Source organism: Wolbachia endosymbiont of Folsomia candida, assembly GCF_001931755.2.
Lineage (GTDB): Bacteria > Pseudomonadota > Alphaproteobacteria > Rickettsiales > Anaplasmataceae > Wolbachia.
In genome coordinates this window covers 403,700-461,370 of record NZ_CP015510.2, presented here as the reverse complement: position 1 = coordinate 461,370, position 57,671 = coordinate 403,700, and the positions used below count along the sequence as shown (strand labels likewise).

The 57,671-nt window shown below is 34.1% G+C and carries 37 protein-coding genes, 1 tRNA gene and 1 pseudogene (2 of these 39 running past the window's edge); 20 read left to right on the top strand and 19 right to left on the bottom strand.

Annotated elements, in window-relative coordinates; genetic code table 11:
• A protein-coding gene (locus ASM33_RS02120; RefSeq protein ID WP_110409256.1) for a hypothetical protein crosses the window boundary here: on the bottom strand, nucleotides 1–2,773 show its 5' portion. It extends 2,555 nt beyond the left edge of the window; only the first 2,773 of its 5,328 coding nucleotides appear in the window; its start codon is at nucleotides 2,771–2,773; its stop codon lies off the left edge, out of view.
• Nucleotides 2,774–2,916: 143 nt separating this feature from the next.
• Nucleotides 2,917–4,173 carry a hypothetical protein gene (locus tag ASM33_RS02115; protein WP_110409257.1) on the bottom strand — a complete coding sequence of 419 codons (1,257 nt, stop codon included), beginning with the start codon at nucleotides 4,171–4,173 and terminating at the stop codon, nucleotides 2,917–2,919.
• A gap of 167 nt (nucleotides 4,174–4,340) precedes the next feature.
• On the opposite strand from ASM33_RS02115, the gene ASM33_RS02110 reads away from it, so the two are divergent.
• From ASM33_RS02110 to ASM33_RS02105, 3 genes are read left to right on the top strand one after another with little or no spacing between them, the layout of a single operon-like run.
• Nucleotides 4,341–5,825: a UbiD family decarboxylase gene (locus tag ASM33_RS02110; protein ID WP_110409258.1), complete on the top strand. Its 1,485-nt coding sequence runs from the start codon at nucleotides 4,341–4,343 to the stop codon at nucleotides 5,823–5,825.
• Entirely contained in the window at nucleotides 5,809–5,979 is a 171-nt protein-coding gene (locus tag ASM33_RS08310) for a hypothetical protein (protein WP_157956361.1), read from the top strand. The genes ASM33_RS02110 and ASM33_RS08310 overlap by 17 nt, the downstream gene beginning before the upstream one ends.
• A 49-nt stretch (nucleotides 5,980–6,028) precedes the next feature.
• On the top strand, nucleotides 6,029–6,622 hold the full coding sequence (locus ASM33_RS02105; RefSeq protein WP_110409259.1) for a hypothetical protein: 594 nt from the start codon (nucleotides 6,029–6,031) through the stop codon (nucleotides 6,620–6,622).
• A gap of 34 nt (nucleotides 6,623–6,656) precedes the next feature.
• On the opposite strand, the gene gshA is transcribed toward ASM33_RS02105, so the two are convergent.
• Nucleotides 6,657–7,814, bottom strand: coding sequence for a glutamate--cysteine ligase (gshA, locus tag ASM33_RS02100; protein ID WP_110409260.1), 1,158 nt, complete (start codon nucleotides 7,812–7,814; stop codon nucleotides 6,657–6,659).
• Nucleotides 7,815–7,930: 116 nt separating this feature from the next.
• Here gshA and hslV point away from each other — a divergent pair, with 116 nt between their 5' ends.
• The 3 genes from hslV (at nucleotide 7,931) to ASM33_RS02085 (ending at nucleotide 12,592) form a co-directional block, all read left to right on the top strand.
• Nucleotides 7,931–8,479: an ATP-dependent protease subunit HslV gene (hslV, locus tag ASM33_RS02095; RefSeq protein ID WP_110409261.1), complete on the top strand. Its 549-nt coding sequence runs from the start codon at nucleotides 7,931–7,933 to the stop codon at nucleotides 8,477–8,479.
• A 7-nt stretch (nucleotides 8,480–8,486) separates the two neighbouring features.
• On the top strand, nucleotides 8,487–9,986 hold the full coding sequence (hslU, locus tag ASM33_RS02090) for an ATP-dependent protease ATPase subunit HslU (RefSeq protein WP_110409262.1): 1,500 nt from the start codon (nucleotides 8,487–8,489) through the stop codon (nucleotides 9,984–9,986).
• 263 nt (nucleotides 9,987–10,249) lie between these two features.
• Nucleotides 10,250–12,592: an AAA family ATPase gene (locus tag ASM33_RS02085; protein WP_110409263.1), complete on the top strand. Its 2,343-nt coding sequence runs from the start codon at nucleotides 10,250–10,252 to the stop codon at nucleotides 12,590–12,592.
• Between the two features lie 289 nt (nucleotides 12,593–12,881).
• On the opposite strand, the gene ASM33_RS02080 is transcribed toward ASM33_RS02085, so the two are convergent.
• Nucleotides 12,882–16,469, bottom strand: coding sequence for a hypothetical protein (locus tag ASM33_RS02080; protein ID WP_110409264.1), 3,588 nt, complete (start codon nucleotides 16,467–16,469; stop codon nucleotides 12,882–12,884).
• Between the two features lie 420 nt (nucleotides 16,470–16,889).
• Between ASM33_RS02080 and ASM33_RS02075 the strand changes: the two genes are divergently transcribed.
• Both ASM33_RS02075 and fumC read left to right on the top strand, forming a co-directional pair.
• Nucleotides 16,890–17,531 carry a hypothetical protein gene (locus tag ASM33_RS02075; RefSeq protein ID WP_157956360.1) on the top strand — a complete coding sequence of 214 codons (642 nt, stop codon included), beginning with the start codon at nucleotides 16,890–16,892 and terminating at the stop codon, nucleotides 17,529–17,531.
• A gap of 182 nt (nucleotides 17,532–17,713) precedes the next feature.
• Nucleotides 17,714–19,102 (top strand): class II fumarate hydratase, encoded by a 1,389-nt coding sequence (gene fumC / locus ASM33_RS02070; protein ID WP_110409266.1) that lies wholly within the window; start codon nucleotides 17,714–17,716, stop codon nucleotides 19,100–19,102.
• Between the two features lie 132 nt (nucleotides 19,103–19,234).
• Here the strand turns inward: fumC and ASM33_RS02065 are convergent, their stop codons facing one another.
• Nucleotides 19,235–19,498 (bottom strand): hypothetical protein, encoded by a 264-nt coding sequence (locus tag ASM33_RS02065; protein WP_162297601.1) that lies wholly within the window; start codon nucleotides 19,496–19,498, stop codon nucleotides 19,235–19,237.
• A 555-nt stretch (nucleotides 19,499–20,053) separates the two neighbouring features.
• On the opposite strand from ASM33_RS02065, the gene ASM33_RS02060 reads away from it, so the two are divergent.
• On the top strand, nucleotides 20,054–34,231 hold the full coding sequence (locus tag ASM33_RS02060; protein WP_110409268.1) for an ankyrin repeat domain-containing protein: 14,178 nt from the start codon (nucleotides 20,054–20,056) through the stop codon (nucleotides 34,229–34,231).
• Nucleotides 34,232–34,581: 350 nt separating this feature from the next.
• Here the strand turns inward: ASM33_RS02060 and ASM33_RS02055 are convergent, their stop codons facing one another.
• The 4 genes and pseudogenes from ASM33_RS02055 to ASM33_RS02040 all read right to left on the bottom strand — a co-directional run.
• Nucleotides 34,582–35,604, bottom strand: a complete 1,023-nt coding sequence (locus ASM33_RS02055; RefSeq protein ID WP_237342945.1) for a reverse transcriptase domain-containing protein — start codon at nucleotides 35,602–35,604, stop codon at nucleotides 34,582–34,584.
• A gap of 7 nt (nucleotides 35,605–35,611) precedes the next feature.
• Nucleotides 35,612–37,705, bottom strand: a complete 2,094-nt coding sequence (locus tag ASM33_RS02050; RefSeq protein WP_110409269.1) for a recombinase family protein — start codon at nucleotides 37,703–37,705, stop codon at nucleotides 35,612–35,614.
• Between the two features lie 161 nt (nucleotides 37,706–37,866).
• Nucleotides 37,867–38,199: a DUF5372 family protein gene (locus ASM33_RS02045; RefSeq protein ID WP_110409270.1), complete on the bottom strand. Its 333-nt coding sequence runs from the start codon at nucleotides 38,197–38,199 to the stop codon at nucleotides 37,867–37,869.
• A pseudogene (locus ASM33_RS02040) lies at nucleotides 38,184–39,029 on the bottom strand (IS110 family RNA-guided transposase); the annotation flags it as partial. The gene ASM33_RS02045 and the pseudogene ASM33_RS02040, both read right to left, overlap by 16 nt.
• 178 nt (nucleotides 39,030–39,207) lie before the next feature.
• On the opposite strand from ASM33_RS02040, the gene ASM33_RS02035 reads away from it, so the two are divergent.
• From ASM33_RS02035 to ASM33_RS02015, 5 genes are all read left to right on the top strand, one after another.
• Nucleotides 39,208–39,834: a hypothetical protein gene (locus tag ASM33_RS02035; RefSeq protein ID WP_338063656.1), complete on the top strand. Its 627-nt coding sequence runs from the start codon at nucleotides 39,208–39,210 to the stop codon at nucleotides 39,832–39,834.
• Between the two features lie 172 nt (nucleotides 39,835–40,006).
• Nucleotides 40,007–40,621, top strand: a complete 615-nt coding sequence (locus ASM33_RS02030) for an ankyrin repeat domain-containing protein (protein WP_110409271.1) — start codon at nucleotides 40,007–40,009, stop codon at nucleotides 40,619–40,621.
• Nucleotides 40,622–40,739: 118 nt separating this feature from the next.
• Nucleotides 40,740–41,096: a recombinase family protein gene (locus ASM33_RS02025; protein WP_110409272.1), complete on the top strand. Its 357-nt coding sequence runs from the start codon at nucleotides 40,740–40,742 to the stop codon at nucleotides 41,094–41,096.
• A 101-nt stretch (nucleotides 41,097–41,197) separates the two neighbouring features.
• The gene (locus ASM33_RS02020; RefSeq protein WP_110409273.1) at nucleotides 41,198–41,650 is read left to right on the top strand and encodes a DUF2924 domain-containing protein; all 453 of its coding nucleotides are present in this window, start codon (nucleotides 41,198–41,200) and stop codon (nucleotides 41,648–41,650) included.
• Entirely contained in the window at nucleotides 41,634–43,286 is a 1,653-nt protein-coding gene (locus ASM33_RS02015; RefSeq protein ID WP_110409274.1) for a recombinase family protein, read from the top strand. The genes ASM33_RS02020 and ASM33_RS02015 overlap by 17 nt, the downstream gene beginning before the upstream one ends.
• A 182-nt stretch (nucleotides 43,287–43,468) precedes the next feature.
• Here ASM33_RS02015 and ASM33_RS02010 read toward each other — a convergent pair whose 3' ends face one another.
• The 7 genes from ASM33_RS02010 to ASM33_RS01985 form a co-directional block, all read right to left on the bottom strand.
• A complete protein-coding gene (locus ASM33_RS02010; RefSeq protein ID WP_110409275.1) occupies nucleotides 43,469–44,695 on the bottom strand; it encodes an ankyrin repeat domain-containing protein in 1,227 nt (408 codons plus the stop codon).
• A gap of 74 nt (nucleotides 44,696–44,769) precedes the next feature.
• Entirely contained in the window at nucleotides 44,770–45,855 is a 1,086-nt protein-coding gene (locus tag ASM33_RS02005) for a hypothetical protein (protein WP_110409276.1), read from the bottom strand.
• A 51-nt stretch (nucleotides 45,856–45,906) separates the two neighbouring features.
• Nucleotides 45,907–46,104 carry a hypothetical protein gene (locus ASM33_RS08305; RefSeq protein WP_110409277.1) on the bottom strand — a complete coding sequence of 66 codons (198 nt, stop codon included), beginning with the start codon at nucleotides 46,102–46,104 and terminating at the stop codon, nucleotides 45,907–45,909.
• A gap of 67 nt (nucleotides 46,105–46,171) precedes the next feature.
• On the bottom strand, nucleotides 46,172–46,804 hold the full coding sequence (locus ASM33_RS02000) for a hypothetical protein (protein ID WP_110409278.1): 633 nt from the start codon (nucleotides 46,802–46,804) through the stop codon (nucleotides 46,172–46,174).
• Nucleotides 46,805–47,160: 356 nt separating this feature from the next.
• Nucleotides 47,161–47,233 (bottom strand) — tRNA-Ala (locus ASM33_RS01995).
• Between the two features lie 59 nt (nucleotides 47,234–47,292).
• Entirely contained in the window at nucleotides 47,293–47,691 is a 399-nt protein-coding gene (locus ASM33_RS01990; protein WP_110409279.1) for a DUF1284 domain-containing protein, read from the bottom strand.
• Entirely contained in the window at nucleotides 47,688–48,230 is a 543-nt protein-coding gene (locus tag ASM33_RS01985; protein ID WP_110409280.1) for a biotin transporter BioY, read from the bottom strand. The genes ASM33_RS01990 and ASM33_RS01985 overlap by 4 nt, the downstream gene beginning before the upstream one ends.
• Before the next feature lie 113 nt (nucleotides 48,231–48,343).
• Here ASM33_RS01985 and ASM33_RS01980 point away from each other — a divergent pair, with 113 nt between their 5' ends.
• Entirely contained in the window at nucleotides 48,344–48,898 is a 555-nt protein-coding gene (locus ASM33_RS01980; protein ID WP_110409281.1) for a nitroreductase family protein, read from the top strand.
• Nucleotide 48,899: 1 nt separating this feature from the next.
• Here ASM33_RS01980 and ASM33_RS01975 read toward each other — a convergent pair whose 3' ends face one another.
• Nucleotides 48,900–50,129 carry a glycoside hydrolase family 5 protein gene (locus tag ASM33_RS01975; RefSeq protein WP_237342943.1) on the bottom strand — a complete coding sequence of 410 codons (1,230 nt, stop codon included), beginning with the start codon at nucleotides 50,127–50,129 and terminating at the stop codon, nucleotides 48,900–48,902.
• A gap of 95 nt (nucleotides 50,130–50,224) precedes the next feature.
• Here ASM33_RS01975 and ASM33_RS01970 point away from each other — a divergent pair, with 95 nt between their 5' ends.
• The 5 genes from ASM33_RS01970 (at nucleotide 50,225) to miaB (ending at nucleotide 55,318) form a co-directional block, all read left to right on the top strand.
• Nucleotides 50,225–51,595: an ankyrin repeat domain-containing protein gene (locus ASM33_RS01970; RefSeq protein WP_110409282.1), complete on the top strand. Its 1,371-nt coding sequence runs from the start codon at nucleotides 50,225–50,227 to the stop codon at nucleotides 51,593–51,595.
• Nucleotides 51,596–51,920: 325 nt separating this feature from the next.
• Nucleotides 51,921–52,211, top strand: a complete 291-nt coding sequence (locus tag ASM33_RS01965) for a GIY-YIG nuclease family protein (protein WP_110409283.1) — start codon at nucleotides 51,921–51,923, stop codon at nucleotides 52,209–52,211.
• Between the two features lie 138 nt (nucleotides 52,212–52,349).
• Nucleotides 52,350–53,105 (top strand): diaminopimelate epimerase, encoded by a 756-nt coding sequence (gene dapF, locus ASM33_RS01960; protein ID WP_179947425.1) that lies wholly within the window; start codon nucleotides 52,350–52,352, stop codon nucleotides 53,103–53,105.
• Nucleotides 53,106–53,171: 66 nt separating this feature from the next.
• Nucleotides 53,172–53,822, top strand: coding sequence for an endonuclease III (nth, locus tag ASM33_RS01955; protein WP_110409285.1), 651 nt, complete (start codon nucleotides 53,172–53,174; stop codon nucleotides 53,820–53,822).
• 113 nt (nucleotides 53,823–53,935) lie between these two features.
• Nucleotides 53,936–55,318 (top strand): tRNA (N6-isopentenyl adenosine(37)-C2)-methylthiotransferase MiaB, encoded by a 1,383-nt coding sequence (miaB, locus tag ASM33_RS01950; protein ID WP_237342941.1) that lies wholly within the window; start codon nucleotides 53,936–53,938, stop codon nucleotides 55,316–55,318.
• Here miaB and ASM33_RS01945 read toward each other — a convergent pair.
• Both ASM33_RS01945 and ASM33_RS01940 read right to left on the bottom strand, forming a co-directional pair.
• A complete protein-coding gene (locus tag ASM33_RS01945) occupies nucleotides 55,238–56,533 on the bottom strand; it encodes an APC family permease (RefSeq protein WP_110410523.1) in 1,296 nt (431 codons plus the stop codon). The two genes, miaB and ASM33_RS01945, sit on opposite strands and share 81 nt — an antisense overlap.
• Before the next feature lie 100 nt (nucleotides 56,534–56,633).
• Nucleotides 56,634–57,671: the 3' portion of a molecular chaperone DnaJ gene (locus ASM33_RS01940; protein ID WP_110409286.1), read on the bottom strand. 219 nt of this gene lie beyond the right edge of the window; 1,038 of the gene's 1,257 nt are visible here — the last part of the coding sequence; the start codon falls outside the window, past its right edge; the stop codon is at nucleotides 56,634–56,636.

The following is a 57,671-nucleotide window of genomic DNA, read 5'->3' as shown; positions in this document are numbered from 1 at the left end:
AACCAACCGCACTAAACCCATGTATTCTAGTTTGTCTATCTTTAACTTGACCTATGTGATAGTCTTCATCAACACAGTTACCATAAAGACCCATGCGTACAAACGCGTCATCATCTTTACTATTTCCTTTTCCGTATCTATTTTTATCTGAAAATGTTCTCAGTTGAGCTAATGGGTATTTTGTCTCATCTGAAAATTCATGTTTGATCTTTTGAAAATTTGTAACTAATTTGTCTTCTGCAGTTTTTACGGCTTGCTTCAATTGCACATACTCAGAAGTACTTTCTTTGTCATTAATTTGCTTTTTTAAGTTGCATAGTTTAGTTTCAAGATCTTCTAACTTACTATTATCCACTTCACTACCACAAGCATAATGAAGTTTGTCGTCCATCCAGAAATATCCAGAAGGTTTATTTTTAATCATTTTCTCAAGTTCACTTGCAAATGATTTTATATGCTTATCGTAATATTTATTTCTCTCCTGTTCTTCTTTTTTCAACTCTTTATATAACTGATTACATTCTTTTTCTATTGCAGTTATATTGCCATCTGTGTTATTAGCATCTTTTATTTCATAAGTGTTTTTTAAATCTTGAAAGATACTAGTATTCTTTTTTAATTGAAAAAGCTCCAAAATCTTATTTTCATCATCCGGAACATTATTCAACGGCATCAGAGTGTGAAGTTTTTTATCTTGGTTCCAGTTTCTTACTAACCTTGTAAATAGATCCTTGTCTTTATTTTCATTTAAAATATCAATTACAGACTGCATTTGCTCTACAATTTCATTCCTTAATGCATCGCTTTCAACGCCCTTTACGTATTGATATAAATTATAATTCTTGCTCTCTAATGCTTCTCTAACTTTTTTAGCTAACGTTCCTGGATTTGGAAATCTTGCTTTATTCAGTTCGATTATTGAGAGCCCAGTTAAACAACAAAGTGTATTGTCAATTAGTCTATGCATAACACGGAATGCAGAGTAATCATGAATTTTGCTTTTATAATCTAAATTGTCATCAACAACTTTCTCTATTACTGCTTTGTTATGCTGTCCATATGTTGCAATCAGATGCGCTATTATTTTACTACGCTTTTCTTCTACTATGCTACTATGATTTCCACTGGTGCTTTTACCTGTAAATATATCATAAGTAACTTCCTCTTTTAGTTTGTCTTTTAGTTCACGGATTTCAGTTGAAAAAAGCGCCGATTTACCAATTGCACTTTCAACATTATTAAATATATATGTTTCTATTTCTTCTCTTAATTCTTTGCCAGTTAATGCCTCACCATTTAGGTTTGTTTTCGGTGGATAATAAAAAGGGTCATCCTTACCATCCTCACCATTCTTTAATTTTTTAGTTTTAAAAGTTACAGATTTTGCAAGTGTTTCAGTATGACTGTAAACGTGATTTCCTTCTTCCGTACCATAAACGTTCAATGCTAGATTTCCAAAAGCACTAGATTTCATTTTCTCCATTAAAGAAAGGGTTTTTAGTAATCCACCACATTCTTTTACACTGTCATAGGTCTTTTGTGAAGGAGTAGCACTTAAGAAAAGTGTCTTACAGAGTATAGATACGAGTCCCATACAGCCTTTGTATAGCTCTTCAAATACTATTCTATGTTCTTCATCAAAAGTTGCGAATACAGATTTTTTAACATCAAGTGTAAATTCTTGATTATTAATTTTAACTTTACCGTCTTTATTAATTTCATATGCCTCATCACCAAATTGGATCTTATCTGCAAGAATTACAAAATCCTTACCATCTACATTTATTTTCCCATTCTTTATTTCGAATTTTTTATCTCCAATTTTTAGAGCATCTATAATACCAGGAAGTTCTTCAAGACCTATTGCCTTTAGAAACTGATTCCAATTGTTTATTAGACCTTGGGTAGTTAATATAGAGCATCCCTTCTCATCACTTATTGTATTTAACTCAACGTCATTAATATCACCATCAGACAAGAATAGTTTCCAATCGTCACGCTTCTGTTTTATAAGACTTTCATTAGGAGCTATAGACAAATAACGTGTACCAATTAATCGAGCTGGTAGATATTCTAGAATCAGTTCTATAAATGTTTTTCCAGTTCCTGTAGCAAGTGCGAACTCTTTAGTTGGATTGCTATTTTCAGTTTTATCTAAGTGATCTATTGTTTCTTTAATATATGACAAATGCTGCGTGAATATTGAAATTTTGCCAGGTCCGCCTATTGTTGTATTTTTTCCGTCATCTATACCTTTGATTGTTACACTAAATCCATTATTACCATTCTGATCTTTGCTCATTGTTAATTCATGCTGCCCACAAATAGTAAGTAGATCTGCAGTGGTATATTCTCCTGTATTCTGTATAGCTATTTCAGTACTGTTTTCATTGCTATTTTCATTAAGCTTAACACTATATACATCATCACCTTTCCTTGTTAGGGTTACATTAACTTTTATTTCACCTATTGTTATTTCTCCATTTATTTCATCTACACTTTCTTTGCCTTTTATGAAAGCTTCTATCTGATCTTTAACATCTTTAATTTGAGAAGTGTTACTATTTAACTCAGTTGATAGCAAAACACCCAAGTAAGTCTTTTTTAGACCTTCTATATACTTCGCTTTCGCATCATCGTTAAACATCGTGAATACTTGTGCAGATGAGTTTTCCGTGTCAGGTTTTGTTGCTCTGTGTGAAGATTCTCTTGGTTTTGTTGGCTTTTGTCCAAATTCGCTTGCTTTTTTGGATATTACGCGTGCTTCTACCATATTGTCTACCTTGATTAATACAATGTTAATTTTTCTTAATAATATATTAAGCAGTATATCTGTCAATAATTATTATTAACATATTAGTATTAATATAAAGATTATAAAGAGCTATGCGACAAAACAATCCAGAATTTGGTTATTCATAGCCTATAGGTTTTTTCCGTTCCCGTGTTCGTCTCCTTTCCCTTTGCATCTCTTTCTTTTTGAATTCTTTGAGCATGATCACCAGCATCTTTCTGCTTTGCTTTAGAAACCTTTGAGTCAATATCCATATCTATTGTCTCTATCAAAGTTTTAATTGTACGTATAAATTCCTCTTTTGTTAATTTAGGATTATTTACTGTTTCTTGTATTTTCATTGATTTATCGTCGTTGATAAGCTTAAAATATTTTAAATCATCTACTGCCCTTAATAAATATTCCTTACTGCCTTCATATTTTCCATCAATACTGCCTTCATATACTCCACTAATCTCAACGCCCTCAGCTAGAGTTTGTAAATATACTTTAATACTTTTTGGAGATTCAGGTGTAATCTTTACTCGTCGTAATTCTCCAGTTGATTGATTTACTATGCCTTTTTTTTGCCTTTGCTCTTCAAATTCTTTTAAAGCTTCAAATAATTTTTGTGCTGTTGTTACAGGAGGAGGTGGTGCAACTCTTACTGGTTGCAGTTCTACAACTGGTTTACTTACTATGCTTTTTGGCGGTTTTGGAGCTTGACCCTTTTCAATGCTTTTTACCATCGTTTCTAACTTAGAAACCTCTCTTTTAAATTCAATCAAATTATTTTTTATATTTTCGCTTAATTCTTGAACTTTTTCTCCTTTGCCAAAGTCTTTAATCTTAACGTCATTTTCACTGATTTTCTTTTCTCCGATTGCGATTTTCTTATTATTAAGTGTTCTTCTTGTATCTATATATTTTTTTTCCCCTTTTCCCTTTCTTTCTAATTTATCTAAAGCTCGATTTTCCTGCTTTAATTTACCTACTTCTTCTCTAAGACTTGATTGTTTTTGTGGCATATTCACCATATTAAAAGGTAGATCAGTTGATGCTTTTAGACTGCTACTGAACTCTTTACCAATAGTTTGAACAGCATTTATTTGTTCTTTTAATGCATCAATGCTTGCTTTACTATGTTTACCTTCTATTTCCATTATTTCTACTGTTTCTGAGAGTTTTGTAAACCTTTCTATTAGGTTACTAATTTCTGTTTTTTGCGATGTACCACGCGTGGCACGCTCTGAGGGGCGATTGCCTGCAATGATACCTGCTACTGAATTGTTAAGTTTGTGAGCTTTCTTAGCTTGTTTATTATACTCCTCATTTTTCTCAGTAATATCTTTATTACCTTGCTTTTTTTTACTAAAAATTCTAAATGGATTCCATATCATAATTATAACTCATTTAAGTTCAATGATAGTAGTATGATATTAATATATTAATTTTTGGTTTACTTAATTAACAAATTTACTTGTGAATTTTATAACTATAAGAATATGAGAAGTGTATGAAAAAAGTTAAAAATCTTGTATAAAATTAAAATTTCTAAAATAAAAACATGTACAACGATTTACGCGATTTCATTAAAGCTCTAGAAGAAAAAAAAGACCTAATTAGAGTTAAGGAGGAAGTATCGACTACACTGGAAATGACAGAAATTCACCGCAGAGTTTTGTCAAATCAAGGACCAGCTATCATTTTTGAAAATGTTGTTACTGAAAATGGCAAAAATCCTATGCCAGTTCTAGTGAATTTGTTTGGCACTATTGATAGGATAGCTTTAGGGCTCAATATAAAGCAAAGTGAACTTAGAGACCTTGGTAAGCTTCTAGCGTTTTTAAAATCCCCTGAACCACCAAAAAATTTTAAGGACGCAATAAAAATGTTTCCTCTACTCAAAGTAGTGTTGTCAATGCGAAGCAAAATTGTAAAGAAAGCCCCATGCCAGGAGGTGATATTAAAGGGAGATGCAGTAGATTTGAGCATTCTTCCCATTCAAACATGCTGGCCGAACGAACCTGCACCACTTATCACATGGCCGATTGTAGTAACTAAAGGGCCAACTGATAATAAACAAGATAATTTCAATCTTGGAATATATCGTATGCAGGTCATAGATAAAAAAACGACACTGATGCGTTGGCTTGCACACAGAGGCGGTGCAACTCACCATAAGCGTTGGAAGGAAGAAGGCAGAGATATGAAATTTCCTGCGGCTGTTGTGATTGGCATTGACCCCGCAACAATTATTGCTGCTGTAACTCCAGTGCCAGAAACATTATCAGAATATCAATTTGCTGGGCTGCTACGCAAAAAGCCTCTTGAACTTGTGAATTGTAAAACTGTGCCACTTCAGGTGCCAGCTCATGCAGAAATCGTTCTGGAAGGCTATGTAAGTCTCGAAAATTATCGCGATGAGGGACCATATGGCGACCACACTGGCTACTATAATTCTGTTGAACAATTTCCTGAGTTTAATATCACTGCAATTACTATGCGTAAAAATCCAATTTACCTTAGCACTTTCACTGGCAAACCACCGGATGAGCCATCGATTCTTGGTGAAGCATTAAATGAAATTTTCATACCAATTCTTATCAATCAATTTCCAGAAATAGTGGACTTTTATCTGCCCCCAGAAGGCTGCTCGTATAGAATAGCAGTAGTGTCGATAAAAAAATCTTATCCAGGACACGCAAAAAGAATTGTTATGGGCATACTTTCCTTTCTCAAACAGTTTTTATATACAAAATTTATTATAGTTGTTGATGATGACATAAATATACGTGATTGGAAGGAAGTGATGTGGGCAATATCGACAAGGATGGACCCTGTACGCGACACAATTACAATAGAAAACGCTCCTATTGATTATTTAGATTTTGCTTCCCCTGAAAGTGGACTTGGGAGTAAAATGGGCTTTGACGCAACAAATAAAATCCCACCTGAAACGAAACGAGAATGGGGAAAGAAAATTGAGATGAGTGAAGAAATAGTAAGAAAAGTAACAGAGAAGTGGAAGGAATATGGATTTTCAGATTAGACTTCTTTCGAAACTCGCTTGTGAGAGGCAAGTGCTAGGAACACGCGGAGCGGAAAACCGCAGTGTACTCAACATACATGAGGATTTGAGCACCGAAGTGACAACGCAATTTCCCACAGAAGTAGAGTCTAGAAAGAAGCCTATTGATTTATAAAAATATTATAATATAATAAATCCAAATTAATGCTTTAAGAGGTAAGGTAATGAGTGATGTATATGATGTCGTTGGTAGCTACAATGCTATCCACGATTTTTTTCAAAATAACGGTGTTGGAGATTATAAGATTCAATGCGATTACGGTGGTGTACCATATGCTACTGATGAAAACATACACGCCGGAGATAGGTTTTGGAGTAATGATTTTACAGACTCCCACTTTGGTAGAGAGATAAAAATGTATCCTCAAAGTGAGCTTTTAGCTCAAGCAAATACTGGAAATACGCTGCCAGTTTTAATATCACTAGATGATGATTCAATTAAAATAACAGAATATCATACAGAAACGAAATCTGTAAAAGTAGAAAAAAAATCAGATGATCTAGTATATGATGAACAAAATAACGTGAAGCACGATAAAACAAAATTCTCATATTATGACAACCAAGAGTATACAAAATGTTATAAAACAAGACTATCATACGATGATGTACATGTTTACAATAATGATAAAGTTTCAACCTTTAGCATTGGACGTGATGTGCCACAAAATCCAAGCTACAATTTAGACATAACATTTATAAAGATTAATGATAATCAACCAGGGTTTTGGCAAAAATTTAAAAACATGTTTTCATAAGGCATTGAGGGTAGCAGTGTTGAAATAAGAGCGATTAATGAAAAGCTTTTATTTCCACTGCTAATGCTAGCACTGCTAATTTGCTAACTATGTTCCAAAGTGCTAGAGGCTTCCCTACCACTATTTTACTCACGTCATAAAATTCGCATTCAGTGGAATTTAAGCTGGAATATACGTCTTTTCTGCTATTACATCGGTATAAGTAACACGTTGGTGTATTTCCTATATAGTATATTAACGGTTCTGCAGGACTGCTTTTAAATACATCAATCGTCGGTACACCCTCCTGTATAATAACACTGTTAATTTCTATTCCTTCCTTTATCTTTTTCATTTTGTTGCGCTTTTTTTTGTTGAGGTTTAATATTTCCTCCCCACTTGTTGCTGTTATAATACCCATACCATATGTTCCATTGCTTGCTTTGATAAAAACATAAGGCTGTGTTTTTATTTCATATTCTTCATATTTTTTGCGTATCAATGATAATGTATAGTCAACTTTGTCAGCCACTACTTTCAGTGATAAATCATCATTAAAATCAACTTCATTACAGCTTTCTGTAAGTGCAGAAATTAACCATGAATCCATTTTAAATTCGCTACAGAACTCTGATGCTAATTTCTCATAGATTTCAAAATATTTAAACTTCTGCCTGCTGTGCCATCCATATAATGGATTTGGTATTACGTCTTGTTTCACGTTTTTTAGCATGTCTGGTATATGACTTGTCATATCTCGGTTCAGTATAACAATGTCAGGTACAAACCCTGAAGTTGTCTTTAGCAGAGAGTTTTCTTTTATAACAGTTTCATATGGTTCTATTAAATTGTATGTTTCATTATGCAAGAGTCCTATTTTAGTTTCAAAACCAGCACCTTGTAGTATTTCCTCTATAGCAAATACGTTTTCTATATACATTTTATTTCGTGTATAATTTTCTGGTATTATAAGAGCTTTTTTGTATTGATGCTTTGCGGAGTAGCTTCTTACTAGTTCTGCTGCAGTTACTTTTGACTCTTTGCTTAAGTTATTAAACCCTGCTGGAAATAAATTGGCATCCACTGGAGCAATTTTATAGCCAGAGTTCCTGAGATCTATAGAACTATAAAACGGCAGCGTAAGGCCATTAAATTTTGCTTCAAACCAATTATTTATACTTATTTCCAACTTTGGATGAATTATATTTTGCATCTACACTTTAAATGTTATAAGAAACGTACTATATTATAGACTATAGCCAAGTATACTTGGCAAATCTGGTTAAAGATTTAAAGTATAATGAAATTCTTATTTAAAGTGATAAAAAAATGATTCACCGTGACAACAGCACAATATATGGCACTACTATACTATCAATCAGAAAGGGTAAAAGTGTAGTAGTTATAGGGGATGGGCAAGTTTCATTGGGACACACTGTTATGAAATCTTGTGCAAAAAAAGTCAGACGCCTTTCTGGTGATTCTGTAATTACCGGTTTTGCCGGAGCAACAGCTGATGCGTTTACTCTTTTTGAAAGATTAGAATCTAAGCTTGACAAGCACCCAGGACAATTAATGCGGGCATGCGTTGAACTTGCAAAAGATTGGAGAATGGATAAATACCTAAGAAAGTTAGAGGCTATGATGATTGTTGCGGATCAATCTATTTCCTTAGTAATCACAGGAACAGGTGATGTACTTGAACCTGAAGATGGCATAGCGGCCATTGGCTCTGGTGGAAACTTTGCACTATCGGCAGCAAAAGCTTTAATTGACGTTGAGGGAATATCAATAGAGGAAATAGCTAAAAAGGCTATGAAGATAGCGGCTGATATATGTGTTTATACAAACCATAATGTAATTATTGAAAAGATATAGGAGTAATATGTCTTCTGAACAAAAAATTTTATGTGCTAATTTTTCCAATGGTTGTTATGAACCTATGGCTCTTTTGGAAAAGCAATCTGATGATAGTGACACCTATAACAAACAAAATGATTGCAACGAAGACTCTGATAGTGGTTTTGATTCAGATGAAGATAGTGCTCAAGAGGGTTATAGTACACAAGTTTTATTAGATAATTTACCACCACAAAAGATAGTTAAAGAACTAGACAGATTCATAATTGGGCAAGATGATGCAAAACGTGCTGTTGCTATTGCACTTAGAAATCGCTGGCGTCGAAATCATGTTCCACTTCCATTACGTGATGAGATCATACCTAAAAATATACTGATGATAGGTCATACTGGAGTTGGCAAAACCGAAATAGCTCGCCGCTTAGCAAAACTTGCAGGTGCGCCATTTATAAAAATTGAAGCAACGAAGTTCACTGAGATAGGGTATGTTGGACGCGATGTTGATTCGATAATACGCGATTTAGTTGATGCAGCAATAGTTTTAGTCAAAGAGAAAGCCCGTAAAGCATTAACTAAAAAGGCTTTAAATTTGGCTGAGAAAATAATAGTCAATTCTATGGTTGGTGAAGATGCTACTGATGAAAGCAAAAAGATCTTTAGAGAAAGATTAAGAAACAAGGAATTTGAGGAAGGAGAAGTCTCCATTAATGTTAGAGAAAGCAAGGGTACTCTACCAACTTTTGATATACCTGGTATGCCAGGCGGGCAAGTTGGCGTCATGAACGTAACAGAAATAATGGGTAAAATGTTTAACGGCAGCAAAAAAACAAAAACTATTACGGTTAAGGTAAAAGAAGCGCGTGAGATATTAATTAATGAAGAAAGTGAAAGGTTGATGGATGAAGATAAGATCATCAAGGAAGCAATTGATCTTGTTAGCAATGATGGCATAGTATTTTTGGATGAAATAGATAAAATTGCAGCACGAACAGAGGTAAAAGGTGAAGTCAATAGAGAAGGAGTGCAACGTGATTTATTGCCACTACTTGAAGGAACAACTGTTTCGACTAAATACGGACCTGTAAAAACAGACTATATATTGTTTATTGCATCTGGTGCTTTTCATTTATCTAAACCATCTGATCTCTTACCAGAACTGCAAGGCAGGTTGCCAATCAGAGTAGAGCTTAAAGCTCTTACTCAAGAGGATTTGATAAGAATATTAAAGGAACCAGAATCTAGTTTATTAAAGCAGTATATAGCTTTAATGAAGACAGAAAATGTGACTCTTGAGTTCACTGATGATGGCATAGAAACAATAGCTGAAATAGCTTTCACTGTTAACAGAGAAGTGGAAAACATAGGTGCAAGAAGGCTTCATACTGTTATGGAAAAACTTTTGGATGAAATAAGTTTCATTGCTTCTGAAAAAAGTAGCGAAAAATTCGTTATAGACAGCAAGCACGTCAAAGATAAACTTGAATCAATTTCAAAGCAGTTAGATTTATCTAAATTTATATTGTAAGAAATTCATTTTTATAAAAAGCGGCACCTGGTCGAATGTTTTTTCAGTCAAATCAAAAATTTTAGACGTATTTCTTGCAGATTCGATAATACTGCTGAGGTTTTTATGGGATTTTTAACTTTGTTGGAGCTCTCATATGGCTTATCTGAAATTTTTTTCACATAGCCTAAATTCTTTAGGTAAAAATAAGCAACTCCATTCCAATTTTCTTAATAATTGTGTGCTATTTGTATATATAAGTTTCTACTTCAGGAGAATTTCAAGTGATTTCTAAAAACTTAGAGGCAAGTCTGAACAGAGCATTATTCATTGCTTCTAGTTTTAGTCTTAAATATGCAAAAGTAGAGCATTTGCTGCTTGCATTAACTAAAGATATTGATGTCAATTATGCTTTATCAAAATGTAATATCAGAGCTGATGAAATTATAAACGTAGATAATATTTTACTCAGATGTGATATCAATATTCATGATTATAGCAAAAATATAAAAGATTTTTTACAAAATAACTCTAAATTGGTTGTTAATGAGATCAAACCGAGCTCAATGTTTCAATGCATAGTACACAAAGCGATAATTCGTGCACATAATCTTGGAAAAAGAGAAATTAATGGAGCAAATATTCTAGTAGAAATTTTATCTGAACAGGACTCATGCATTGAAGATCTACTACAGAAACAAAATGTAAAAGACTGCAATTTAATTTACCATATATCTAATATTGGATGCTCTCATGATACAGATGAATATACGACTAACCGTAAATTAAAACCTGATAAAAACAATAGTGATATTTCTCCTTCAATAAACAAAAGTGACTTATTGAAAGATGAAGAAATTTTGCAAAGCTATTGTAAAAACCTGAATGATTATGCAAGAAATAAAAAAATAGATTATGTTATTGGCCGTGATTATGAGCTGGATCGCACTATAGAGATATTATTAAGACGTAGAAAAAATAACCCTTTATATGTTGGAGACCCTGGTGTTGGTAAAACAACAATAGTTGAGGGTTTAGTACTAAGAATAATTGAAGGTAGCGTTCCTAGTTTAAAGTCCAGTGTGATTTACGCGCTGGATCTAGGTTCACTTCTTGCAGGAACACGCTATAGAGGTGACTTTGAAGAGAGAATAAAATCTATAATAAAAGCAATTGAAGCAAAACCAGGCGCTATTCTTTTTATTGATGAAATACATACTATTATTGGAGCAGGCTCAACAAGCGGCAGCTTTCTTGATGCTGGTAATTTGCTTAAACCAGCACTTGCAAGAGGAACACTCCGCTGCATAGGTGCAACTACATATAGAGAATATAGCAGCAGTTTTGAAAAAGATAAGGCGCTGGCAAGGAGGTTTCAAAAAATTAATGTTAAAGAGTCTTCTGTTGATGAAACAATAAAAATATTGGGCGGTATAAAACACTACTATGAGGGATATCATGGTGTGTATTATACAAAACATGCTATCAAATCTGCAGCTGAACTTTCGCATAAGTATATTACTGGAAGGATTCTACCTGATAAAGCAGTTGATGTTATCGATGAAGCAGGAGCATATTGTAAATTACTAAAAAACAGGAGTAGAATTGTAAATAGTAGAGATATTAAGAACACCATTACTAGAATTACAGATGTACCTTGCGGATCTGAATTTGATGATATAAAAAAGGTGAGATTTCTAAAGGATAATCTCGAAAAAGTTATTTTTGGTCAAGGTCGTGCGATAGAATCTCTTGTAAATTCTATTAAAATTGCTAAATCTGGATTAAGAAACTACGATAAACCTCTAGCAAATTATCTTTTTGCAGGCCCAACTGGTGTTGGTAAAACTGAGCTTGCAAAACAATTAGCACAAAGCATGGGTATGAATTTTATACGCTTTGACATGTCTGAATACATGGAATCGCATACAATATCTAGAATGATTGGCTCTCCTCCTGGGTATGTAGGTTACGATCAAGGTGGATTGCTCACAGAATCTGTATCTAATAATCAATATAGCGTTGTACTACTTGATGAAATTGAGAAAGCCCATAGCGATATTTACAACATATTATTACAAATTATGGATTATGGCTGCGTGACAGATGCTTATGGACGCAAAGTTAATTTTTCTAACACTATTCTAATTATTACAACCAATGCTGGAGCGTTTGAGCGTAGCAAAAGCTCTATTGGTTTTGGACACAAAGATTTTCATACTAGCGATGGTGAGAAAGCTGTAGAACAAGTTTTTAGTCCTGAATTCCGTAATCGTCTTGATGCAATTATTTCATTTTCTGACTTGGATTCAGATGTAATTTTACATATTGTAGACAAATTTATCTTGGATCTAAAAAAACAGCTTGCGCAAAAAGGAATAAACTGCTTGATAGAGAATGAAGTGAAATCTTATCTTGCACAAGTAGGTTACAGCAAGGAGATGGGTGCACGTCCGATAGAAAGAACAATTGAAAAAGAAATAAAAGCCTACTTAGCTGAAGAAATACTAAATCGTAGGTTAATAAAAGGGAAAAAAATAAGAATTTATATGGATAAAGCAGAAAATAAAATTGCTTTTGATATGGAATTCGCTGCGAAAAGTAAAAAAGTATGTGAAAAATACTAGGTTCTGTGAATAGACCTACTGCATAACTGCCGTCTTAGTAAAAAATCAGCATCACTTCTAGTGTCATTCCAGCGCATGACGCTGGAATCTATCTATTTTTTCTGGATCCGAGTAGTCAGCTACTTCGATGACAGGTAATTGTGCAAGAGGTCTAACGAATAAAATTTGCAAGGTAAAAAAGGTGGCAGTTTAGCAAATTAACACAAATATATGCAATATCCTATGAAAGAATAAGAACGGTATAGTGCCTGTAATTGCAAGCACTATACTGTAAGAAGTCAATTAAACATTATCCTCTGCCTTTAGATTCTTCTTGTAGATTTATAGGAAGCACGCTTAACATACTTCCAGTAGCTTCCAATTTGCTTGTATTATCTGTTTTATCTTGTTCACTTACCGCATCATAAGCCATTTTACCTAATATTCCTACAGCTATCGCTGTTACTATCACTCCTATCACAGCTATAGCACATGCTGCTTCATATGGCAATCCAGCTATAAATGCACAACCAGCTATCACTGCACCAACAACACCCAAACTAAATGCAATCTTTCCTCTGTTTTCACTCCAGAAAGTTGGTGCTTTGGTGCTTTGATCTCCTAGATCGTCTGGTAGAGCGCTCGTATCATCTGAACTAGAACCACCAACAGTTGTTGATATACTAGGAATTGCCTGTGCTGCAGGAGAAACTGTAGCAACCACAGGTGTTAGGTTGGGTTGATCTTTCTTAGCTTGCTGAAAAAGAAACGATTGACCAGAAGCTGGTTCCGCTGCAGGAGAAGCTGGTACACCCACAGGTGGTTGGAAAGGTTGATTCTGTGCACTTCCAGGAGCTGGTTTCGCTACAGAAGGAACACTCTGATGAACTGGAGCTGCAAGTCTAGCATCATTAATAACTTTTTCAACCTTTGCTTTTACTTTTTCTTTTTCAGCAAGTTCTAACAAATTTGAACCTTTATTCTTAGCATTCAAAACTTCGTCAAGCATGTTGTGGCGTTGAGCAAATTCAAGAGTATTAACTAAAAATTTATCATTATTATTGCGCTTGATTTCCGAGATAGTATCACTTAACCAAGTGCCCTTCAGCAAATCATCCTTAAAAATCGGAATCTTATTCTCTTCACCAAACTTATAAAGTTTGTCAGCATTATCAAAGTTACTTGCTTTAACAGCTTCTTTAAATTCTTCTCGTAATTTGTTGTAAATGAAGCGCTGTACTTTTTGATAAGACTGAGAGAATTCTATGATTTTTTTTGCTACGCCATTGTTATTTCGCAGAATAGCGTCTAGTGCTTTATTTTCTAAAGCATCTGTAACTCTACCAATAGCACCTTCATCCTTGATATGATTAAAAATCGTTTTAGCAGCTTCCATATCACTTCGAATATGATCAGTCAGTAATGTATCATCATAGTCATTAATAATGCTAAGAACAGCTATTACATCTTTGACATCAGTACCTTTCAATATATCGCTGACAGTAACACCATTACACTGTGCTATTTTATCATATAATGCTTGTTGGTTGCTTTGTAACTTATTATACCCATCTGGTCGAGTAACAATTGGTGCACTAGGAGTTGCCTTTGCTCCAGAAGAAGCTTGCGCACCAACAGGTGGTGGACTACTGAATTGAGCCTGCCTAGCTTCCCAAGAAAATGGTTTTGCTTTTTCCATCTCTTCCTCAGTAATATACAAATGTTTTTGTATCATTGATTTTGTTTCCTTTTTGACGCTTTGTTCACTTAGAAAATTTAATATTGTTTTTACTTTGCAAAGCTTTCCAAAACTACCACTGTCTTGAGGCTTCATTTCCCGAACCTTTGCGATGAGATATGTTAATGTATTAGATGCTAATTGATCTATTCCTTCTATAACGTTTTTCTCTTTCATAATATTGGACCATGCCTTTATGGCTTCAATATTCAAGCTAAATGTAACGCTATCTGAAATGTGTTTACTATTAGCTGCGTTGTCTTGAGTACTCGACAAAATTTTGTTCAAAAATGTTTTGATACATTGTTGATTGTTACTATAGCGAGTTACAAACTGTACTGCTGTGTTCGCAAAGAAACCATCAATTTTAAACTCTGCAAAAAAATCAAAATCACTGCTTAATGCTTCATTTAGCTTCTGAGAGAATGCATTAATTAACCGACTCTGCTCTGCATCCTTAGCTCCATTGCTTTGCAAAACCAAATCACGTAATTCACCAAATATCTTTTGTTGTTGTGGATCTCTAGAAGAAAGTGTTCTGCGAGTTTTAGTATAAAACGCATCTATCTCTTCTCTTATATAATCGTTACTTTTCAATGGCTCCAATGATTGCACAACTCTCTCAAGATAAGAAACATTTTGAACATCATCCTTATCCATTACATCAAATGTATAGTGTACCGCCAAAATCACTTTTTGTGCTAGATCTTCTGTGCCTTGTGTATTATTGCTAGTAATATGTTCAATTACCTTCTCTACAAAATGACCATTTAGATTAAGTAAGTTTGTGCTATTATAAACTAGCTCATTTAATAAAATTACAGTATTTTCTGTTGTTAAGATTCCTTGATTAAATAAAACATCTATAACTTTAGCACTTGCTGATTTGTTTTCAATTATCGCTGTTAATACCTCTTGCCCTTCAGAACTATGGAAATTAAAATTTTCATTTTTTAATTTCATCAAGTGCCGTATTGCATTATCTTCGTCCTTTTTTTGTTGATCACCCATATCTCCTGTTACCTGAGCTTGTGTCTGCCCACTTTGTGAAAGCAGAATTGGTTCCGCACCACCTGTATTAACATGTGGTTGGGTCTGCTGTGTAAGTCCATTCTCATGAATTTTTCTGTTTATTATATTAATAGCTTCTGTATTGCGGTTAGCTTGGGCAAGCTGTAATGGAGTATAAGTTTTTATTCCATCAGTATTTTTTGTATAAATGAGCTCTAGATTCAAAATTTTTTGTAATAAACCAGGCTCATCAGAAGCAGCATCTAATATCTCAGTACAAAACTTTGTATCACTACAGAAAATAGCATGGTGTAATGCATATAGAGATCTTTCTTTGCGGCCGTCTACTATATGTAGGGATTGTGTAGTAAGAACTTGTTCTAAAATACCAAGCTGTTTACATTCTGCTAGAATTTCTTTGGTGGCTTGAATATTTTCATGGTTAATGGCAAGGGTTAATAAATCATGAGTTACTAACACATCTACAGTCTTATCAGGTATACTCTTATCTATACGACAGTATAAAAAATCCGCAGTAAGAATACCTTTTTTATCTTCGTCTTCTTCTATACCTTTTAATATATTATCAACACCTTCATTATCAACTATTTCCTTACTTAATCTCGTATAAAAAGCCACTTGTTCTTTTGTTAGTTTACTAAAATTTTCCATTAATTTGCTAGCAGTTAACACACTTCCCTCTCCTTGAGCTTGACCATGCCCATGCCCACTTTGTGTAGTAACAGTTGGTTCTACTTCTTGAAAAGGTGCTTCTGTACCCACAGGTGGTTTGTTCTGCTGATTTGAAGCTGTAAGTCCCACCTCACTCGCTCTTTGTTCAATTATTTTAATCATTTCGTTAGATTTATTATTTTGAAATTTCTCTCTAGCCCAATTAAGTACATTACTACCAGAAGGTGCTTTTTGTTCCAAGAAATCTCTCAAAATCTCTGCTTCTTTAGCTTTATCTAAAAGTTCTACAACAGCTTGTTTATTTTCTTTCATAACAGCAATCTGTAGTAAGGAAAATTTTAAAGAATCGGTTAGTAAAAAAGCTTCCTTTATATCTTCTGTGCTCTGACCTCTAAGTACGCTTTTAACATCACCATTATTTTCTATTGCTTTCTTTAAACTATCATAAGTGGACATATTTACTTCTCCATTAAAAACTGAATATAGTATAATTATTATACATTTTTGTAAATAAGTCAATTATATTGTTTGGTTGAATTATGTTAACTTTACAATGAAGTTAATACAAAATTAATAAACTCAGCGTCATGTGAGCAACTGCACAAACATTATAATATGCACAGTAAATGGTTTCATTTCAGTAATTATATGGTGTTATGCCAGTGTTTACTCTCTATCATCCCTGTAAAAGTCACCTTATTCAATGACAAAAATTGGCACTGGGATAATACAAGAAGTGCTACCTGCATTACATCCTAAAAATGAGTCAAGTGAAATTATTAAAAGATAAATGCACAATGGCACACCAGTTAACGCTAATTTAAGAATCAAGGATATACAATTTAATATATTAATTAGCTAACTATGGGGTTAAGAATGGCTACTCAACATCAAATTGAATATAGTTTTTTTGGTTCAGATCACTCAAACATAGAAATAGTACATAAAGAAACACATCAGGCGCTTAATTTAGCACAAACAGCAACAGATACAGCTTCAGCTGCATCGAAAACAGCTGATGCGGCACTTGGTACGGCTGATGCAGCATTAACGACAGCCGAAGCTGCATCGAAAACAGCTCAAGCAGCATCAGATACAGCTCAGACAGCGTTAAACACAGTTGATGCATTCGGTGCAAGACTAGGTACGCTTGAAGCAGCCCAAGGAGTATCAGATGGAACAGGTGTTGTAGGTGATGCTGCAGCACTGATAGGTGATGTTACAGAGACAATAGGGGATTCAGACAGAATTATGCTGGGTTGTACTATAGCCGCTGCTGTTGCAGTAACAGTGATGGTTGGTTTTATTGTGTTTTGCTTCTACCAGGGAATTAAACATGAAAAAGATGGAAAAGAAGGAGAAAGGAAATCTTCTTCTGCTGATCAAGATATGCAAAAGAAAAATCAAGAATTGAATGAATCTTTTGAATCAGATTTTCCAAGCAGTGATCTTTATATAGGATCACCTATAGAACACACATTCCATCAGCCACAACAAACGCGGATAAAGGCATGCTAAGTAAAACTAATTACGGTCTTTCCAGTGTCATTCTATATCTTGACACTGGAGCTATATATAAACATTATACTTAATAAATGATGCTAATTAGCAGCGAGTTTAAAAAGTAAAATGAGATTCCAGTATCACGTACTGGAATGACACTAAAAAGGAGGCTGGAATGATATCAAGAAGGAGGTACAGTGAGAATAGAATCAGATAGCTTAGGGGAAGTAAAAGTACCAAGTGAACATTATTGGGGAGCACAAACTCAGCGTTCTTTAGAGAATTTCAAAATCGGTACGGAGAAAATCCCAGAGCCTCTGATTAGAGCATTGGCGATGGTGAAGCTTGCATCAGCTAAAGTAAACATGAAACAGAGCAGCATAGATGAAAAAATAGGAAATGCAATCTGCATAGCCGCTAGGGAAGTAATAGATGGAAAATTGAGTGGTGAATTTCCACTTGTCTTGTGGCAGACCGGATCTGGAACACAGACCAATATGAACATGAATGAAGTAATTAGCAACCGGGCAATAGAGATTTTAGGCGGCAATTTGGGAAGCAAATCCCCAGTCCATCCAAATGATCATGTGAATTATGGCCAGTCATCCAATGACACTTTTCCAACTGCAATGCATATAGCAGCAGCAGAGCAGGTAAACCAATTACTTATTCCAAACATGCAAGAATTGCATAAAGCTCTGAGTGATAAGGTTCAGGAATTTAAGGAAATAATAAAAGTAGGACGTACTCATTTGCAAGACGCAACACCACTCACTTTAGGCCAGGAGTTTTCTGGCTATGCAGTTCAAATTAAAAAGGGAATAGAAAGGGTAAAGTCAACTTTGAGCGATGTATATGAGCTTGCGCAAGGTGGCACTGCAGTTGGAACGGGACTCAACACTAAAAAAGGTTTTGCAGAAGATTTTGCAAAACAAGTTGCAGAAATCACTGGGCTACCATTTACTTCAGCAGGTAACAAGTTTGAAGCTCTGGCGGCAAATGATGCACTCACTCAGCTAAGTGGAGCACTAAATACTGTGGCAGTGAGCTTAATGAAAATTGCAAATGACATAAGGCTACTTGGTTCTGGTCCAAGGTGTGGAATTGGTGAAATAATATTACCGGAAAACGAACCTGGTTCTTCAATTATGCCAGGAAAAATAAACCCAACTCAGTGTGAAGCAGTAACTATGGTATGCGCGCAGGTTATGGGAAATCACGTTGCTGTGACAATTGGCGGTTCAAATGGTCATTTTGAACTGAACGTATTTAAGCCAGTGATAATTTACAATGTTTTGCAGTCTATAAGACTCTTGGCTGATGCAAGTTTGAATTTCACAGAAAAATGCGTTGTTGGTATTAAAGCAAACAAAGAGAGAATAAAGGATTTATTGAATCAGTCGTTAATGCTAGTCACTATATTAAACACACACATAGGTTACGATAATTCAGCGAAAATAGCAAAACTTGCTTATAAAGAGAATATTACTCTCAAAAAAGCGGCAGTGAAGCTTCAGCTTCTTACTGAGGAAGAGTTTGAAAGAATAGTAAGACCAGAAGAAATGGTGAATATACCTCTTGCATAATCTGCTTTCTGATAGTAATTTTTGCGTTAAAATTTGCTTACGCTCCTAAAATACATCAAGTATTCTGCGGTGCTCACCTTCATTTCTCCTAAAAATTTCTTACCATAAATTGGTTATGCAAGAGGTATAATTTCAAGTAGATTTATCATCAGTGTTATTAATATCTAAAGTAGTTCCTTTTATTTCCTTGATCCTAGCATCTGCCAATATTTTTAACTCATTACCATATCTATAATAGTTTCGCTTTATAGCGTGTAACTCATCAGCTACATCAGAGTTTAGTTTTGGATAATACGTATAGTTGCAATTTTCCTCAATGTTATCAACGCTTATGGATAAAGCCAACATAGGAAACAAAATTAATAATAAAATAAGGGAAAAGTTTGTCATATCCACAAAATTCTAACACTTAAGATCAATTTAAACTTAATGTGTTATAAATGTGTTAATTCTCTGTTATATGTACAAAAAATTTCCTTTGCATGCAGATACAATCTCAGTTTTTTTCAAGTTTAGAATTCAAGCATTTCAGTCATTTTTTAGGCAATCTATTAGACTTTTCTATAGATTAACACCATAGATTGTATGGAAGTGGTGGAGGTTACCATTCTAAAAAAACTTCTTCTCACGGGCGTTATGTAAAATGGCTGAAAGTGGCTTAATTCCTTACGTTTTTATGGTACACAATATTAAAGTTGGTACCTACATGCTTGAGAACTGAGAAAAAAATTAAAGCAAATTTATAGAAAAAGCGAAATTTGTAAAGTAAGTAAAGTAGTCAATATATGCTTTTTTATTCACACTGATTTGCAACTTAAAAACATAAATTAATAATTTGAAAATGAAATACCAAACAATGCATAAAATTAACTTGCACTCCTAATTTTCCCGATTACCATATAGCAAGCTTAGCATAGTGGGTTTGAGTAATGAAAGTAATAAGGGGTTTCTATGCTAAAAACACAACATCCAACAGATTATCTAAAAAAAGAAGTGGTTAATTTAAAAGCTGACCATCCACTAAAAGAAGAGCAATCCATAAAGCAAAAAGACTTAGAACAAAGACATAACTTGAGACGCTTTAAACGCTCTGTAGATAATCCTGATTTACCAGATAATTTTGAGATAAGCTCGGCAATAGGTGGCGGAGATTGTTTCTTCGATTCAGTTGCACAAGGCCTTAAACAACTAAAGCCTGAAATGGACTTTACTGTGAAATCCCTAAGAGAAGTGTGCAAGAGGTTTGCGCAAAGTCAGTTATCTATCGGTGGATCATGGCTTAAAGAAGCTTTAAAAAATGAAAACGAACAAATCAATGAGTATATTCCTCGCATTGAATTTACTGCAAATGATATTGAACAACAATCTGAGGTAGCAAGTGTGCTAGGGCTAACTTCACCAATGTGGGGTAGAACTGAAATTGAGGGAAGGATAATTTGTAAAGAATATGGTGTAAAATTACATATTATTGAGAAGCATACTGTGCAGGGAAAAGAAATATGGACTGATCAAATTGTAGATGAATCAGGCTCAAGGTCTATAGATGACATAGATTATAGTGAGGACAATACAATACACGTAGTAAATAAAGGGCGCTTACATTTTGAACCAATACTCAATAAAGCAAGAGTTAGAAAAACAGTCCAGCAAGAGAATAGGCTATCTCCTCTTGATAACCGCCAGCCTAAGTCAGATCAACAACAGGAACACGAAAATTCTGGCCAAGTCAGTAATCCATTAGAGCAACTAAAAGCTCAGTATCAAGCTACGGAGATAGAAGGACAGCCATCAGGTTCGTCAGGAAGTAGGAAGAAAAGATCTGATAGTAATCATCAGTCAGAATCTTCAAATCAAGAAGAACAAAATCCAGAGCAAGTGCAACAAAGTACTGAAAAACTTTTCAAAGATTATCTTTTTAAAAAATTATTTCAACCTGATAAAAATGCAAAAGACAACCCTGTTGATACAGTTAACGAACAAAGAAAAGAAGTTATTGAGTTGATAAAAAAATTGAATTTAAATTCAGGTGTGCATTTTTATAATGCTGACTTATTTACTTTTGTACTTATTGCAAAGAATATTCACTTACTAAAACGACAGTTGAAACAATTTTATGGGGAGTTGCCATGGGAAGAAGTAGGTTTTCATTTAGCTAACTCTGTCAATGTAGTATTAAAGATGCATCAGCATTTAGATTTAGCTGAGTGGTACAAATTTAAGCATTTGTTGGAAAGTGAAGTGTGGCGGTCATCTGAAAGCAAGAGTGAAATGAGAAGGATGGTAGTGGAGTATGATCGTGAAATTAAAGAACTTCAAGAGTACTTAGTTCCTTATTCAGTTGATAGCATTATGCGTAAAGAATTGCTAGAAAGTTTAAGTGAATTTTCTGCAGCACTTGAGGCAATACAGTTTACAAAAGAGGATATCAGTAGTGATTTACCAGATGGAAGTACTGAAAAAATTCTGGGGTTTTCAGAATCTTTATATGATAACTATGAAACAGCAAAGGACCCTTATTCCTTAGAACGAATACTACATTATATAGAATTAGCATTATCGATAAATCCAAATGAAAAATTAGGGAAATTTGTGATAGAAAGAGCACTGCAAGTGACTGGTGAATACCTGAAATATACTCACGAATCTCCTCATTTATCTAATATTAGTAGACAAAGTTTAATTGACAACGGAATGTCAGAGGAAATAATAAACTCACTACTAGATATTCGAAACTTGCTGTCACATAGCAAAAGTTTACCTGCACTAATGAAGATTGAGAAGGAAGGTAGTAGTATTTTTGCTGATGTCCAAATGGAATTAAAGCATGTCAAAGATGTCATTGAGAAGGTTTATTATGATATTTTGATAAGAAAGTTAATTGATAGAATCAATCTTATAGATATTGCAAATGATGATCAATTCTACTGTGAGCTCAAGAAGAAAGTGGAAGAGCTAAAGAAAAGTAGTAATGGTCTCGAAAGTATTGAAAAAACAGCTATTGAAATTTTGAAACATATACAAGGGGGAGAAATTAATGATAACGAAAGTGTAAAGAAAATTAAAGAACTAATTAATCAGGTTGTCCTTAATATTAAATTTGGAAAAGTTAATAGAGTTCAAAACAAAATATATGGATTAATTAACGAAGCTTCTGATGTTGCTCAGAATAGTAAAACAATAAATGGTAATATGATTGAAAAATTAAAGGGGAAAATATTAGAAAGTAGTGAGATTATTGCCAAGGAAAATACAGAGAAAGTTTTTTCAAATTTTCATGAGTTATTAGAAAAAGAGCTTATTACCCAACATGAAAGTATAAAGCAAAAGTTAGAAAGTGTCAAGCAAGATGTATTAGAGCTTAAAAAGCAAATGCTCTCATTTTTTAATGAGAACTCAAATCAAAGTGAAGAGGAGTTTAATAGAGTGACTAATCAATTGCTTGAACTGAAAATATTAGGAGAGGAGGAAAAGAATAAGCTATATACCTATTATACTAATTCTAACCCAGGTGGACGCAAAAATGGTGAAGAATTAGCGAAAATTTTATTTAGTAAAGTGAAGGTTTTTGAAGCATTACTTAAATCAGCTAAGATACAACCACAATACTATAGTAAATCATTAAAAGATATTTTTGATAAATTTTATAAAGAGCTAAACCTAGATCTTATTATAGAAGACTATTCAAAAGAACAAGGAAATAAACCTGAAATTGTAGCTGAGTTGAAAAGTAAAAAGCAAACTAGCGATGCAATATCGAAACTGGAAAAATCTCTCCTCGAGCAAAAAAAAGCGATTACAGAGCTCTATGAGCTGTTTAAAGAAAATGAAAAAATTAAGGATAAAATAAAAGAGTTTTTTAGACTATTTAATAGTGATGAAAAATTTGATGAAAAAGAGTTCAAGGGCAATTTATTAAAAGAATTACTAGGTAATAGCATCAAAACTGACAGACTTATAGATTCTCATCAGGCCTTCATAAATAATGGAAATTCAAAAAGCTTTCAGAATTTTATTAATCAACTAAATATACCTCAACAAGAAGAAAAGAAACTCAATATTAAGTTTTCTAAGCTTTATAGTGAATCAGTAAAACGATCTAAGTTAGTTGATATTTTGGAAGAAAATAAGGATATTTTAGGAGAAAACAGATGTGCAGAACTAAAGCAAGTATTAAACTCAATTGAATTGTTTGAAAAGATGCTGAAGATACTTAGTCCTTTTGCAGAAAAAGATAAAAAAAAGAGTAAGGGTTCCAAGAAAGAAGAGCATAAAGATGATCAAATCAAGGAAGCAATCGAAAAATTAAATAACCTAATAGACAATGAGAAATTTAAAGAGTTAAATGATATAAAAGATTTAAAGCAACAATTAAATTCACTAAAAAACAAAATAGGAGACTTATCAACATATAAAGACGAAATAGTTTCAAAGTTAAAGTCATTAAATGGTGAAGCTCAAGAGAAAATTAAAACAAAAGGACAGGAAAGGTTTGTTAAGTCCTATAATGAATTTATAAAAGCTGATAAAATAGATTCTTTAATAAATAGTCTTACAGACAGTCTTACGGATGACCAAAAGCAGTCAATAAAAGCTAGTATTACCTCAGGCTTTGAAAAATTTGCAAATGCAAATAGTAAACTGGGAGATGTTTTACAGAAATCACAAATAGAAGATAGTACAAAAGAGCAAATTAGAAAGATTGGTAAAATAGTAGAAGTGGTACCTACTTTGGTAAATCATATCAAAGATTATTCTTTGAAGAATATCAAGATATCAGAAATAGAGGGAAATATTAAAGTACAAATAGAAAACCTTATTAGCGAACTAAACGCAAATTGTGATCTCTCTGATTGGCAAAATAAAATTGATATAATAAAACTTCCTGATGATTATAAAAAGTTTATAGAAAATTATAGAGAATTTATAAGTATTCGCGATAAAGAAAGCTTTGAAAAACTTGTGGGTTCACTTAGGGTTGAAAATCGAGAGTTAAGTTTAGGTGAGAAAGAGTTGCTAAACAGTATTTTCGACAAGTTTAATAAATTAGAATTAGATAACATTGTTGACGCATTCAAGGAAAAATTATCTGAAAAATTCAATAAAGGGTTAAGAGATAATTTAAGTATTCATAAAGATGTTTCTCAAAAAATCCTGCTGCTAGCTGACTTCCTTGAAAAAAAATATTATGAAAGTTCTGTTAATAAGTTAGAGTCATGTGAATTAAAAGTACTAGAGGGAAATGATAAAAAAAATTTGAATGATTATTTTGACTCTAATCGAGAAGAGGGTAAACGTTTTATAGAAGATTTAGGCGTAAAAAAGCTGTCTAAAGATTATATAGATTTTATGCAAGCCTATAATAGCTTCAAGAAAGCTGATAATGAAGAAACCTTCGATAAACTCAAAAAAACAATTAGTGCGTTAAATCTAGATTTATCCGATAAAGACTTATTAAATAAGAATTTCCTTGAGGGTTATAAAAAGCTAGAATTCGATAATATTCTTCAAAACTTAAATACAGAAGAAAAAACACGTGAAATTTATAATCAACTGAAGGAGAAGAAAGAAGTTTATGATGCAGTATCAGAGTTAACTATTTTCTTTAGTAAAAAATTAATGTCAGAAAATGTTCAACCAAGCTATGAAAACCATGTCGATAAGTTATGCAATGTATTGCAACTAGGAGATGATAACAATGTGAAACAAGAGTTAAAGCAGTTACTTAATTCTAATTCACCGCATGATTGGAAAAAAGGTAAATTATTAGTATTACAATTGAAGATAAGCTTACCTAATGATTATAAAAAATCCATAAAAGCTTATAAAAAATTCATAAGTGCTCGTAACAAAGAAAACTTCAAGGAATTTTATGAATCTATTGCTTTGGCCAGTGATAAGCAAGAGGAATTAGATAAGGCCCTTTCAACTTCTTATGAAAGCTTAGAATTTGAGAATATTCTTAAAGGACTTCAAAAAAAAGGAGAAGGAGAAGGAGAATTAGAAAAGAAAAAGCAAGTTTATGATATAATTTTTACAGAGTTAGTTTCTCTTTTTGAAAAGAAGTCAAACCCAGGCAAAAAATATACAGAACAAGAAGTGACTATTGATCTGGAAAGTCAGATAGGAGCAATTGAAAAAAAAGTTAAAGATAAAGTTACAGTTAAAGAAAAGCTAAGTAAATATAGAGAAAATGAAAATTGGAAGAAATATGGGGAATCAGTAAAAAAACTTGATGCTTATGGAAAGCTATTTGAAGATATCAAATTAGGTAAAACTTTTAAAGATATTGCTCAGCATTTCAATGATTTGCTTTCTAATTTAAATAACAAGGAAGATAAAAAATTGCCAGAGGAAGATAGGAAGTTGTTAAATGATGTATTTTTTAAAGCTCTGGTAAAAGAAAAGGAGCAACATTCCAAAACTAATTTTAAAAGAAGGTTAAGTGAACTAAAAGGTATCCTTCCTAAGGAACAGAATGAATTTTCCGTTGATAAAAAACTACAAGCTGCAGTAGAGGTTGTTCTATGTGGCTTATTAGATATCTTAGTAGAAGTAGAACCTAAGTTTGAGTTAGAGCGTTCAATTATGCATCATGATTCCATAATACTTGATAGAACGTCATTGCGTAACTATCTGGCACATGGTGGTATGTTTGAGAATACTTTATTAAAAGTAGAGAATGTACATTCTGATGCAAGTGTTTGGGTATTTAATAATGCACATATGCTTGTTGAGAAAAGAAAGCTGATAATTGCACTAAAAGGATTGGTTGAAGATGCAAAAATGAAAGAATATTTGATTGATTCTGATGGCAGCAAAATAGATGAACTTGACAGCAAAATACCTAAAGAGTTACAGAATGTTGAAAAGCATATTAATACACTTAAAAAAGATAGTGAGTTTAATTGGAAATTTATATTAAAGAAAGTATCAAATACTTTAAAAAATACATCAAATAAGCTAGGAGAACTAGCAAATGAAATAGTGGGTAGCAAAGAAGCCAAATTAGGCGATATCATTGCGTTTCTTGGAGAGAATAAGATAAACGACTTTAGAGAGAAATTAAATAAGGCACTTGTTAAGAAACATGAGAATTTAATTAAAAATACTATCGAGCTGTCACATTACTGGATAAGTCATTTTAAGTATGTTTTAGAAGAAAGAAAATTTTCTACAATCGAAATGAATATTGACTTGCCAAATATATCTGGTGATCGCTTCGATGAGTTTTGTACGCGCTATTATAAAAAAGTTATTGAATTAGAACTATTGGATTCTTTACGATACAGTAACTCTGCAAAGATAGGTTATTGCCTTAATCTTACACCGAGTGATATAAATGATATAAAGCTTGGTACCAAAGAGTACACACTACTACACTATGCTGCAAAATATAGTAATCTGAACACTATTGACTTTCTTATTAAGAAAGGTGCTTCAGTGAAGAAAAATCACGATGATGAAACACCACTATACCATGCTGTTGATTTTAGAAGTGAAGAAGATTTTAAGGGGATTGTAGCTCTGTTTCAGCAAACCAACGTGATAAATACAATAAAAAATAATGGCGATTGGACATTATTACATCGTGCTGCTAGAGCAGGAAATTTAGAAATTATTAAATATCTCACAAGCACTCAAGTTGGTGCTGACTCTAATGCTAGAAATGGAAACGGTGAAATCCCGCTGCATGTTGCTGCTATGTTTGGCCATAAGGAAATAGTTAAATTTTTTATTGAAGATAAGAGGATAGCAATTGGTACATGTGACAAGTTTGGATATACATCTTTGCACCATGCTGCTGGGGGAGCCAGTTTTTATAAAGATGATGAGCTGTTGAGTGAAAATGGTAGGCTTTGGGTTGATGAAAATAAGCGCTTGGGAGTTGTAAAATATCTTGTAAGTGAAAATGCAGCGTTGATGTCATTAAGAACTAAGCGAGAAGAAACTAATGGTAATGGAGAGTTAATAGCACTACACTTGGCTGCTTTTGATGGAAACAACGAGATTACAAAATTTTTAATACAACAATCACTACAAGATGTTCATACTTATAGTCAAATAGGAACCCCATTACACTATGCAGCATTAGGTGGTAACAAGGAGATTGTTGTTACTCTTCTACAAAATGGAGCAGGTATTGAAGCTCCTAGTACTGATGGTTATAAACCATTGCACTTCGCAGCAGACAAGGACCATAAAGAGGTTGTTAAAGCTTTACTGAGTAAAGGTGCTCAGGTTGATGCGCGAGATAATCAAGGCATTACACCATTACACTTGGCAGCAGAAGAAGGTAAATTGAAGGTTGTTAAAGTTTTATTGAATAATGGTGCTGATGTTAATGCTAGAGATAACAGTAAAAGAACACCATTGTATTTTGCATCTAAAAACGGATATCCTGGGATAGTTAAAGCTTTGTTAGAAAAAGGAGCGAATTTTGAAGTTAAATTTGCCGGTAAAACTCCATTTTACGATGCTAAGGATGATTTAGTAAAGAATATTTTAAAATCAACTAAGGATTTATTTGATTCAATAAAAAGCAATAGACAGCAAAAAGTTATGGCTGCCATTAATGAAGAGGCAATTATTGGTGCTACTGATAACAGTGGTTTTACATTATTACATTGGGCTGCAAAAGATGGTTATCAAGAGTTAGTACAGTTATTGCTGGATAAACAAGCAAATCCGAACATAAAAGATAAAAATGGGAAAACACCATTAGATATAGCACAAGAAAAATTAGCTCAAGATCCAGAAAATGAGAATCTTCAAACAATTACAGGTTTGCTTCTTAGTGTAACAAATGAACCTTTCAGTAATTTAAATCAACAAATACAATCTAATAAGAAGCAACAAAAAGCTTTTACACATTTAAGTAAGTATATAGAAAGTAACTTTCCTGGATCTGAAACAAAAGCAGTAAAGCAAGGACTATACTTACCATCATTTGAAAGCCGAAATATTAAGATGAATGGAAAATGTGCAGCTATTACTCGAGTGTTTTCTCAAGGGTTGTTTTTAGGACAGCAAGTACATGAATCATTTTTAGCCAACCTACAAACCTCAGCGGAGCTTTATGAACGAATAGCCCAAGGTAAGCAGATATCTAAAAGAGAAGAACAAGAGATCTTTGCTTTAAGTCGATTGCTGAGTAGCGTTGAACAAGAGTTAACTCTACCCGCAAGTAGTTTACCTTCATCTTTAAGCCACATTAAGAGCTACAAAACACTTGAAGATCTATCTCATTATGTAAGTGAACTCACTGACGACTTTGCAATTCATTTAGTTACAAGTAATCATGTAGTTGCAATTTATCGTACTGGTGATAGTTACACATATTTTGATAGTAATGTTGCTTTGGTATCTAATTTAAAAAATGTTGATCAATTGATGAAAATTGTAGAAAAAGGGGTAAAGTATGCTGACTATGAACTCGCTGAAGAAGGATTCTTAGTAGAATATTTTGATGTTGCTCAAGCAAATAATGCATTAACTACTGCACAGAAGGAAATCTTAACAAAACCAATACAAACAGAACGTCATCTTCTTTCTCTGCAAGATCAAGAATATGGCCTGATTGATGTAAATGGTGAGAAGATATCTCGAGTAACATTGTATGATATGGGAGCTAAATTACATGCAGAGGGAAGTGCTCCAGTACTTATTAATTCTGAGATGAGTAGCGAAGATTTAGCGCAAAATTTAAGTTCAGGTAAAATAAAGATCACAGCTCGTGAATATCTAGAAAACCTTAAAGGTAATAAAAAGGAAGTTATTCAAGATATAGTACAAACAACTTCTTCTCTTCCTTTTTCAGGATCAATTAATGAAGTTAAGGATGCTAATACTATACAAGACTTAGTACTTTCTGAGAATGGTCAAAAGTTAAATTCTTATGAGTTGAATAAAATTCTGAGTGGTAGAGTAGAGCAGTCAATTAAAGCTCTTCCTTATTACCTTGAAGTTGCAAATACTAAACATTGGCCAAATAGACTCACTAATGCAGCAGGAAGAATCAGTATGGCTAAAGGCTATTACGATATTGCTCATTCAATACGCTATGGAGACACTCAAGGTTTTTTACTTGGCTCTGGAGAAATTGGTTTTTCCCTTTTTTCACAGCTAATTGAAGATGGTGTGGTAAAAGTAGCGCCACAAATTATTAAACAGATGAAACATGGTATTTTCTTAACAAGAGGATTTGCTGGCCTGATCTCAAGTCCGTTTGATATCTATGATTTAGTCAGTTCATCAATTGATTTAGCAAATAGTAAAAAAGGTTCAAAGGAATGGAGAGATAGCATAGCAGGAGTTACTTTCTCTGGTGCATCAGTTGTATCTGGTGTTGCATTTACCGCTCTTGGAAAACCAGGTGTTGGCACTGTAGTTGGTCTTGGAATTCTTATTGGTCAAGGACTTTATAGTGGTACAAGTATGGTCATTGAGTATAAGAAGTATAAATTAACAACTAATCAAGAGTTTCGACTATTTTGGCATACATTTGCCCTGCAACTACCACCTGAGGATGTACAATACCTTGCAGCAAGGAAAGATGTAGTAAATAAATTAGCTGAGCAAGCATGGGAACATCTGCAGAACAATACTCAGGTAGCTGCTTATGGTATGGGGCTTGGAGAGATTAGATTTGTCGATGATACTCATTCTCGTTCTAAAAGAATGATAGGTGACATGGAGCAATCTATCATAGGTGCCAAATTAAGAAACGATATTCATATTCCTGACCACCAGGACTTAGAAGAAGCAATCAAAGAATTATTACCAAAACCAAAAGAGGTGAAAGTGGAACCAAGTAGTAGCTCTATTGGTATGTCCAGCCCAAGCAACAAAAGAAATGGTCGAAATTTATCACGTATTGTTCCAGTATCTCCTTCTTCTGAAGCAGAAATGCTTTGTCTTCCTCAGTTTACTCACCGTGATTACGAATATGACAACAGCTTCATTGGTAGAAAACCAGTGTACACTGTTCCTCATAGTGATTTTCTTGTCCCTCATTGGGATAGTGGGTATGGCGATAGCCCTGCATTGTACAGCAATTCTTCTACAGCTATTTATCATTGTCACAATGCTATAATAGTTGGCCGTAAGAATGATACTATGGAAAACCCAACTATGGTGTTTGATTTAAGTTTGGTAAATGGAAATGGTCTGATAGTAAGTAGCAGTAAGTATAATAATCAATTCAATATTGCCCAAGGTGGAGCAAAAATATATGGCAGCAATCATACCAGCAATGTCTTTACTTTAACCGATGATAATTTCTTTGGTAGGGTTTCTGGTGGCACAGCAAATGCAACTAATGTACTTGATGTGAGCCAGTTAAAAAGTAAAGGATTATCTTATGAAAATAATATCGTCACCACTCAAGAAGCCCAAATGACTGCTGAAAATATTAATCATTTTATTGGTAGAAAGGCAGAAGCAGAACATGTTGATTGTCAGAACATGAATAATAAAATAGTAATAGATAGTCGTGGTGGTAATAGTGGAAATAGCGATGTTGTAAGTAACTGCAGAAAGGTGATAGTTACAGGAAATACTAAGGTAGTAAGTAATGAATCTGACAATACTTTTTACATTAAACCAAGTGCTGGTCATGCTGAAATAAGGGGTGAAGGCAAAGGATTTGTAATATTTTCTGATACTGCATTATTACAAAGAGCTTCAAATATTAGTTATTCATCTACAAACAATACGTTATCAATAGAGATTAAAGGTAATAGTGGAAATAGTGGTACATTTACACTTGATGTTCAAAATTATTTAGATAAAGAGAATAATCATCATTATCTACTGATCGATAAGTATGGCAGTGTTATTGAACCTATCATTCAGTCAAATTCTACACACTTCAACTTAAAAGCAGAAACTAATTTAACAACTAGAGCTGAAGTTGCTCAGCGCTACCAAGAAATTTCTCAAGTTAATGGCAACTATACAGTCTATGGAGTAGTGAGGGACACAGCAAGAAACAATATGATCTTTGGCTCTGAAGGTAGTGATGTAATACCGCTAACTCAAAATGTCACTTTTGCTCAAGGTAATGAAGAAAGTGATGTTTATAGTCTGATTTCATGTGAGAAAGCTAATGTTACAATCAACAACTACGATGAGAAAAAAGCTCTTGATATACTTTACTTACCTACAGATTCAATTGAAACCAATAGAGTTGAAGATGATTTGCATATAGCTACAGGCAACGTAACAGCAAACATCAAAGTAGAAAATTTCTTTAGAAATAGCAGTTATAGACACTTAACAATAATAGATAAAGACAAAAACACATTTTTACCATGGCCAAGTAAACAGTCTTATGTGCAGCTAGTACCTTTCTTCCATGCGACAAAAGGTCAGTACATGTTTTTATTATCGGCAGAAAAGGTGCAAAATAATCCAGAAGTTATAGTGGACGCTAAGCTAGATGACATAAGGTTTTATAGATATGGAAATGACCTCATGTTAATGGATGATCAACCGCTAATAGTTAAGGTAGAAAACTTCTATGGCAACCAATATGGAAACTTTACATTAAATTTTCGTAGTAAAGAAAAGCTAAGTTCTAAGCAGTTATCTGAATTAGCCAAAATTGCAATAAATTATCAAGATGAGATAAGAAGTAGCTATTATGACAGTTTTAGAGAATATAGGATGTCTAGTTTTAACTCTACTATTCATCACAACCAGAGGTTTGTAAATGGCAGTTTAACTACAGTAGAGCCAGATGATAAACGAGTAGGAATATTATTACTTAAAGACCCTTCTGGTATTGAGGTATCAGTTGATAACAATGATCTTGTCTTTTTTGCTGCTCAAAATAATGCCACGTTTGTCATAAAGAATTGGAACGACACAGATCATAGAGTTTCAATGTTGAGGTTTGGTCAGGAAGATAAATCATCAATAGAAGTCAGAAAATTAGATAAATTTGATTTGTCAGAAGTTGCAGAAATTCAGGCTGTAATCAACAAAGCTGCTCAAAGTAATGCTTTGGATGAACAATTAGAAAAGTTAAACGGCAAAATAGTAAATGGCCTAAAATACTTATTTGCAAGTAATGGAATAGTAAATGGTATTGATACTTATAGCTGCCTAGGTTTTGATTCAATGGAAGATCAACAAGAGTTTGTCGCTGCGTATTCTACTTTTTATAACAAAGAAAAGCTAAAAGAAGTTTTACAAGATAATCAGGTAGTGGAAGCTTTAAGATGGCTGATAGCAAAAGGCCACACTAATTTATCATTAAAAGATCATGATAAAGAAAAGCACTTGTTACTTAAAGATCTGGATCAATGTTTTGCTGCCAAAGATAGTTTTACGATAGAGAATTGGAACCATGTTTCTGTGCTGAAGTTTAACCAAACAATAGAGGTAGATTTATCAGAAGTATCAGAGATTCAGCATTTAATAAGTAAATATGGTATAACCCAGCTAGAAGAATTAAGTGACGAAGAAGAATTTAAATACTTACTTGTAGGCATGGACATAAGAAATGGTATTTATAGTTGTGTAGCAGAGAAAGATACGCAAAAGATTTATAATCCTTATTACTATGAATGGCTTAACTGGGGTTTAATAAAACGTCTTATAGATGAGAAGAAAGTTGATGCTAACACAAAGGCTAATGATGGTAATACTATCCTTCACGAAGCTGCATCTTCTGGTAATTTAGACATAGTAAAATATCTAGTAGATGAGAAGGAAGTTGATGTGAACAGTAGAGCAAATGATGGTAGGACTCCAATTCACCATGCTGCATTTTCTGGAAGTTTGGATCTGGTACGATACCTAGTAGACGAGAAGGAAGTTGATGTAACCGCTAAAGACAATGACGGTAAGACTTCTCTTCACTATGCTGCTTATTCTGGCAACTTAGATCTAGTAAAATATCTAGTAGAGGAGAAGAGCGTTGGTATTAACACTAAAGACAATTATGGCAATACTATTCTCCACGAAGCAGCATCTTCTAATAATTTAGATCTAGTAAAATATCTTATAGATAAAGGAGCAGATGTTGATGCTAAAACTAATGGCCATTGGACACCACTACACAAAGCTGCTGAAAAAGGTAATGAAGAAATAGTTTTAGCTTTACTGAATAAAGGTGTTGACGTTAATGCAAAAACAATAGGAGGGTGGACAGCTCTTCATTGGGCAGTATCAAGTGGTAATAAAAAAACAATTTTAGCATTACTGAATAAGAGAGCTAACATTAATGCTAGAACTGATAGTGGTGAGACAGCTCTTCATATGGCAGAACAGCAAGGTAAAAGAGAAATTGTTGATCTATTAAATCATCGAAATACTACAGAACATCAACGCGGCCGTCGTGCTATTAAAGAGATTCCTATTACAGATGATCTTGAACTTTTTGTTGCCCAAAATAATGCCACTCCTGTCATGGTTGAGGAGAAAGCTACAAGCAGTGCTACAAGAACATCTTCGTTGATAAATGATTTATTCGGTTGGGTAAAAGGTTCTATAGGTGGGTTATTTAATTCTAGGTCCGCTTTACCTGAAAACAATACAACTCAAGGCTCACTATCACAAATCGATGCGCGAGTAAATGTTGATGGTACAATACTGCTATTGGATGTATTTATAAGGAAAGTTACAGGTAAGAAGCCTATCTCTACAGAAGGTCAATCTATATCCTTATTAGAAGCACAGGGCTATGCATCGAGTATTACCCTAGGATTCGATACATTACTAAAGCGTACAGCAAGGAGTTGTGGTATACAAGATAACAATTCAAATTTTAATCCTATAGAAGTACAATCGACTATAGTTGGACAAATAAGAAGAAATGATAAACTCTCTGAAATATCAAAAACCTTATACTCATCTGCAAAAAAAGCTTATCCAGAGTTTAAACAAACTGATAAATTCCTAGATCGTTTAAAGAATAACCTAGAAGAGGTCTTAGCTGAAAAAGAAGTTGAGTTGCTTGTAGGAAAACAAAAGCCAATAAGTGTAGATAAAGCTAAGCCAGCAATTCAAGAAGATAAACCTAACACTTTCTTAAATGATACATCAACATCTAAACGATTAAGCTATGCTGAAAGAGTTAGAGCTGAGTCTTCATGGGTAAAAGCTGGAGTAAGAATCGGATGAAACAGCTAAGTCCTAAGGTCAATAGAATATTTATTAAATAATTTATATGCTAAAAGGACTTGTTCTTTCTAATTATTTTACGCTTTTGGAGGCATTTTTAATTTTTCTTTCAGATAATCTCTATATTGCAGTTAATTCGAGAAAGAAGGTTCAAAAGATATTCCACCGCAAGTCTATCAGCTTTCAGGTTTCTTATTTTAGATACTGTTGGTTGTAGGGTCGAGAACTGGCGCGCCTCCTTTAGGGTTTGGTGGCTGATCCATTATTTTCATGTTGGGCCTCAATCCAAAATTCCCATATTCACGTTTCCAGCTCCCGCCTCATCAAACGCAGCATGCAGTTTTCCCGCACTACGCTTTCCTAGTAGATTCTTTACCAAAGTTTATAACATATTGTACTGGGGCTGCTTTCGGAACGTAATATCTTATTCTATAGTCTTTATATAGACCTAGTGTTTCGTATATCCATTCGTTACTCCACCTCTCCCAGCCAAATCCTTTTGCTTTTCTAGCTTTCATTAAGTTGCGTCTTACTTTCTTCTCTACCCATTGTTTCACGTAATTAAAGCTTCGACCTGAGTTCCCTATCCTAAAGTAGTTTGTCCACCCTCTCAATATTGGATTTATGGTTTGAACCACTTTCCATATTGGTTGCGATTTATGTCCACGAAATACTTCCTTCAGTTTTTGAAGTAAGCTTGTTCGTGCTGTCATCTTAGGTGTTGTTTTTACCGTCCATTTTCCTTGTTTTGTAATTTTCTCTCGAAAATCGAATCCTAGAAAGCTGAACGTTTCTCCTTCTTTTAGGTTAACAACTTTTGTCTTTTCTTCATTTACTTCTACTTCTATTTTTGCTAATTCCTCTTGTAACCTTTTGTATACTGACTTTTCTAGCCATTCCCATTTCGGGTGTCTATCTATCAGTATTACTAAATCGTCTGCCCATCTTGCGTATTCTATATGTTGATATTTTCCTTCTTTGCTCACCTCTTTTGCTTTCTCCAGCATTTTATCTACCTCATTGAGGTATATATTGCTCAATACCGGCGAAATCGGTGATCCTTGCGCTATTCCTCGTTTGCCTCCTACCTTGAGGATTAGTTTGATCAAGTGCATGATTTCTTTATCATTTATTCTCTTGGCAATCTTTTCCATAAGAATATGATGTCGCACATTATCAAAGTAGGATTTCAGATCTATGTCAATAGCTTTTGTATTGTCTTTGATTGCTGCTTTTTCTACTCTGTTTATTGCTTCATGCGCTTTTCTCTTAGGTCTATATCCATATGATCCGTCCTGAAAGTCAGATTCGAATATTGGTTCAATTATTAGCTTTAGTGCTGTTTGCACTATTCTGTCCCGGATGCAGGGCACGATAACTTCATAATACACCTCCTTCAATTTGTTTTTGTGATTTCAACCTTGCAATTGCTATTTTAGAAGAGCTCTCAATACGTTTTTTTAACTCCAGTTCTTGTTCTAAACTTATCGATATCCAGAACCTTTCACCAATACGTCGTGCATTAATAAACTTACGTTCAATCCAATAACGTACTACGTAATGACTGACATTGAATTTTTCTGCAACTTGTTTCACTGATAACTCTTCTTCAGATTTTTGATTACATAGTGCTGGGATCTTATGTTTAAATCGAATCCATTTCATACTTTTTATAGTAAAAGGATTACCTTTATTTGTTGTCAGCCCCTCTTGGTTTAACAAACTAATAATTTGTTCATCAGTCATTGTTTTCGATAGCTGTCTTATCCGATCAATTATATCATCTGAATGCCTCCATCTGTCATAGGATTTTTTTGGCAATTGCACCTCTAAGTCCTCTATAGCATTTGTTTGCCAGCGTATATGTAGTACTGCTTTTTGTTCACTACGTAGTTTTTCAACAGTAATATCCTTAACTAGAAGTCGTAAAATACGCTTTCGATCTCTTGCACTTGTTGATTCTGCATTCCATAAGCGTGGTAAGTCCTGAGCTAGTGCCAACACTTTCTCTTTTTGTTGTTTTGTAGCTGTAAGTACATCATTTTTCTTATATTCATCATATTGATTCTGTGCTTCTTCCAATGCTATTAAAGCTTCGTTCCAACGTTTCTCCAATGTTCCAGCTACTAGGCGATTTGATGGGTCTACTTCTTCATAACGTCTCTGTGCCAGTTGTACTTCATAATCTGCTCTTTTTATCTGCATTTGCCATTGTTTATCTAGCATGTGACCTCGTTGCTCCAATTCTTCAAATGCTTTTACGGCAATCTCAATTTGCGCAGGTTCCATGACTTCCAATACTCTTTTTACGATAGCTTCATCCAGAGGATTTCCATAAACAGAAAAACAACTCTTACTATCTTCTCCCCACTTCTTTTTCCAATTACATTCATAAACAGCAAGAACACCACCTTTGCTCTTATACCTTACAGTAAGACGACAGCCGCAGTAACTACAAATTAATAATCCCTGCAATAATCCCAATCCTTCTCGTACTGCTGTAGGTAGCATATTCTCTTCTCCACTGGTTTGATTATTTGCTAAAACCTTTTTATTTGCTACATATTCTTCCCACGTTATATAACCTTCGTGGTGGTTTTTTATCATTGTATGCCAGGCTTCTGTCGGTAGGCGAACTACTGTTGTCTTGACCAATCCAGTACTTGATAATTTTTTCTGATATTTAAAGCGACCATAAACATAAGCTCCAGCATAAGAAGGGTTTTTTAATACTGAACATACCCTAGAATGTGTCAGTGCTCCCCATATTAACTTTCCTTTCCAAATACCACCATATGCTCGTTTTGGAAACTGTATTTTGTTCTTACCAAAATGATGTACTACTCCATAAGCACTGCCCTTTTCTTTAAATACTTTAAACAATAATTGAATCACACTTCTTACTTGCTCATTATCGTCAAATCTAGTATTACCTTCATCATCATAGCAAAATCCTACTGGGAGAGGAAATCGAAGCTCTCCTTTCTTAGCCTTATTTACCTTACCTCCTAAAAGTCTAGCACGGATGAAATGCAACTCTGCGTGTGATATCGTTCCTTTTAGCCCAAGTACCAATTGGTCGTTGAAGTCATTAGGATTGTAACAACCATCTTCATCTATAATCAATGTATCTGTTAAAGCACATAATTCCAGTAATCTATGCCAATCACTGCAAGATCTAGATAATCTCGACGCTTCCAGTACAAACACGGCTCCTACTTTTCCCATTGATACATCAGCAACTAATATTTTAAAATCTTCTCGATTATTAGCTTGAGCTCCTGAAATCCCTAAATCATCATCTAAAACTCTTATGGCATTCTGAGACCATCCCATTTGTTGCGCTTTATCTTTCAGTTTATACTGCCTTTCAGTACTCTCCTGATTGAGCCTTACCTGTCCCATTGTTGATTGCCTTAAATAAACGTATGCTGGTTTTAATATATGGTGGTTCTGAATTTTGTGTGCTGTCATTATTAATATCCTCCGTTTTAATCAATTGTTGTTCCACTATTAAATACTCATGCAACATGTTTGCTATACAAATAGCTATCCTGGTAGCATCTACTGATATTACGGAGGTTTTTCCTTCCAATGGCATAATTTCTTTCCTATAATCGTTTCTGTGTTAGTCATTAATCAACCTCTTTGCTATTTTTAGCTTGATCAAGATTGGTAACTAATTTAACTAACTGCTGAAGATGGGAAAACGATAAAATAGGCGATAAATCAGTAAGGGTTTGATAAAGATTAGGATCTGCTTTGTCTGTCCAATCACGTGGAATGCCTACTGTACCACGCGTCAACGTTTTCAAACTAAATATATCCCGATTATTAAAGTTTTTTGTTGATAATATTTGAAAACTTTTCCCCTTCCATGGATGGAATGGATGAGTAATAGTAGCGTATCCCGAATATCGACTGGACTTAGGTGCAGTTAATTCTAACCATGAGCAACCCAAGTACACTGTATTAAAGCAGTGCGTGCCATTTTCGACCCTCGTTTGGTAATCCTTCCAATCGTGCACTGTTGATTAGATTGAGAAACATATGGTACAACTCCAAAATAAGCAGTGAGTTTTTCAGGATCGCGAAAGTCATTAATATCACCAATTGTTGTAATAAAAACAGCTGCAGAAATTACACCAATGCCTTTAATGCTAATGAGATTATAAAATCCAGGAAGCTGTTTAACAAAAGTTTCAATTTCCTTTTCAAGTTTCTTGAGGCTTTCTCGTATAGCTTCTAGGTGATAGCTGATCACTTCAATTTCAACTTTTTCCAAATGACACCAATTATGTTTTTGAATAGCACGTTTAAACCCCGTTTTGGTTGTCAGTGCTTCCTTTTTAATTTTTATTCCGTGGTAATTAAAAAGACTGTGCATTTTGTTAATCAAAGATATCCGTGATTTTACTAACTGTTCTCTTGTTTTAAGAAGAGAAACTAATTGCTGATATTGTGTGTTTTTGCATCTTGCTTCAGGCAGCATATCCTTGCTTAGAAAAAAAGCAATAGCTCTTGCATCATGCTTATCTGTCTTGTGTACAGAACGGCGAATAACTTCGAATTGCAAAGGAGCAATTATTACCACACGCTTGACGTAAGGTAACACTTCATCATAAAAGAAACAGCTGTTACCTGTTGCTTCTAAAGCTACTTCATCTGTTGGCTGAAGATTCTCAATAAAATTGTTTATATCCTGCAAGCGAAACGTGCGAATATATTCTGGTTTTTCTTGCTCTAAATAACAGGCAGTGAAGCTATTTGTATGTAAATCAACTCCAATGTAACGCATACTTTTTCCTCCAATTGCATAATAATATATCAGAGTAGAATATTGCCGGTTGATCCAAACTCCTATACGCGGTCACCGAATTTTATGGGCCGCACGATGGTTTTCGGTGGCAGGTGCGGTTAATCTAAAGTACGAGGTCTTCTTTCACTGCATATAAAAGCAGAGGGAGCCTCAAGCTTTGCCCAACCTGCTACCTATCCACTCTGAGAAGTTATTATCTTCTCATGCTCTCAACCGAGCAATAACTATTCATATCATCTATAGTAATGACTTATATCGCCTTGACGTTGCAGTTTTAGGAGAAACAGAGCCACATACAAAAAACTATAATGCCATATATGAGCGTAATCATCAGTGGTATAACTTTAAAGCCCTTTATCCTGAACCACAAAGTGTATTACCACCAATTAAATTTGCTAAAGCACAGGTGGTATTATCGGATAATTGGAAGCTTGGAGAGATAAATTCTTGTTTTCCTGCAACCAGCTATGAAGAAATCGGAGATAAATTTACTTTAGGGAGTAACAAGCTTTCAGAGCAAACTTGGAACTTTAAATACACACCAATTTTAGAAAGATTCAGCGTTACTTATCACTATAAGGCAAAGAATTTTACTGATCAAAAAGTTATAGAATTTAACCTCACAGAATACCATGTAAACTGCAATAATGACTCAGATTCAAAACAGGATTATCCAATTCACGAACTAGAAAGCCATATTTTAGTATTTTACCCAGGTGTACTTTTGTGGCACGAACATCGGCATTTGAATAGGTATTGGAATAATTCTCAGCCTATTTGCTAATACATTAATCATATATAATAATATCCTAATATATATTAAAAAAGAGCTAATTTCAATCACAGAGTGTACAAATAATTTGCTTTTAGTAGCAAAAGCGAATATACTAGAATAACGACAAGTAAATATAAAAAATTTATCTGCCGTTGAAAGAGGCAATTTTGTGGGGGTAACCATGATTACATTAGAAAAAAAACTTCAAGAATTATTAGCAAACTCATTTTATGGAATTAATGAACAAGATGAGTATGGTGAAATTGTATTACATTTAGCAGCAAGATCTTCTGATTATGAAAGAGTAAAATTACTAATAGAAAAAGGAGCAGGCGTTAACATTAAGAACAACGAAGGACAAACACCATTACATTCTGTTGCATTATATGGAAAAGTAGAAAGTGTGAAGGCAATGATAGAGGAAGGTGCCAAAGTCAATGCCACTGACTATCAAGGATATACGCCATTACACGCAGCAAGCATGATGAGCTGTTCAGGCAGAGTAAGCGCGCTAATAGGTGCCGGAGCAAATGTTAATGCTAAAAATCATATAGGAAGGACGCCACTACACCAAGCTGTAATTATGGGGGAGCTGAAAAATGTTAGAGCAATACTGGAGGCAGGAGGTGATGTAGATGTGATAGACTATAAGGGATATACACCAATAGATATAGCTTGTATGGCAGGTTTTAAAGAGATAGTGGAAGAGCTAACTGCATATCAAGATAGCAACAAGTTAGCATATAAATATAGCAACGAATTAGTAGAGCTAATGAGCAAACAGTATAAATTTTGAAAAAGGAGGGGAAGCAAATGAACTTATGTTGAGCAAAACAATCTGTAGAAAAAGAGGTTTTGTATTTGGCAATAGCAAGTTTCATAAATGAAAAAGTGAAGTAAGCATGGAGGTTTAAGTGGGAGTAGCAAGTTTATATACAACATCAAAAAAGCAAATTGGTGAATTGGAGCGTAGAATTATTGCAGATGGATACAAGCTACCCGATGAACATAAATTTGTCGGTAGCGCTAGCTTAGAGAGTTTACGATATAAAGCTGCAAAAGGTAAGGTTGAAGTAATATACATATATTCTCCTGACGATCTATCTGAGAAATTTGCAGACCAAATTAAACTAGTAAGGGAATTTCATCAAGCAGGAGCAGAAGTAATTTTCTTAAAACACAAGACTAAAGGCCTGATATCTAGCTTATTATGGGAATCACAATGGGCAATGGAAAAATATAAGTATGCAATGGAGTGGCAAATAAGTTGAAAGCTATAGCAATTTATAAAAAGGAGAAAAGATAGCACTGAATTAGTAGAGCTAAGGAGCAAACAGTATAAATTTTAAAAAAGGAGGGAAAGCAAATTCATATGAGCTTATGTTCAGAAAAACAATCTGTAGAAAAAGAGGTTTTGTCATTACTCAGTAAAACATCACAAGAATTGAGAAAAATGTATGAAACTGCAACTGGGTCAAAAGCACCACCATATCGTAGGGAATACTTTATCAATTGGATATCTCATTGGTTACAAGTAAAAGCGTTTGGAGCATTGCCCGAAAAAGCGGCCAAGAAGTTAGACTATTTAGCAGAACAAATGAAAGAAGGAAAAAAAGTAAGTAGTGAAAATCCTCTTATGGTAATAGGGACAAAAATTATCAAAGAATACCGTGGAGAAAAGCATGAAGTAACGGTGATGGGTAAAAAACTATTTATATATAAAGGGCAACCGTATAAGTCACTGTCTGCAATAGCTAATAAAATAACAGGAACAAGATGGAATGGGTTAGTGTTTTTTGGGGTGAAAAATGTTAAAACAAATTAGGTGCGCAGTATATACAAGAAAATCCTGTGAAGACGGTCTAAATCAAGAGTTTAATAGTCTGGATGCACAGAGAGTATCTGGAGAAAGTTATATTAAGAGCCAGCAACTTAAAGGATGGGTAGCGATAGAAAAGAAATATGATGACGGAGGTTTTTCAGGAGGAAATTTAGAAAGACCAGGATTGAAAGAGTTATTTAAAGACATAGAGAGAAGAAGAATAGATTTGGTAGTAGTATATAAAATGGATCGCTTATCAAGGTCGTTACTTGATTTTGCAAAAGTAGTGGATTTATTGAAAAAACATGAAGTAGCATTTGTATCAGTGACAGAATCATTTAATACAGCAGACCCAGTAGGTGAGTTAATGCTGAACATAATAATGAGTTTTGCGCAATATGAAAGAGAATTAGCAAGTATGAGAATAAGAGATAAGATAGCAGAATCAAGAAAACAAGGATTGTGGATGGGAAGTAGAGTGCCACTAGGATATGATGCCAAGGATAAAAAGCTGATAATAAATGAAAAAGAAGCAGAGCTAGTAAAGCATATTTTTGAGAGATTTGCAGATTTAAAATCTATAGTTAAAGTGACTAAAGAGTTAAATGAACAAGGTTATCAAACAAAAGAGTTAAAAAATAAAGGAGGAGAAGAGTTTAAAAAAGCAACAGTAAAAGGGATTTTAACTAATCCAACTTATATAGGTTTTGTAAGTCACAAGGGAACATTATATAAAGGAAAGCACGAAGCAATAATTGATCAAGAATTATGGAATAAGGTAAAAGAAAACTTTAGTACTAGAGAACAAATAAGCACGAAAAGAGCAGCAGTGTTATTAAAAGGGTTAATGCGTTGCTATGGATGCGACACTTCAATGCAGCCAACTTACGCTAGAAAGAAAAATAAAGAGTATAGATATTACGTATGCGGAAAACACTTAAAGGCAAGAGAATGTAAAGCAAAAGATCAGACAATAGCAGCTGGGGAAATAGAGCAAGTAATAATGCAGCAGGTGCCTTTGATAATGAGCAATAGTGAATTAATAGAAAAAGCTTTTAAAAAAGGAGAAAAAATAGCACTGGGTACTTTAGAAGAAATAAGCAAGATCTGGGAAAATATATTTCCAATAGAACAAGAAAACATAATTCATATCTTAATAAAAACTATATGGTTAAAAGAAGATGGAATAAAAATAGAAATAAGTAAAGAAGGGCTAAAAGATTTAGTCAGTAAGTATGGAAACACAGAAAAGGAAATAGAAGTAAGCAGAGAAGAAATTGTAACATTTGTAAAATTAAAGTTAAAGAAAAGCAGTGGAAAAAGTATGATATTGGTTCCACAGGGAGGAGAGATAAAGGAAAAGAAAAACGATAAATTGTTAAAAGCACTAGTAAGAGCACATTTATGGCAAAGTCAGATAGACAGTGGAGAATATGCCAATATAAAAGAAATATGTCATGCAAACAAGATATCGTGCCCTAAGTATGTTGGATCAATTTTAAAATTAAACTTTCTGGCTTCAGAAATAAAGGAAGCAATATTGGAAGGAAAGCAGCCACCTCACATCAGGTTGAATAACTTCATTGGTTCAAAAATGAATTTATTGTGGGAAAGGCAGTTAGAGAGATTTTATGGGTAGGTACTTTTTCCATAATACAATATTTAGCCTCAGGAATTCATTAAAAGGAGAAAATTATTATAAAAACACTTGCAAATTTTTTATCAATTGAGACAATAGTCACAATTAGGCATAACTACCTCCTATTTTGTACCATGGCTTTGATATAAAATAGGAGTTTTTTCTTTAAATAGGTAAAAAAATTATCTATTTAAGTTTTTCGATGAGGCTGGCTCAACGTTTGGTTGTTCAATATGTGAGGAAGGACGGTGTGCATTGTTTGGATCTCTCAATGTTGATGTTTTTAGTAAATTTCTCCTGCTATGATAGTCTAAAGTTTCGCTAATCTTGCCTGCAATCTCTGTAGGTAATAGTTGTTCAGTCACGCCTTTTGAACCAATAGTCACATGATCACGTATATGATCATAAAGAACTTTACTATCCGGAGCGAGCAGCTCTATCCCTTGTTCAACTTTGTTCGAAAAAGACTCAGCAAATATAGGAAAATTATTCCTCACTTGATCTGAATTTAACTGATTGAAAATCTCTTGTTTCTTGACATATAATCCCAATCGAGTCTCATTTCCTGTAAAAAAATCATAAAGTGATACATCTTGATTTTGAACTGTGCCAAGATTAAAGTTTCTCATAGCTGCAATTTCAGCTTTACAGTCATCCCAGTAATTTGATAACTCTATAAGAATATTTGGCTTTTCAGCATTGAAATCTTGTAGTAATGTGTGCTTAATGAGAATTCTTGCTATCTCTAGATGGTCGCTGCGAGAAGCACAACGTAAGGGAGTGTTTTCTCCATCATCTTGTGCACTAATATCAGCTCCTGCATCTATTAGAACATTCACTATTTCTAGATGGCCGTTGCGAGCAGCACTATGTAAGGGAGTAATGCCATGATTGTTATTAAAATTAATATCAGCTCCTCTAGCTATTAGAATATTCACTATTTCTAGATGGCCGCTGCGAGCAGCACTATGTAAGGGAGCATTTTCATCCCTACCTTGTGAATTAATATCAGCTCCTGCATCTATTAGAACATTCACTATTTCTAGATGGCCGTTGCGAGCAGCACAATGTAAGGCAGTTTCCGGTCCGTATCCACATCTATCTCCCTTGTTAACATCAGCTCCTCTAGCTATTAGAATATTCACTATTTCTAGATGGCCGTTGCTAGCAGCACCATGTAAGGCAGCTCCCGGTCTAGATCCAAGCACATCTCCATTGTTAACATCAGCTCCAGCAGCTATTAGAGCATTTACTATTGTTAGATGGCCTGCACTAGCAGCAATATACAAAGGAGTGTTTCCCATGTCATCCTGCTCATTAATATCTGCACCATTTCGTATAAACCGCCTTACGTCTTCTAAGTCTCCGCTTTCAGCTGCATAAAATAACTGTCTTGTTAAAATATCCATACATACCTCACCTTTATTCACATAATATATATTATTTTAGCATAATATTTCAACTTTAGCTACTAAAAATTAACTCATGGAATTAACTCACGTTCCTTAGAAGAAGCCCTCTCTACCTCAAGCTGTTTAACGTGTGAAGAAGGACTGGAGTGCCCAGAAGGTTCTTGCTCAGTAGTGATCGCTGCTTTTAGTAAATTTTTCCTACTATCATAGTCTAAACGTTCATTAATTATGCCCATTACCTCTTGAGGTATAATTTTTTGTTCAACGGAAGTTGCACCTTCTGGATAAAAATTTACTTGATCACGTATCGTATCATACATCATTTTACCATACAACATAAGAATCTCCTTCCCTTTTTTAATACTATCATGAAGCATCTCAGCAAATATAGGAAAACTATTCCTCAACTGATCTGAGTTTAACATATTTAAAATATCCTGCTGCTCCATACATAATCTCAATTGAGTCTCATCTGCTGTAAAAAAATCATAAAGTGATACATTTTGATTTTGAACTGAACCAATATTAAAGTTTCTCATTAATTCAATTTCTTTTAATATAGAATCAAGAGCTTCAGCGAGATTATTATGTGTTGTAATTTCCTTATCAATAAGCCACTCCAGCAAAGCTGAGTCAACTTTATTTAATTTTGTAATTTGCTCTTGAGTGGAAAACAAATAGTCAAGCTCAAATGAATTAGGATTAGTGGACCTAAATGGAAGAGGAAAGTACGAAATATAACGACGTTTTAAGTTACATAAACCGCTTGTCAACCCTTTGCTTATTAGTACGCTCAATACATCTTTCTTAAGAACATTTAGCCTCTTAATTAGTTCTTGGTCAGCAAATATATCTTCAATTCCTCCAAGATGAAAGCATCCTTTGCTAGTAAAAACTTCATTTTCCATCTTTATCATAAAAAGGCCATGAGACGTTCCTGTAGATTTCCAGATATTTACACCTCCGCTGATCAGAGTTTTCAATAATTTTTTACTAGCATCATTATAATATGGCCGAGAAAATAAATACACGACATCCAGATAATTATAAGAGTAGTTACCACACTCATTTTTATGCTGAAGCATATAGTTGCAAAGCTCCCTATCATAGCTAGACCAAATTCGCTTGATTGCAAAAGGATTGAATAAAGATAACATTTTTCCCTCACAAGATTAAATACCAATTTTATTATATTGTTTCACAGAAAGTCAAGCCCCAGCTTCTCTCTCCAAAGTAGAAATGTTTTTCACTTCTATATCCTCCTGAAATTTAGAGTCAGGTTTATTTTCTTCTTTATATAACGACCATCCATAAAGTCCAATCATTGCTGGAATAATAAGTGCTGCTAAAATTATGTGTGTTTGCGTTAAAAATGCTGCTTTTATAATTAGAGCTGATAGGACCACTGCTGTGATAAAATATATTGCTGGTTTACCATGTAGAACTTCTTTAGGCTTTTTTGATTTAAAATGATCAATAAATTCCTCTTGAGCAGGCTTCTTGTTCGTTAAAAGTTACTTGCTTTGATGTTCCAGGCTTTTCTTCTACTGAATTAGTTGAAGCAACATTTTTCATGTTAGTAGCGTTAACTTTTTCGTTTGGAATGTGTATCCCAGAGTTTCTTATATGACTTTGTAACAGCTTTGCTTTATTATTTAGTTCATGTATCTGAGGAATTAACACATCAACCCCTCCTTCGGCGATTATACGCTTCAACGACTCTAGTTCCTTTTTGTGCTTTGTAAGCTTAGTACTACCCTGATCCTCCGTTAATTTTATTTGCTTTTCTAACTTCAGTGCAATAGGAATAAATGATTTGTTAGAATGACCAATCTGATATTCATTAAATTCATCTAATACTGTTGTGATCTGACTCAACCTCTTTAATATATTATCCAGAGCTTGTTCAATATTAATCTGATTGTTGAGATGTTTATATTCTTCTTCAATATCACTAATTACTTTAGAGTATCTTGATAAACATGTCTTACATGCAGAAACAAGTGCTCTATAAGATTCCTTATTTTGTTTCTGATTATATTGATAAACCGCAGGTGTAATATCATCAACAAATGTGTCAGCTAAATTATGTATAGGCGTAAACATACCCCTCTTTTTTCTAAAAACCTATTCTGATAGTAGCATTTTGTAAGATTAAAAGTCAAGAATTTCCACTAATAGAAAGACAAATTGAGGTAAATTCTAGCAAAAACATATCTCCAGCACCACACGCAATTTAATTGTTTACTTATTTACTTTTTATTTTTCTCTAAATTGCCAAAAAACCCCTATATAACAGAGAAAAAGAGAGGTATATTAATACGTTATGTAAAAATATGGAGTTTTTATTGGAAAAGATTTAAAGTGAAATACCCTGTTCATTAAGGCTTAAATCTGGCTATTCTAGGGAGTTTTATACTATGCTATAATTGATATAAAAAAAGTTCGCAAACATCAAAAAGTGGAGGCAAGCGGGATCGAACCGCTGACCTTCTGCGTGCAAAACAGATGCTCTACCAGCTGAGCTATACCCCCAGTAGTTCCAGGAATCTCACTTAAAGTCTAAACCATTCATGTCAAAACGCAAGAAATATTTATGCAATACACTTTAACAGAGAGCTTTTACATATTCCGTATGGTTTCCAGCTACATCCCTGACATGCGTACTCAAATTTCTCTAAAGACATTTTTCCTCTAATTTTTTTTACTGCGTCACTCCAGGTTAAAACTTCTCCAACTTTAATCCCCAAAACTTCCATATGCCTCTTATCCAATTCTAAAACTTTAGCTTGCTTGGTGCATTTACCTTGTTTAGTTTGGTTTGGACAAGCACTACAAATATTATCAAGGCTACTTACTACTTTAATTTGAGTATTAGGGTCGTTACTTATCTGACTGACTATTTCTTTATAATTTTCTACAAAGTGAGAAGAATACCCATAACCTTGAAATGCAAGAGTGCACATAAAATGATGGGCACGGAATTTTATCACTTTCTATTACAATCTAAATATTTTAAAGCTGTTACAAGTAGAAAGATTTTTATCAAACCAGGCAGAATAAACGGCAGCATTCCAACCATTATTGCTTGCTTTATGCCTACGTAAATAGCAAGCCAACTGACTCCATAAATAAAGATTACTATTGTTCCAGTGAGGCAACTCAAAGAGTTACATATAAGTGATTTATATTTTGGTTTTAGTAGCTCATTTACACTGCTCATTACTATTACTGCAGCTAAACAACCAATTAAATAGCCACCTGTTGGACCAAAAAAAATGTGATATCCTCCTGAAAAATTTGCAAGAACTGGAAATCCTGCTGCACCAAGTGATATGTATATGAGCACAGAATAAAATGCAGTTTGACGGTTGAATTTTAACCCAATAAGCATCACTCCTAAAGTTTGTAATGTAATTGGTACAGGCTGCAATGGTATGCTTATTTGAGCCATTAGAAATAAGAGTAATACACAAGACAATACTTCAGTTAATTGATTTACTGCCAGATTATGTCGTAACTTAGAAAACATATTCCACTCTAAATATTATATACTAATATATCTATTATATATAAAGAGTTTTGCAATTTAAATTTTACTTATATTGTGCTATAATAAATTACTTCATATACAACTAACTAAAGATGATAAACAAAAAAGATTTATTGGAGTTAATAAAAATAAGACATAGCGGGCGTTCATACAATTCAACGAAAACAATCTCTAAGGAAGAAATAGATATTTTAATAGAAGCTGTAAGACTCACTCCATCATGTTTCGGTGATGAGCCATGGCGATACGTGATATGCAACAAACAGAACAACCAGGATGCATGGGTAAAGTTACTGAGTTGCCTTGATGAATCCAATCAAAAATGGGCAAAGGATGCTCCTCTGTTAATCATATCTTTAAGCGCTAAAAATTTTCGCAAACCAGGCAAAGGAGAAAATCTTTGGGCTAATCACGATACTGGTGCAGCGAATTATGCATTAATGTTACAAGCTGTATCTATGGGCTTAATGGCTCATCAGATGGGTGGATTTGATAGAGACAAAGTAGTGAAAGAGTTCAATATCCCAAATGATTTTAATGTAATGTCAGTAATAGCAGTTGGATATGAGGAAGAGAACGCTGAAATAAAGGAGAAAAAAAGAAGACCAATAGAGGAAATATTTTTTTATGATGAGTGGCCAAATTAACTTATTTTGACCATTCTTTCCTCAACACCTTAAAAATAGGATTATCTGGTAAGTAATTTTTTTTCATTATACCGTTTTGAATAGCTTCCCAATCTTTCCATAATAGCTTCTCACTCCCAAGTTCATAATCCATACCATCCCACATGTCTTCACGAAAACCATAAACAGCAAAGTGCCAATTATATTTGTTAAAAATAGAAATAAGATCTTGAAAATAGCGCTCTAATCCTTTTGAAGAACGATGTCCACCAAACTCTCCAACAAGTATCCTATAACTTGGTATTTTATGTTTTTTTTGAAAAATACTGACAGGTTCTATATATGATTTCAGTGTATCTCTATTCCAATATTCCAATTTATTTTTATCGGAAGATTGAATATTTCCAGGATAAGAAAATCTTCCCTGATTTAGTTTGAAATTTGTATAAGCAAAAGGCTCATATATGTGAAATGAATAAAGAACATTATTATCACTAAGTGGTTTTAACTTCTCAAAAGTTTTAGGATCAGCATAGCTGCTGCTGTCCAGTATTATAGGTGTTTCTTGATCAACTTGGCGGATGCTATCTACCATTCTGCTATAAAACCTAAATAAATCTTTCTGAACTCGGCTTTGTTCTACATTATGAATGGCAGAATTGTTAGTATCATAAAGCCTTTCCAAATGAGGCTCATTTAAAATATTATATCCAACAATGGCTGGATGGTCCTTCAATTCTTTTGCAAGATCTTGCCAGAATCTTGCTGCTTGCTTTTGAAAATTTTGACTTTTCCATAAACGTAAATCATCTTTATCATGATTATTTTGCTTCCATCTTGATCCAGGTAAGCTTAACATTGTTAAAACGACTGGTATTTTTTGCTGATTAAACATATCAAGAACATTCTTAAGCATTTTCAAGTCTTCAGAAATGAGACCTTGATAATTGTCTGCATCGCCGATAAGAAAATCACGTTTTTTGGATTCAAATTTGTCAGGAGCAAGTCGAATAAAGCCAATATTATACTCTTTTGCTGCTTTGATTAAATCAATATCAACTTTTTTATTAAAGACGTTTGCTCCTTTTCTAACTTGAGTTTGCCAGAAAAGCATTTTATTATTGTCTATAGCTTTTGCATTGCAAAAAACATTACTATATAAAATAATTATAATTAGAAGGAATATTTTTTTGTGATGAGTAGACAAAATCCTGAACATTTTATCAAATGGTGAATCTTTGATATTGTACATAATACCTAAATATTGAAGTATAGTAAATAAAGTATTTAAACATCTTTAATCTTAATTCCATAATATATTAATATTGAGATTTTATGGGGTAAGTTATGCATGGCAATGAATATTTTTTACATCAATGTGTTGGCTCTGGTGATATAGAAGCAGTAGAATCTCTATTAAAAACAAAAGCATTAGATGTTAATCAAAAAGATCAAGACGGAAACACTGCTCTACACCTTGTTACTAAACGTACTGTTGACCCGATTAGCAAAAGTGGTAAATCGATGACAAGGTGTTTATTAGACGCAGGAGCAGATTTCAACGCACAAAATGAAGAAGGAAACACACCTTTGCACAATGCTGCATGGAGTGGTAATTTATTTGCAACACAACTTCTACTGCAAAAAGAAGCAGATCCTTTTTTGAAAAATAATAATCATCAAACTCCAATGGATCTTGCTGAATGGGCTGTAGAAAGGCTTTTAAGAGTAAGAACAACTGAATTTCCCCTGCATGACAGCGTTAGAACCGGAAACGAGGATGATGTAGAAGCTCTATTGGAATTAAAAGATAAAATAGATATCAACAAACAAGATGAAGGAGGAAAAACTCCTTTACATTATGCTGTTGAACAAGCTGATCCAGCGATGGTAAATATTTTAATAAGAGATGATAAAATAAATCTTTCTTTAGAGGATAATAACAATATGAAACCATTAGATCGCTCTGCTTTTAGAGGCTCTGCTCAGACAGTAAATGCTATATTATCAAGCGGAGTCAATCCTAACGCAATAAATACATCCGGAAGAGCTCCTTTACATTATGCTGCTTCACGTGGTGAGTCATATATAATAAGAGCTCTAATAGATGCAGGAGCACGTGTTAATGTAATAACACAGAAGAACAAAAAGACTCCTTTGCATTGTGCTGCTGCAAAAGGTAATGTAGAATCAGTAAAGACGCTAATAGAGCACGGGGCAAATGCTGATGCACAAGATAAATATGGAAGAAAGCCCTCAAGCTATGCTACTAATGAAAAAATCAGGAATATCCTAATAAACAAGGAAACAAATGTTGATGTACAATATGAAAGTCGAAGGACCACAGATGTACCAAGCAGAAGCCATATGCAACTTCCTATTCCAACTCAAGGACGTATGCATTCACCAAGTCGTACACCAAGCCCATCACCAGAAAATAGTCCTTCACCTCAGCTTACACCAGAAAGAAGTGATTTACGTTATCTTGAACAAAATATCACTCCTGTACAACCAAATGAATATGGTAGTACACCACATAGATCAGCAAGCAGTCTTTCACCGCAGTCTAGATCTAGCAGAAGCTCCTCACCAAGGCCGGAAGACAATTCTGCACCGAATCCTACACCAAGGAGCAGTCGTGCACAATCTCCTCAAACAAACATGAGTGTTAGTGGAATTGAACATCCTTCTACATCGCGTGGTAATAGTGTTGGGTAAGCCTTTAGCTAATCGTATTTATGTGTTATATTGTTAAAAGTTTTCTAGATTTTTCTAGCTTATGAGCATTTTTACAGCATCGCCAAATATTGGCTGTTTTTCCGCGGACTGCATTCGCTCTGTATATATATCTGGAATAAGTAAGATTTACCGATTAATAATATCGTCATCCCGCTGCTTGTTAGCGGGATCTACGCTGAGATACAGCGAATGAATCCACAACTGTACGAACATCTAATTTAGCGAGAAAGCAAACTAAAAACATCAACCTTTGGTGTCATCCCAGTGCTTCGACACTGGGATCCAGTTAATTTATTAATTATATGTGAAAAACTATTATGTTTATATAACTGCAAGTGAGCCTAATGGTACTTTGTATATAGGCATGACGTCAAATTTAATTAAACAAATTTGGGAGCATAAGAGCAAAATTATTTCTAGCTTTACGTCAAAATACAATGTGTGTAAATTAGTTTACCTTGAAGAATTTCAAGATATAAATTTAGCTGTTGCTAAAGAAAAGCTTTTAAAAGGTTGGCAAAGGAAATGGAAAATAGATTTGGTTGAACAAGAAAACCAAGATTGGAAAGATTTATATGATGAAGTTATTAAGTAAGAAAACTGGATTCCAGTGTCAAAAGCACTGGAATGACACCATTTTTTACACTTTTGCCTTAAAGTTTTGCAACGTTCGTACAGTTGTGGAATAAATCGCGGTATGATGTTGGGAAGTCTTACTTATTCTAGCTATACAATGCACGGCACTGGTAACAAATTTGTCATTATAGATTCACGTTCAACAAATAATTTAGACTGGGATTATAAAAAAATTGCTGATCAAAACAATTGTGATCAAGTAATAGTGATAACTAAGTCCGTTGTGGCTGATTGCTTTATGCATATCTATAATGCTGATGGCAGTAAAGCTGAAATGTGTGGAAATGCAGCACGTTGTGTTGGATATTTGATAATGTCTGAAAAAAGCGTCGAATATGTCACGATCGAGCTGATAAATGAACGTATCTTAGAATGCTTTAAGGCAGGCGATAAATCTGTAAAGGTCAATATGGGAAAACCTTCTCTCAAATGGCATGAAATTCCCTTGTCCACTCAATGTGACACTCTTCACCTTCCCATAGAACTTGAAATGCTAAAAGACCCTGTTGCAGTAAATATTGGTAATCCTCATATGGTCTTTTTTGTTGATAATATAAACGAAATACCTCTACAAATCTTAGGACCAACGCTAGAAAACCATGAATTATTTCCTCAGAAAACAAATGTCAGTATTGTGCAAATAGAAAAATCTGGAGAAATAAACTTAAGAGTTTGGGAAAGAGGCACAGGCATCACAGCATCATGCGGGAGTGCAGCGTGTGCAGCACTTGTTGCATCAATACTACGTGGATACATAAGCAGCGAAGAAACTTCAGTAAACTTGCCAGGAGGTAAGCTATTAATCAGGTGGGAAGACAACGTATTCATGAGCGGTGATATAGGGTTTCTATAAACCCTATATATGTAACAGTTTACACAGCAGGATATTGAGGTATAGTATAAGCTTTTAGCTCTCTAAATGGATGAAAAAAAAGTAGGACTGATATTTGAAAGGTTTCAGCAATCAAATTCCACACCAAAAATAGAGCTAAATTATATCAATCACTTTACACTGCTCATTGCAATTGTTTTATCGGCACGCACAACTGATGTAAGTGTTAATAAGATTACAAAAGAACTATTTAAAGCTGTAGATAGCCCAGAAAAGATGCTTGATTTAGGGCAAAACGAGCTAAGAAAACGTATAAGCAGTATTGGTTTATATAATTCCAAAGCAAAAAATATAATCGGGCTTAGTAAAATATTGATTGAGCAATATGCTAGCAAAGTACCTGAGAGTTTTGATGCTTTAATATCTTTGCCAGGAGTTGGAAGAAAAAGTGCTAATGTGTTCTTAAGTTCGGGACTTGGCATACCAACTTTAGCAGTTGACACTCATGTTTTTAGAGTTAGCAACAGAGTTGGCCTTGTAAAAGAAAAAGATGTATTTAAAACAGAGCAATCTCTTTTAAGTGTTATACCAGAAAAATACCTACTTTATGCTCACCACTGGCTAGTTCTGCATGGGAGATATATTTGCAAGGCACAAAAACCTTCATGTGACACATGCATTATTAATGATTTATGTGAATTTGATCATAAAAGGTATAATATTGTAAATCGGAGTTGAGTTTTAGTGTATAACCTGCCATCCTATAGCTTGACCACATCTGAATTTAAGTAGTCACGCTACTCGAATGACAATTATGCTTAGTAATTTTGAAGGTAATGTATTAAATAAGTATGAAGGGCCTATACATTAAAACTTACGGTTGCCAGATGAATGTCTATGATTCCATTCTGATGGAAAATATAGTCAAACCACTGGGCTTTAATATTGTAAGTGGTGCGGAGCAAGCTGATCTAGTGATACTCAACACCTGCCACATTAGGGAAAAAGCAGCAGAAAAACTTTATTCAGAACTTGGAAAGATTCATTCATCACAAAAAAAGAAAGATGTTACAATAGTAGTGGCTGGATGTGTCGCGCAGGCAGAAGGTGAAGAAGTATTTAGGAGAGCTCCATTTGTTGATATTGTTGTTGGTCCGCAAAGCATTGCTGCTTTACCAGAGCTGATAGTAAAAGCCAGCAGAAGTAAAGGTCATGTAATAGACACTGATTTTCCTGAAATAGCAAAGTTTGATAAGTTGCCAGATGAATGTTATGGCAATAGTCAAGGGTCGTCCGCATTTCTCTCCATACAGGAAGGTTGTGATAAATTTTGTACATTTTGCGTGGTGCCTTATACTCGTGGAGCTGAGTATTCACGGCCAGTAAATGAGATATTCCGTGAAGCATTGAAACTTGTTGCAAATGGTGCAAAAGAGATTACTTTGCTTGGTCAAAATGTTAATGCTTATCATGGAGAATTAGGAGGAGAAGTTTGGGATTTAGGAAAATTAATTGGCCATATTGCTAAAATTGAAAAGCTGGAAAGAATACGCTATACAACCTCTCATCCGCGCGATATGCATGAATCTCTATACCTAGCGCATTTGGAAGAGCCAAAACTTATGCCATTTATTCACCTGCCTGTGCAATCGGGTTCAGATAAAACATTGCGTGCAATGAACAGAAAACACACAGCAGAAGAGTATTTTGAAATAATAGATAAATTTCGCAATCTAGACCCTGAAATAGAATTTTCCTCTGATTTCATAGTTGGCTTTCCTGGAGAAACCGAAAAAGATTTTGAGGAAACCATAAAATTGGTAGAAAAAGTCAAGTACGCTCAAGCTTATAGCTTCAAATATAGCCCAAGGCCAGGAACACCTGGGGCTGAAAGAAAAGATCAAGTGCCAGAAGAAGTTAAAGCAGAGCGCCTGCTTCGTTTACAGAAATTAATCAGTGAACAACAACTAGAATTTAACAAGAATACGGTAGGTAAAACTATACCTGTATTGTTTAGTGATAAAAAAGGTAAGCATCAAGACCAAATTATTGGAAAAAGCCCTTATATGCAATCGGTATGCATTAACGATACTGAAGGAAAATATAAAGATAAAATAGTGAATGTAAAAATATCAGAGGCCAGGCAAAATAGCTTACTCGGATCTTGTGACTTGCAACATGGAAGTTCTGCGGTACCAAAACAAGTAGATGGGTATACCACTTGCGGTGAATAGACTTGCAATGAGTAAGGTATTTATAGCAGTTTCAAATATTATCCAACAGCAAAAAGCTGTGGCTACACTTCCGATTAAAAGCTTATAATAACCTTTCTCTTGTAGCATAACTTTTAGAAAAGCAAGGCAGCACGCAAGGTAAACAAACAAGAATGAAATTACGGAAAAATCAATAATTGAGGTTATCTGCTCAGCAAAATTATTGCTTGATGTAAGAACAAGTAGAATTGCAGTTCCAAGTGAACTAATCATTATTCCCCAAAAAGGAGAGTCGTATTTATTCGTTTTAGTAAAAAATTGTGGCATGAGTTTATCCTTTGCAAGGCCAAGTGCAACTTGTCCGCTAGCTAAAACCCAAGCGTTTAAGCTGCCAACACAAACAATGGATGCAATTACAGAAACGATTAAGTGCCAATTGCCAGGAAACATAATTTTTATTGCATCAACGTATGGCGCTTTTGAATTAGCTAAATCATTACCATTTATTAATCCCATGATTGCAAGACTATTAATGAAATATATAACAGCCACACAGATTGTACCAAGCACTATGGCTCTAGGTATTGTTTTGGCTGGATTATTAACTGATCCTGCAGGTGCTGTTGCTGATTCAAGTCCAATAAAACACCACAAAGTAAGGAGTGTTGAACGAGCAAGAATCTGAGATATCGTAAGGCTTGATATTTCTTCACTTACAACGAAATTACCTCTATCAAAGAAAAATAGTGCTGTTATTGGTATTGCAAGCAGAGCAGTAATTTTGACGATCATTAATATAAGTTCAACGCACCCAGCAGTTGTAACTCCTCTTAAATTTATTAGTGTAATGGCTGTAAATAACAATATCTCTAAAAGTAAACGTACATTTTGAATATCTGCGTGGAAAAGTGGAGTGAGATAACCAATACTTGCAACAATTACTGCAGTTGTGCTAACCCACGAAATTACCCAATATGTCCAACCAACGAAAAAAGCTGCAGTGGACCCAAAAGCATGTTTCACATAAACATGAGGGCCACCAGTTTCTGGAAATTTTGCGCAAAGCAAGGCAAAAACTAAAGCAAGAGATATTGCACCACAACCTGACATAACCCAACTTATCAGGCTATATATACCATATGGAGCAAGGCTAATCGGTAGCACAAAAATTCCAGAGCCAATTTGGCTACTAATTACTAAAGCAAAAATAGCCAAAAAACCTATTTTATTTGACACAGTTCTTTTCAATTTTATTTAATGGGTTAACAATACCAAATAAGCTCAAAAATTTCAACAAACTTTAAAAGAATAGAACTACGCCCATTCGTAGACCCACTTAGACAAACTCTGCAGCACCTTGCCTTGCTTCAGGTTGTTCAGGTTTAACATCAGACATATTGGTATTTACTTCATCCAAATTCCTTTCAGCTAACTCGTCAGCGATTTTTGAAAAATACTTTCTAACAAGAGGCATAATAATTGGTATTAATAGCAAACGTGGGTCATACCACTTTAACTTTAACAGATCAGTTTCTTTTTGTACTCTATCTTTTGGATCTTCTTCAAGTAAATTTCTTGTATGTTTTTCAGCATATATTTCACAACATTTTGAGAATACAGGAGCTAAAACCTTTGCCAATATAGCAAATGACAAAGTAACACCAAATACTACACTACTAATGATTGAGTTACTGGTAACAAAATTTGTTGCCAGTAGATAAATAGAAAGAGCGGCAAAAGGGTAACAATAAAAAAGATTAACGGCAAGGCGTATATAATTCATTTTGTTTACAAATTCATCAGTGGAAATTTCTGACTTTTGATATTTAACCTTGTAGTAACCTTCTAACTTAAAAGTAGCAACCTCAAATATAATAGCAAATACTATTACCCACCACGATAAATAACAACCTATCATTACAATGCCTGATAAAGCTAAAGGGAAGTTACCCATATCTTGTATCTTAATCAGCATAATATTTCTACACACTATGAATTTTAGTGCCAATTTTCTTTTATCACATTCTATTAAATTCTGATTTTTTTTTAGAGGAGAAATATAACGAAAGAGTTGTATACTAAATGGTATGTTAACTTCATACAAATATCTATGTATCCGATTCCAAAATTCTAGGTCTTCTGCATACGCGCTCTCTTTCTTTTTTAGTATGGAAATTAGTTCTTGAAAGTTTTTCCCTACAGCTTCTTCTCGACTAATTTTTAATTTATCAAATAATTTTTTTCTGTAGTGGAATTCTTCAAATGTAAGACAGCTACTATCTTCTTCACAAACGTCACTTTTTGGTTTAGGATCATTTCTTTTCATACTTGAAATGCAAGGATTTCCTAATCCTAAAGGTTTAATATACTCTTG

Excerpts from the sequence above, each read along its gene's own strand:
- ASM33_RS02115 (WP_110409257.1), bottom strand. The coding sequence starts at position 4,173 with ATGATATGGAATCCATTTAGAATTTTTAGTAAAAAAAAGCAAGGTAAT.
- ASM33_RS02110 (WP_110409258.1), top strand. The coding sequence starts at position 4,341 with ATGTACAACGATTTACGCGATTTCATTAAAGCTCTAGAAGAAAAAAAA.
- ASM33_RS08310 (WP_157956361.1), top strand. The coding sequence starts at position 5,809 with ATGGATTTTCAGATTAGACTTCTTTCGAAACTCGCTTGTGAGAGGCAA.
- ASM33_RS02105 (WP_110409259.1), top strand. The coding sequence starts at position 6,029 with ATGAGTGATGTATATGATGTCGTTGGTAGCTACAATGCTATCCACGAT.
- gshA (WP_110409260.1), bottom strand. The coding sequence starts at position 7,814 with ATGCAAAATATAATTCATCCAAAGTTGGAAATAAGTATAAATAATTGG.
- hslV (WP_110409261.1), top strand. The coding sequence starts at position 7,931 with ATGATTCACCGTGACAACAGCACAATATATGGCACTACTATACTATCA.
- hslU (WP_110409262.1), top strand. The coding sequence starts at position 8,487 with ATGTCTTCTGAACAAAAAATTTTATGTGCTAATTTTTCCAATGGTTGT.
- ASM33_RS02080 (WP_110409264.1), bottom strand. The coding sequence starts at position 16,469 with ATGTCCACTTATGATAGTTTAAAGAAAGCAATAGAAAATAATGGTGAT.
- ASM33_RS02075 (WP_157956360.1), top strand. The coding sequence starts at position 16,890 with ATGGCTACTCAACATCAAATTGAATATAGTTTTTTTGGTTCAGATCAC.
- ASM33_RS02060 (WP_110409268.1), top strand. The coding sequence starts at position 20,054 with ATGCTAAAAACACAACATCCAACAGATTATCTAAAAAAAGAAGTGGTT.
- ASM33_RS02050 (WP_110409269.1), bottom strand. The coding sequence starts at position 37,705 with ATGACAGCACACAAAATTCAGAACCACCATATATTAAAACCAGCATAC.
- ASM33_RS02030 (WP_110409271.1), top strand. The coding sequence starts at position 40,007 with ATGATTACATTAGAAAAAAAACTTCAAGAATTATTAGCAAACTCATTT.
- ASM33_RS02020 (WP_110409273.1), top strand. The coding sequence starts at position 41,198 with ATGAGCTTATGTTCAGAAAAACAATCTGTAGAAAAAGAGGTTTTGTCA.
- ASM33_RS02015 (WP_110409274.1), top strand. The coding sequence starts at position 41,634 with ATGTTAAAACAAATTAGGTGCGCAGTATATACAAGAAAATCCTGTGAA.
- ASM33_RS02010 (WP_110409275.1), bottom strand. The coding sequence starts at position 44,695 with ATGGATATTTTAACAAGACAGTTATTTTATGCAGCTGAAAGCGGAGAC.
- ASM33_RS02005 (WP_110409276.1), bottom strand. The coding sequence starts at position 45,855 with ATGTTATCTTTATTCAATCCTTTTGCAATCAAGCGAATTTGGTCTAGC.
- ASM33_RS02000 (WP_110409278.1), bottom strand. The coding sequence starts at position 46,804 with ATGTTTACGCCTATACATAATTTAGCTGACACATTTGTTGATGATATT.
- ASM33_RS01985 (WP_110409280.1), bottom strand. The coding sequence starts at position 48,230 with ATGTTTTCTAAGTTACGACATAATCTGGCAGTAAATCAATTAACTGAA.
- ASM33_RS01980 (WP_110409281.1), top strand. The coding sequence starts at position 48,344 with ATGATAAACAAAAAAGATTTATTGGAGTTAATAAAAATAAGACATAGC.
- ASM33_RS01975 (WP_237342943.1), bottom strand. The coding sequence starts at position 50,129 with ATGTACAATATCAAAGATTCACCATTTGATAAAATGTTCAGGATTTTG.
- ASM33_RS01970 (WP_110409282.1), top strand. The coding sequence starts at position 50,225 with ATGCATGGCAATGAATATTTTTTACATCAATGTGTTGGCTCTGGTGAT.
- dapF (WP_179947425.1), top strand. The coding sequence starts at position 52,350 with ATGCACGGCACTGGTAACAAATTTGTCATTATAGATTCACGTTCAACA.
- nth (WP_110409285.1), top strand. The coding sequence starts at position 53,172 with ATGGATGAAAAAAAAGTAGGACTGATATTTGAAAGGTTTCAGCAATCA.
- miaB (WP_237342941.1), top strand. The coding sequence starts at position 53,936 with ATGAAGGGCCTATACATTAAAACTTACGGTTGCCAGATGAATGTCTAT.